Below are 49109 nucleotides of genomic sequence, written 5' to 3'. Positions count from 1 at the left end.
AAATACCTTCCGGTCAAGTTTGCTAATTCTGTTATTTGCCTTGCAGCGTATATCATTTCATCAGGTACTCCCCTATCGCAGGAGAGACGGTTTGAAAAGGGATTCAGAGCAAAAAAGACCATCTTCACAAAGAAGCAGGGAATTTTTGATCTTAGATTTTGTAAACAAGCGTATTATGAAGCAGAAATGTTTCAATAGACGTTCGTTTAAAAACACATGATTTTTGTATATAAATCAGAAGAGGGCAGAAAACAAAATCAGACAGATAATAAGCCGTTTTTTATTAATTCATAAACACCTATTGCTTAGTATATTAAGACAACGATCAAAAGAGCAAAATCATTTTTTTTATTAAACATTTTGTAGTTCTAAAAATACCCTCTATCTTTGCGTTCAATTAAACGAACGTCTATTGAAACACTTATCTTTTTATCCAATACGACATTGTATATCAAATAATTAAATTATAGAAGAGTATTCATTTCCCCTTTAATTTCACATTTACTTGTTCACTGACAGATTCCTTTCTACCTTTGCAACATATTAACTTCATTTAAATATTAACTAAATAAATCATCCAATGAAGAAAGAAAAGGTATTATCTCAAGTCATGAACAAAAGTGTAAAAAAACGCCAATAAGAAAACACAATCAACTATAACAGAAACAGTTATAGAAACAAGAGGAAGAAAAAAGGGAGTACCGATACAAGGGATTATCTCCAACAATGAAGGGATCATAAAAGCGTTGATAAGATCCTATATCATAGATGCAAAGCTACAAAACATCAATACATGTCAGGCTTCACTAACACGCTACATTTATGAAAAAGAACTCTTCGGAAAGCTCAGAGGTGGAGTATTCAAACCACTGGATTATAGCACAATCAAGACTTATATAAATAGCCTGTGGAAAGAGGTAGAAAAGGAAAATACGAAACCGAAGATCAACCGCCGAAATACGTACAATGAATTTTATTGAACCGGAGTACGTCCGGACCCACTTATCTTTGAGGCAACAATCTATTTATTAACCTTTTAAATCATAGGAATATGAAAAAGAGAAAAAGACACGCCTCACAAAGCGAATCACTGAGACTGAAATGGAAAAGACGCATCATCTTCGAAAAAGGATACACAGAGTCCTGTGCAGAATGGATGGCGGAACGATTGGAAGCGTTATTAGATCATATGCTATACGGGCATGCGACGGTGGCTTACCGAAAACAGGACGGAAGTTTCCGGATGGTAAAGGCAACACTGATCCACTACGAGACGGAGTTCCGCAAAAAGTACGATCCGATGGCTGTGGAAGGTGCCGTAGTCTACTGGAATGTGGACGAACAGCGATGGACAACATTCCAGGTGGAGAACTTTATGGAATGGAGACCGACAGTATAGATCGGACACCACAGATTACACGGATTTTCACAGATGAATTATTTCTATTTTGAGGAATCAAATGAAAACATCTTTGGGAATCCGGGGTAATTCGGTATAAAAGTATTACGGATAAAAAAACAACTAATCTAAAAAAACAATGGCAATAGCATACGACGGAATCAACTATTTCCCGGTAGGCGTAAACTTCATGGAAGAGAACGCAATGGAAGTGATAGAGGCAAAATACGGAATAAAGGGGGCGGCAATCGTACTGAAGCTGCTTTGTAAAATATACAAGGAGGGATACTTCATCCGTTGGGATGAAGAACAGTGCCTGATCTTTGCCAACAAGGCGGGAAGGGAAGTGCAGGTAGCTGAGGTACAGGGGATCATCGAAATTCTCTTCATCAAAGGAATATTGGACAGAAACAGTTATCTGGAAAACGGAATACTGACTTCGGCAAACATACAGAAGGTATGGATGGAGGCGACAAAGCGAAGAAAAAGGGATCTGAAAGCATTGCCCTATCTGCTGGTGAAAGACTTGACTCAGCAGGAAGATGAAGCGCCGGAAGGTGAAAATGTAACCGTTAATCCGGGAAATGTAGTACATGATGTAGCCGTTAACGCAAAAAATGCATGCAATTCCGGACAAAGTAAAGTAAAAGAAAATAAAGCAGAGGAAAATAAAGAATTTCCCCCCTCAGCTCCCCCCAAGGGGAAGGAGGAAGAAAGGAAGGAGGATTCTGCTTCTCTCCCGATACCGGGATACGCTTTCAATACGATGACGCACAATTATCCGGGACTGACGGACACACTAAAAAGATTGGGAATAAACGAAGTGAGCGAAGTAAACGCCATTCTCAGGCTGTCGGACTATGGAAGAAAGGGAACAACGGTGTGGCGGCTGATTGCCAACACTTGCTGGAGTGACATTGGGGCGAAAGGAAGGTATCTGATTGCGGCACTGAATAAGGCAAAAAGGAAATAAACGGATAGTGCAAGATCTCCGTTTATAGTTGATAAAAAAGCAAGTATATCGGTTATAGCCCGCAAAGACCTTCAGTAAGGCTAAGAAGTGAAGATCGAACTTAACAAACTGAAAAACAAGATATTCAAAGTACAAAATATCTGTCAGTAAAAGCTTTGTTTTAACACAGAGTTAAAGTTCGTTTTTCGTCTGCAAATAACAAATTCTTTAAATGCAAAAGACTTGTTATTTGCAGACAAGAACAAAACCATCGGAAAATGGCATTAACAATGTTAACGGGCAAAAGGCATAAGATATCCTCTATCACTGTACATAGTTATATTGTTATTTATCTTTTTCGACAGACACAATCCGCCAGATGATCATTAATAAATCCGGAGGCCTGCAAGTGGGCGTAACAAATCGTAGTTCCGAAGAATTTAAATCCCCGTTTTTTCATATCCTTACTCATAGCATCAGATTCGGGAGATGATACCGGAATCTCACTTAATGACTGAAAACTGTTGACTATTGGTTTTCTGTCGGGAAAGAATGACAGTGTATAGTTATAAAAACTACCGAACTCTTTTTGTATAGCGAGAAATAACCTTGCATTTGTGATTGTCGATTTGATCTTCAGACGATTTTTCACAATGCCATCAAAGTGCATCAACCGTTCAACATCTTCATCGGTCATTTGTGCCACCGACTCAGCATCGAAATTGCAAAAGGCTTTGCGATACCCCTCACGTTTCTTAAGGATGGTTATCCAACTCAAGCCAGCCTGAGCACTCTCCAATACAAGAAACTCAAACAGCGTCTTGTCATCGGTCACCAATTTTCCCCACTCTTGATCATGGTACTTCACATACAGTTCGTCACTCCCGCACCAACCGCAACGTCCGTTTATTATATCTTGCATAATCATAACACTTAATAGTACGATACAAACTTACAGAAATCTCTGGAATAAACGAACCATATTTGTGATATTTACAAATTGAAAAATGGCTGACAGCTCAAAAGAGGCATCACTTGTCAGACAAGCAGGTGCAAATGGCACGGGGATTCGGACTCAACCGAATAAACTTTTAACGGAGCATTTGAGATATAGAGGTAACGATTTAGCAGCCATGCAATTTTCAGCGATTTACGGTGCTATACTGTCAAATAACTCTTTGCATTTACAAAGGTATAACAATTATTCGGAAAATAATGCCTACTATCGAAAAAACGGCATCCTATCTTTGTAAATAGTCCATTAAAAAGGATGCAGTCTCACAAATTATAGCGACCTTTGTGATTGAAACTCAATGCATCAATTACAATGGCAAAAATTACCGTTCAAAATACAGATATTAGCGTTGTCAAGTACAATGAAGAAGACTACATCAGCCTTACAGACATGGCAAGAAGCCAACTGCAAGAGCATATTATCTTCCGTTGGCTTAGCCTTAAAAGCACTATCGAGTATCTTGGCGAATGGGAAATGTTGTATAATCCCGATTTTAATTGTACCGAATTCGGTACAATTAAAAATGCGGCAGGAAGCAATAATTTTGTACTTTCGGTGAAAACGTGGATAGAACGGACTAGTGCAATCGGGATTCACTCTAAGGCTGGTCGCTACGGCGGTACATATGCACATCGGGATATAGCATATCATTTTGGTATGTGGATTTCTCCTAAATTCCAATTACTTCTTGTTAAGGAGTATCAGCGGCTAAAGACAGAAGAACAAAGGCTGCTCGGTTGGTCAGCGAAACGTGAATTGTCGAAAATCAACTACCGCATACATACTGATGCCATAAAGCAAAACCTTATTCCAATGGAAGTCACACCGATACAAGCAAGCATTATTTATGCCAATGAAGCCGACGTGCTGAACGTGGCAATGTTTGGTATGACAGCAAAACAATGGAGAGAAGCGAATCCCGAGCTGAAAGGAAATATCCGTGATTATGCTACTATCAATGAACTTATCTGTTTGTCGAATATGGAGAATCTAAATGCTGTGTTTATCGAACAGAATATGACACAAAGGGAACGTCTTGTTAAGCTAAACCAAATAGCTATCCATCAAATGAGCATATTGGAAAATGGTAATAATCGGAATCGTAAGCTGTTGAAATAAAGAATTATGAAAGACAATCGGACAACTGCTCCAACGCATTGTTGCCCCAGCCGATTTGTATTTGGCTTTCGGACAATTCCTGCATCACTTCTCTTTTCCAAGGCGTATGAATGCCCGGACATCTCGCCCATATCGGTATAAAAGCCTCGAAGTCCCGGTAATATCTTTCTAAAATGTGCGCAAATAGTATTTTGTATCTCGGACAATGGCAATTATTTTTTTCAGTATATACCCCTCACTTCCGGTTTTTTTCGTACTTTTACAGCTTGTTGGAAAGTTATGCACTTCCGGCATCTGAGAACAGATAAAAAGAAAAAACAATATATAAAATGAATCACAAATGGAATTATCGACCCATTACACAAGAACAGGCAGAGACAAGCCGGGCACTGGCTCAGGAACTGGGTATTAGCCCGGTCCTGGGACAACTTTTGGTGCAAAGGGGAATTACAAAGGCACAGGATGCCAAGAAATTCTTCCGTCCACAATTGCCCGATTTGCATGATCCATTCCTGATGAAGGATATGGACATAGCAGTGGAACGCCTGAACATGGCAATGGGAAAGAAAGAGCGCATTCTGATTTATGGAGATTACGATGTGGACGGCACCACCGCTGTGGCACTGGTCTACAAGTTCATTCAACAGTTCTACTCGAACCTTGACTATTACATCCCCGACCGTTACAACGAAGGATACGGAATTTCCAAAAAAGGAGTTGACTATGCCGCAGAGACAGGAGTGGGACTTATCATTGTGCTGGACTGCGGAATTAAAGCAGTGGAGGAGATTACGTATGCCAAAGAGAAGGGAATTGACTTCATCATCTGCGACCATCATGTACCGGACGATGTATTGCCGCCGGCCGTTGCCATTCTGAATGCCAAACGACTGGATAATACATACCCATACACCCATCTTTCGGGATGTGGCGTGGGGTTCAAATTCATGCAGGCTTTTGCCATCAGTAACGGCATCGAGTTTCATCATCTGATTCCGTTGCTCGACCTGACCGCTGTAAGCATTGCATCGGATATTGTACCGATCATGGGCGAAAACCGTATCTTAGCCTATCATGGACTGAAACAGCTGAACAGCAATCCGAGCGTAGGGCTGAAAGCGATTATCGATGTATGCGGATTATCGGAGAAAGAAATTACGGTGAGCGACATTGTATTCAAAATAGGTCCGCGTATCAACGCTTCCGGACGTATACAGAACGGGAAAGAAGCGGTAGACCTGTTGATTGAGAAGGATTTCTCGGCAGCACTTGAGAAAGCCGGACAAATCAACCAATACAATGAAACCCGGAAGGATCTGGATAAAAGCATGACGGAAGAGGCCAATAAGATTGTAGCCGAGCTGGAAGGATTAGTGGATCGCCGTTCCATAGTGCTTTACAATGAAGACTGGCATAAAGGAGTGATCGGAATCGTAGCCTCACGGTTGACAGAAATTTACTATCGTCCGGCAGTGGTATTGACGCGGACAGATGACATGGCGACAGGTTCGGCACGTTCGGTATCCGGCTTCGATGTTTACAAAGCTATCGAGCATTGCCGCGACTTGCTCGAAAACTTCGGAGGGCATACCTATGCTGCCGGACTCTCGATGAAAGTGGAAAACGTACAGGCATTCACCGAACGATTCGAAAGTTTCGTGTCGGAACACATACTGCCTGAACAGACCAGTGCAGTGATCGACATCGATGCCGAAATAGACTTTAAAGACATCACTCCGAAGTTCTTCAATGAATTGAAACGATTCAACCCGTTCGGTCCCGATAATCAGAAACCGGTGTTCTGCACGCACCACGTGTACGATTATGGAACAAGCAAAGTGGTCGGACGCGATCAGGAACATATCAAGCTGGAACTGGTAGATAACAAATCGAACAACGTGATGAACGGAATCGCTTTCGGACAAAGTTCGCACGTAAGATACATCAAAACCAAACGCTCATTTGATATCTGCTACACCATTGAGGAGAACACCCACAAACGAGGGGAAGTACAGTTGCAGATTGAAGATATCATGCCGATAGAGTGACTTACCAAGAGATTTTAAAACAATACTGGGGTTATGATTCCTTCCGCGATTTGCAGGAGGACATCATAACCAGCATTGGCAATGGCAAAGACACACTGGGACTGATGCCCACCGGAGGCGGAAAGTCAATCACCTTTCAGGTTCCTGCCCTTGCCAAAGAGGGATTGTGCATTGTCATCACTCCACTGATCGCCTTAATGAAAGATCAGGTGCAGAACCTGAAAAAACGCGGAATCAAAGCGGTAGCCATCTATTCCGGAATGACACGGCAAGAGATTGTAGTGGCATTAGAGAACTGTATCTTTGGAGACTATAAGTTTCTCTATATCTCTCCCGAACGGCTGGATACGGAAATTTTCCGGGCCAAACTCCGGTCAATGAAAATCAGCATGATCACCGTGGACGAAAGCCATTGCATCTCGCAATGGGGATATGACTTTCGTCCGGCCTACCTGAAAATAGCAGATATCAGAGAACTGGTGCCGGATGCTCCGGTGCTAGCACTGACCGCTACCGCCACCCCCGAAGTGGTGAAAGACATACAGGAACGTCTCCACTTCCGCCGGGAAAATGTATTCCGTATGAGTTTCGAACGGAAAAACCTGGCATACATTGTCCGCTCCACCGATAATAAAAACGGAGAATTGCTTCACATCCTGAACCGGATACAGGGCAGTGCAATCGTATACGTACGCAGTCGGCGGAAAACCAAAGAAACGACCGAGCTGCTGGTAAATGAAGGAATCACTGCCGACTTTTATCATGCAGGGTTAGACAATGCAACCAAAGATCTCCGCCAGAAACGATGGCAAAACGGTGAGAGCCGGGTAATGGTAGCCACCAATGCGTTTGGTATGGGTATTGACAAACCGGATGTACGCATCGTGATCCATCTGGACCTCCCCGACTCCCCCGAAGCTTATTTCCAGGAAGCCGGACGGGCAGGGCGTGACGGTCAGAAAGCATACGCAGTCATACTCTACGCAAAATCGGATAAAACGACACTCAACAAACGTATTACGGATACCTTTCCGGATAAGGATTATATAAAAGATGTGTACGAACATCTGCAATACCACTATCAAATGGCGATGGGCGACGGACTGGGATGCATGTATGACTTCAGCCTGGAAGAATTCTGCCGTAAATTCAAATATTTCCCCGTACCTGCCGACAGTGCTCTGAAGATACTCACACAGGCCGGATACCTGGAATATACCGACGAACAGGACAATGCCTCACGAATCATCTTCACGATCCGCCGGGATGAATTGTATAAACTCCGTGAGATGGGGGAAGCCGCAGAGAAACTGATACAAATGATTCTGCGATCTTACACGGGTGTCTTTACAGACTATGCCTACATCAGCGAGCAGACTCTGGCGGTACGTACGGGACTGACCCGGCAGCAGATTTACGACTTGCTGGTGATGCTGAGCAAGCGCCGTATCGTCGACTACATTCCGCATAAAAAGACACCTTACATTATATATACGCGCGAACGGGTAGATTTGCATTATCTGCAGATTCCCCGGGCGGTATACGAAGAAAGGAAAGAGCGCTACGAGAAACGCATTCATGCCATGGTGGAGTATGTTACTTCAGAGAATGTCTGCCGCAGCCGGATGTTGCTCCGCTACTTCGGAGAGAAGAACGAACACAACTGCGGACAATGTGATGTCTGCCTCAGCCACCGCACACAACCGGACGTGCCACAAAGCAGCTTCGACGAATTAAAGGAACAAATAACGACCCTGCTGAAAGAACACCCGATGACTCCGGCAGAGATAGCTTCGCACATAAATACAGATAAAGAACAGTTGGGCGAAGTGGTACGGTTTATGCTGGACGAGGGCTTGCTAAGTTCAGAGAACGGGTTGCTCACCGAAAAAACTTCCTGAAAAGCAGTAAGGGTATGTGATGAAATTACTACATTTGCAACCAAACTAAAAAAACATCGATCATGCCAAACTTCTTTAAATCTTTTTTCTCAGGTAAAACAGAAAACCCTGAGGAGGAAAAACAGAAAAACGCCAAAAAGAACTTTGAGATATTTAAATATGACGGCCTGCGTGCTCAACGTATGGGACGCCCGGACTATGCCATTAAATGCTTCAACGAAGCACTGGCCATCGAAGAGGATTTCGAAACACTGAACTATCTGAGCCAGATTTACATGCAGACCGGAGAGTTCGTGAAAGCACATGAACTGCTGGAACGTATGATTGCATTGGAACCGGAACTGACGAGCACGTACCTGACGCTGGCCAACCTGTGCTTCATGCAAGAAAATTATCAGGAAATGGCCGATGCTGCCCAGAAGGCCATCGCATTGGAAGAGGGTAACGCAATGGCACACTACCTGTTAGGTAAAGCCAATCATGGATTGGATAACGGAATAATGACCATTGCCCATCTGACAAAGGCCATTGTGCTGAAAGATGATTTCACGGAAGCCCGGCTGCTTCGTGCCGAAGCACTGTACAAAATGCAGCAATTCGCAGAGGCTATGGAAGATATTGAAGCCATACTTGCGCAGAATCCGGACGAAGAAGCTGCCCTCCTGTTACGTGGCAAAATAAAAGAAGCCACCGGAAAGCAGGAAGAAGCCGAAAACGATTACCTCAGTGTGACGGAAATGAACCCTTTCAACGAACAGGCCTATCTATATCTGGGACAATTGTTCATTACACAGAAGAAACTGTCTGCGGCTATCGAACTGTTCGATGAAGCAATAGACCTGAATCCGAACTTTGCTGCGGCCTACCACGAAAGAGGACGTGCCAAACTGCTGAACGGTGACAAAGAAGGCTCAGTAGAAGATATGAAGAAATCGCTGGAACTGAACCCGAAAGAAGGGGAGAACCTGAACGGACAGTTCAATAATCAGCAGGCAGAGACTACTCCAAACGTATTGGGATTGTAAACTAACCGTTCTGATACAGTCATTTCCCGGACCGGAATCTTACTCCCTGTCCGGGAAACGATTATGTATCATTCCATATTATCCGTGTGTGGACGAAGAAAGCACAACTGCATACCCAAAGCCAGCAATACAATACCTCCCAGAATAGCAAATCCCAATCCCAGATTGCCACCGTCCGTCCATTTTCCAAACAAGCTTGTTACAGCTGCTCCGGCAAAAACTCCGGTCATATTCATTATACCATAGGCTGTTGCCCGATATTTGGCCGAAACAAACTGGCACAAAATAGGCATATTATTGGCATCGAACATACCGAAACCGACACCAAACAGAAATCCCGCACCTACTATACTGATGAAACCATTGCCTAAGCCCAATAAAAGAAGCGCAGGTATGGTCAACCCTAACCCGATTGCGCCTGTATAGATACGTCCGCGTATGTCTTTGCATACCCAACGGTCTGACAATAACCCTCCCAGAATAACTCCGATAAAAGAAGAGACAGCAATCGTTATAGTGGATATAGGACCTGCCTCAGCCATAGGGATATCAAGATTCTCAGCGTACAGGGTAGGCAACCAATTCTTCGTAGCCCATCCGGGAAGACTGGGAGCTGCAAAATAGAACAGAATAATCCAAAAAGCAATATTACCGAATAAAAGAGTCACTCCTTTAAACAACGGAATCTTTTTTGATTTATCTGTATGCATGGCCCGAATGACCCTGGCATGCTCTTCATTCTCACGAAGGAATATAATCAAGACCAATGCATAGACAATGCCTACAATACCGAACCAATGGAATGTAGTATGCCACGAATAGGCCGCAGCTACCGTAGCGCCAAACCCGCCAATGGCCTGACCGGCATACAATCCCGTCATATGGATACCGACTGCCAGCGAACGTGATTTCTCCTGATGCCAATCGGCTATCAAAGAGAGGCCCGCAGGAATGTATAATGCCTCACTGACTCCCATCAATGCGCGCAACCAGTAGATTTGATTAAATGTATCGGCATACCCCATGCCATAAGTGACTGCCGACCAGACAAAAAGACTCCCGACAATCAACCATTTACGACTGACGCGATCGGCAATAATTCCTGCCATCGGACTCATAAGACCGTAAATCCAAAGGAAAACTGCCATTAGCCGCCCAAAATTGGTAGCCGACTGCAATTCTATAATATCTATCTGCATCGCATCTTTCATGGTTGACAGCATCTGACGATCCATATAATTTAATAATGCCACAAACCATAAAAGTCCGACAACGATCCAAGGATATATTTTTCTATCTTTCATACCAACTATCTCTCTTTATATGATTTACCTTTATCAATGAGCTCTTTCAACTGTATTTGTTGGAAAACCATCTGTGCCTGGCTACTTTCATAAAAGACACCAATCGTAGAATCATTGACCGAGGTTATACAGGAATAGCCAAAACTTCCCAACTCATCCAACATGATTTTCCGGCCTGAATCCCAGGTACTTCCATCATCCAGGCTGCACTTTAACGTCATATGGTCTCTACTGTCATAAGACTCCGGATTGCAGAATAAAAGAAGAGTCTTTTGTCTGCCGTTTTCCTGATAAGTATGTCGATGAATGCTTGCCATACAAGTAGGCTCTATCAATGCTTTTCGGGAAGTGGGATGTTCCGTCCATGTGCTTCCCAGATCGGCGGTGACACAAATACGGCGCCCATTGACCTTTTTATTACCGTGATTACGGTTATCACGCATATTCAACATGACGCTGCCATCCTGTAATTCGACTGCCATACACTCCGTAGTGTTGTGATAAGCCGGCTTAGCGGCTATCCATGTTTTTCCCCCATCCTTGCTATACGTAATATTAGAGAATGGTATTCCATCTTTATCACGGCCTTGTGTGGGAAATATTAATGTACCGTCTTTCAAAGTAATGCCATGCCCCGGTGCCGGAGCATACAGCCACCATTCCGGTTTCTTGGTTTGTGCTGTTATATTTACAGGGTCACTCCAAGTCAGTCCGTCATCCACGCTTTTCGTAATCAAGAACTGACAGGTCTCTTTAACCCCGAGCCCGGGCTGAGAACCTTTCGCATGCCATTGGTGTATCCAACGGGTACTGTCCTGCGTCATTCCTTCCACCCATTTACCCGATCGGGGATCTAAGACTCCATACATCCAGAGTCCCGCCACATAAATAGTACCGTTCTTTTCATCGGTCAGGATACAAGCATCACTGATTCCATTATATTTCTCTGGCAATCCACCCCACTTTTTGCGGTCGAGCACTATCTGCATCGGCTGCCAGCTCATTCCACCATCCAGGCTTCGCATCATCGCAATATCGATATCACCTTGCAAGTCACGCGAACTATCGTAACGGGCATCAAATATGGCCATCAAAGTTCCTTTCAGGGAAGTAGTAATGCCGGGAATACGCGAAGTATGAACTCCGTCTTCCCCTCTTTGCCGTACAGCAACCCCGGTACGGAGTGCGACAATCGGACGAACGGAAGTTACAGAAGCCTTACCACAAGTCGTTGTCACATGATCACAACTGACCGTCACACGATGGGTTAAGTCAACTTTATCTTTCAATTTAACAGTTACCCACAGTATGGTAGTATCTGATTTCAATTCCAACGGAGTGTCTAAAACCGTTTTTAAAGCGGGAGCAACTGAGTCGACACACTTTTCCCAGTCAGAAAGCCCCCTCTTTCCGGCAACTCTATATAAACTCAAATGAGTTAAATCGGTCAACAAAGTAGTACCTTTCAGGGATAATCCGATCTCCTTTACAAAACATGGTCCCGGACAGCTCTTTATCAACTTTAATTGCAAAACCGGATTAATCTCCTTTTTTGTCAAGACCGGTACTATGGGCTGTCGAACAATAACTTTCACCCGCTCGGCACGTAACGGAGTACTGAGTAAAAAACAACTAAATAAAAACAATATCGAAATATAACGCATATTGGTAAAATTGGGGATAAAAGTTAATATAGCATTTTATCAGTTTCTTCAAGTTTGAAGCGTACGCCGACAATGGAGTGTTGTTCGGGGCCCGGCCGCATCTTAACATAAGTGATGGCGACAATAGTCCCATCCGGTAGGATTTCGAGACCAGGATATCCACAATCCGAACCGGCATAACTATGTAAAAGCTTTATTTTATATTGTCCGGAAGTTCCCTCAAGCAAATCTTTATAATTACCGACCCAGGCTACAAAATGCCCTTTCGTCGGACTGTTGGGAGCCATATCCCGAAAGACGGCAATCATACGACCGTCAGGAGTAAACTTTATTACATGCCTGTCTCCGGTCAGGCCCCAGGGAGTTTCTTGCAAAGGAGACCAGGTGGTTCCCTCATCATCAGAAAACATCATCAGAGAATTGCCTACCCGGTTATTTTCACGCGCTACACAGACAAGCCGTTTGCCATCGGGAGCACGGAAGACACAGGGTTCACAGGGTGAACGCCCCTCCATCTCGCCTACTTTCACCGACTCGCTCCAGGTCAATCCTCCGTCATGTGAGACAGATTGCCACAAAGTCAACGGAGGACGGTCCCGATCATTCAGTCCACGGTGATACAACCCGAGATAATCGCCATTCTTCAATTTTACAATGCTTGAAAACGCCATCACACAAGGTTTATTCAAACTACGGACCGGACTCCAGCTCTTCCCTCCGTCTTCACTATAAGTCATAGGCATGTCCGGCCAGGCACTAAACACAAAGACACGTTCTTTCCCCTGCTTATCCGTCAGTTTGTAAATACTGGGACAATTGCTCATCGTCTGCCAGTCAGCAGGGGTTTTACCATTTTTCCAAGTCAGCCCGGCATCCTTACTTTCGGCTATGAAAGACGCTTTACCTCCATGCCCGTAAGACCAGGTACAAAGAATAGTCTTATGATCATCCATCATTACAGTAGTAGGATGTCCGTTATATAAATCCGGTCTGCCCGGAGCTATTGTCACCTGCCGTTCACGCTGCCCCGATATGTCGATCCAAGGCAGATTGGGATGGACATTTTGTCCGATTGAAGGAACAGCACAAAACAATAGAAACAGTTTCAAGATTGTGTTCTTCATAAACTTATGCTTTAAATTATTATACTTCCATATCAAAAGAACTGTGTAAAAGTATATAACAGCTACTCCACACAGTTCCTTCTTTTTATATTCTATCTCTCTACATTACTTTCGTACCCATCTGTCTGCACCAGTTTGTCATTTAAGACCATATCATTATAATTGATTGGGAAATACAATGGATAACCGGGCTTGTCATTCAAATTGGGCACCTCCTTATAAATGTCAATGGTCCCGCCACAATGGAAACGCACCAAATCAAACCATCGTTTTTGCTCTATAAAAAGCTCTCTTAAACGTTCGTCACAGATTTCTTTCTCTACAGCAATCTTATCTTTCGGGCCATCATAGGGCTCCAGGCCCGCCCGGTCACGAACCTCATTCAAATCGACAAGAGACTCAGATATCTTATTGAGTGCAGCATTGGCCTCAGCACGCAACAGAAGAAGATCTCCCCAACGATAAGCTATCAAGTCATCGTCAAAATAACGATCGTCGGAATAGGCCTTCCCCCTGAATTTGTTTGTCTGGGTTAAAATCAGGTTACCATCTTTATCCACCAAATCAATCATGGCGACTTTATAGCGCCTATCGCCCGGATACTTAAGATACAACTCTCTGGCCTTGTCACTTGGGGCATAGACATGGCGGCTCTGATTAGGTGAAGTTGCCGCATCGGCCAAGTTGACAGCCATCGATAAATTATCGGTTCTCGATGTAGTGTTGGTTGCAATAGAAAGATTTCCAGTTTCATAACGTTCAAAATAAAAAGAGAAAATGATCTCATTATTCTTTTTATTATCATTGGCAAATACCTTTGCATAATCCGGTAGCAAAGACACTCCACTCCCGCCTACCTGATCGATTGCCTTGATCGCTTCTTCCATATCCGCATTTCCACCATTCAGGACCTTTGCCTTCCACATTAAAACATCGGCTTTCAAAGCATAGGCAGCCGGCTTTGAAGCTAAATTCTTATTGATATATCCATCCTCCGGAAATAACAGGACAGCCTGTTCTATATCTTCAAGGATCAACTTCATGACGTCTTCTTTGGGAGAGCGAGGTTTTAGTTCAACGTTGTCCGAAAGCACAGGATCAGTAATGATGGGAGCATCTCCCCAAATGCGTACTATAAGAAAATAAGTATATGCTCTTAAGAAATGGCACTCAGCTTTTATACGATTCTTCTCAGTCTCATTAGTAAACTTCAGACTTTCAATTTTATTGAAAAGAAGATTGGCGTGATGAATGATATTATAAGCCGAGCGATAAGAAGGAGCATTGCTCTCAAGCAATGTGTGAGCCCATGCCACACTTGTAGGGCCGATTTCACCGGCTTTAAAAGCATCTCCTCGATCTTCACCGTAATAAGAAGTATTATTCAGGTCACGCACCTTATTGTAAATGCCCGTAAGATAAGCTTTGGCATCTCCCGGAGTTTTCCAGAACGACTGTGAAGTGATGGTAGAAACCGGATCAACCTCCAACAAGCTACAACTGCAAATCCATGTGCAGCAGAGAATACAGATCAATATTTTTGTTGCTTTCATAGTGAAAATCATTTTAAAAAGTTAGTCTTACACCAAAGTTAAATTGAATCGGGAGGAAGTATTCACCGGTCTCTTGTCCATCGTACTGTTCAGGATTTAATCCGTCAAAGGCTGTAATGTATCCGATATTTGTCACACCGGCATTCAAAGAAACCCCTTTCACCTTCATTTTAGAACATACGGAACGCGGTAGTTCATAACCTAACGAAACCTCACGGAAGCACAAATAATCTCCCTTTGAATAATAAGCCGTATTGTCGGCATTTCCATTTGAATTCATCCCGGCATAAGCTATTGTACGCATGTGATTGCGATATCCGTTATCCCAGTCCGAAGCAACATCGTAACGCGGATACTTGGCTGTTGCAGCATCACCAGTCTGCCACCAGATGTTTCCATTCGTAACGTCAGTAGTCGTTATAATAGCATTGCGTGCATTGGCATTGGCACGGCATCTCCATATATTGGCAATGGAATGTCCTAAAGCAAAATCGACAACCAAACGAAGAGAAAAATTCTTGTAAGACAAATTATTAATCAAGGCTCCCTTCTTATCCGGATTGGCCCAGCCAATAAAAGTAATATCCTTATCATCGATAACTCCATTATTGTCAAGGTCGGCCCAGATAGCATCTCCGGCAACCTTTTTCTTATTCATCTTAGAACCGGAAACCTTGGTGTCGACCGGAGCTTTTGCAGCTTCTTCATCTGTATCGTATACCCCCAGATACTTATATCCCCAACGTCCACCTATCCTCTCGCCTTCGGCCAGGCCGCCGGTCTCAACATAAGTACCGGATTTAGCATCCCATACAAGTCCGCCCTGTACCCGATTTTTGTCTCTCCCATTATAAGGAAGCTTTTTCATATACGTCCTGTTCATACTGAAAGTACCCGTAACATCCCAACTCACGGGGGAAGTTGTTGAAAGAGGATGTGCTGTCAGCGATAACTCAAAACCTTTGTTCTGTACAGTCCCCAAATTGGCCTTTATAGAACTAAAACCTGTCTGTGCCGGAAGAGCTTTGTCATACAAACGATCGGAAGTCAATTTATTATATCCGGTTACCGACAGTTCAAGACGATTATCAAAGAAACCGGCATCAAAACCATAATCCACATTAGAGGTTGTTTCCCATACCAAACTGTTATTGGCAAGTACACTATTCAGTACCCCCGGATTTCCGGCATAAATATATGAAGCATATTCGCCTTGTGTATTAGAATACGACAACTTATTATTTCCGGTCTGTCCCCAGCTCGCCCGCAACTTCATCCGGCTGACAACGGTTTTGGGAAACCAGTCTTCATAATGCATATTCCATCCTCCGGATACGGCCGGAAACAATGCGAATTTATGATCTTCGGCAAATTGGGAGGCTCCGTCATAGCGTGCTGAAACCGTCAGCAAATAGCGGCGCTTATAGTCATAATTGACACGGGCAAAGAAACCTACCAGTACTTCTTTATCCAAAGAGGAAGTGGTACGCTGTAAATCGGGCTTGGTAGGCGCCAACGTAGGTACATAATCCGTAGGGGCTTCCGAGCCTGTTCCCTTCAATTTATAGGTATCGTCCTGGGTATAGTTCATACCTATCATTGCATTAAAAGTGTGCTTATCACTGAATACTTTATCATAGGTAAACACCGCGTCTGCCATGATTTGCTTATACTGATCGTGTTTCTCGAGTGTTTTACGACCTTTATTAAACTCGTTATACTTCTCAAAAAAACGATAGATATTTTCCTGCATATAATAGGAGGCTGACGGTTTAAAATGCAATCCCTTCAGAATCTCCCAATCCAATCCTAACTGAATCGTGTTTCGATAAGCTTTGTCCGAAATATCCTGATAATATAATTCGTGCAGTCTATTCCGAGGTGAGCCTCCGGCTTCACCAATACCGGAAGTTCCATCGTCATAATACAGACGGAAGGTCGTAGGATAGCGAGAAGAACGGTCCATTGTGCTTGTGCCCGAGTTCTCCGGATCAGTCGCTTTATTCGAGATTGTGGAGTGTTTCAATCCGACGGTTAATTTTAAATTACTGCGAAGATTGTAATTTCCATTGGCAGTAAGGCTGAAACGATCGTACCCCGTACCCAGAACAATACCTTCTGAATTAATATACCCCAGACTCACATAATAATTACCTTTGTCATTTCCACCGGAAGCACTCAGATCGTAGTTGTGTGTCAATGCAGTCTGAAACAATACATCTTTTTGATAGTGATTGTCTTTAAATATCAACTGTTTTCCCGAATAAGGATCGGTCATCGTTTCATATCCTTGTCTGTTCAGCAAATCGTCGACATAAGACTGCCCCATATTGGAAATCAAATCATCTAAATATTCGGTAGTGAAACGAGAATAGCCATATCCTTCCAAGGCTCCATTTTTATAATTGATATTACCTGTTGAATAAGGATATGCGCCGCCTTCCAGGCGTCCGCTGACATTCGCGTCATTGATTCCGCGGGAACCGGCTAAGCGGGAAGCATACAGATAGTCGCGTGCACCAGAAAACGGATAATGCTGCCGAATCTGCTCAACTCCCAAACGGTAGGAAGCGGAAATAGTGGCTTTACCATCTTTTGAAGAACCTTGCTTGGTAGTAATAAGAATGATACCATTGGCAGCCTTAGCACCATAAATTGCAGCGGAAGCGGCATCTTTCAATACTTCCATAGACTCAATATCTTCCTGATTGAGTCCATTCATATTGCTACGGACAACCCCATCAATGACAAAAAGAGGAGAGTCGTTAGCCGGATCGGTTGACCCGCCACGGATCAGCACTACCGGCTGTGCACCAGGCTGTCCGGTAGTCTGTCGAATATCCAGTCCAGCGACCTTTCCCTGTAGATTGTTCAAAGGAGATGCAGAGACAGAAGACATTAACTCCGCTTTCTTCACAGATACAACTCCTGAAGTAACAGTTGCCTTAGATTGAGTTCCATAACCGATGGCTACGACCTCGTCAAGTAGAACCGACTCATCTTCCAAAGTAATTTCATAAAATGTATTATTGGTTACTTTCAGATCCTTGGTTTTCATTCCAACAAAGGAGATTTGTAACAAAGATTTACGTGGGACCTTTAATTTAAATTTTCCATCGACATCGGTAGTTGTACCTATTTGTGTGTTCTTTACAATAACTGTAGCACCTATGACCGGTTCTCCGGATGTGTCCTTAACAACACCACTAATCTCAAAATTGCCACTTTGTTGAGCATGAACGGGTGCTAATGTCCCAATAAATGTCAATAAAACAACAATGAGACACTTAATTCGAGTAATTTTTCTCATCTTTGTATGCTTTTAATATAAAATTTAAGGCGTAGAGCGAAGGGGGTATATTCCGTCCAAAGTCTATTTCCCCTTCCCTACTTTTATTTTTTAATTCAAGAAACCTATTTTTTCAAGATCTCTTTTGAGCGAAGAATATTCATCATCGCCAAACGGTGTGATGGGCAGACGGCACCGGCCGCAATCAACACCTATTAAATTCATTATTGCTTTTCCTCCACGTACACCTCCTCCATATTTAATTATTATTTTTACTATTTCAATCGACTTCTGCTGCATCCGGCGAGCAGTACAGATATCACCTTTCTTGAACGCATCAAAAAGATTCTGATATACAACAGGTAAATAATTGTAGGTACTACCAACACCGGCAACGGCTCCTAAAGCCAATCCGGCAATCAGAATTTCATCGTATCCATGCAGCACTTCGAATTCTCCATTATTGAGTTCCAAGCATTCACCCATCTCCATCAGGTTATTGTGTGTGAATTTCGTTCCAACCAGATTAGGCATCGTTTTTTTTCCCTCTATAAGAAAAGAGCGAACCGAAAGAGATACTCCCGTCATAGACGGCATATTATAATAATAGAAAGGAAGATCGGGAGCACTTTGAGCAATTGGAGTAAAAAAGTCCACCAGATCCTTTACCGAAGAGGGTTTAAAAAAACAGGGAGCCATAGCGGCAAAAGCATCAGCTTCCACCTCTTGTGCATGCCGAGCCAGCTCCATAGCTTCCAATTGACAGTTACTACCCACATGCGCAATCACCTTAAAGCGTTTCCGGGCAGACTTTATCCACTGAGCAAGAATAACTTTACGCTCATCCGTAGTCAGTGAATGAGATTCTCCTGTGGTTCCACAAATAAATACACCTGCCATTCCTGATTCAGCCATCAGGTCGGCGTATTTGTCTATAACAGAAAGATTGATATCTCCCCGCGCATCCATAGGAGTAAAAGTGGCGGCAACCATTCCTTCCAAACGTTGATAATGTTTCATTTTATTATTTAATTAGATATTAATTAAGAATAAGGAATCTCTGATTGGAAACCCATTTCTCTGCGTCGATAACAAAGGTATAAAATGGCTGCGCAGCTATAATAAATTGTTATTTACCCGGTTACCCGCAATAAAAGAACGGCCATCCTCCAGATATTTCCCAAGGGAATGCTAAAATTCTGTTTGACTTTTTGCAATCCCCCGATTATTCGTTAACGATTCTACGTTTCATAAAAATCTTATATACGGCAAAATGTTTCTCAAGCGCCTTTCTGTAACCGGGCTCATCATGTTTCTCCAAAAAGTCGAGAAGGTCAGCGTGAGTTACCAATTCTCCCCGCTCTTTTATCTCTATATTAATAGGCTCGAGCAACTCTTTGAATTTATCTTTCACAAAAACCATTACGGGATGAATAATCTCCTGAAACTCACGGATAGTGGCATTGCCGGTTATTTCATAAAGTTTAGCATGAAAAGTAAATTCACTGATAGGGGCATATTCATTATTCTCAAAAACGATACCCAATCGGACAATCTCTTTCAGTTCAATAATATCTTCCGGAGTTATATTCTGAAAGAGATCACTGCAAATTCCCAACTCTAAAGCAATTCTAAAACCTAAAAGATCAAACAGAGAATGTTCACTTAGAATACGCGGATCGACAACTCGCTTCATACCTCCAAGAATAGAGGGCTCAGTCAGAATCATGCCTCGTCTGGTACGTGTTTCTATCATCCCTACCATTTTCAATCGGCTGAGAGCCTCCCTCAGCACACTACGCGCCACACCCAAAGCGGCGGCCAGTTCCATCTCATTGGGAATGGCATCTCCTGCCCGCAGATCTTTAGTTCTAAAATAAGTAAGTAGGTTATCTTCGACCTGATCGACCAAAGTTATCGCCTGACCATGTAGTTTTAATGTATCCATAGTATAACAATTCAGTTTAGTTAAAATAAGATTAATCTTATTTGTCTGACAAATAAAAGAAGTTTTTCGCAGAAAAACTAACATCTTAAGAACTGAAACGCTCCATTTAGTAAATATTAACACAACTAAGCCTCTATACCATATTATATAGAAAAAGAAAAAGATAAGAGATGAAGAAGTTACAAACAGATAACATTTACAGATATAAAAGCACAAATTGGGAATATAAATATATAAATCACAAAAAAAAGTCCGTTTTTTATTTGTGTTTAAGATAAAAGCATTAATTTTGCCTCAGATTTAAAACAAAAAGAAAAATAGATCTGATGAACGTATTCACTTTTACATATTACTTCTTTTTTTACTTTTACTTTAGCCAGAAAGTAGAGCGGGAGTTTGTATGTATCAAGTGACAGGGTGCTTAAGAACTGAGATTAAGAGAAACTAATAATATGAATCCCGCTCCGACATGGACGCGGGATTTTTTTATACCATATACTCAATTAGGAATGAAAAGAATAGCAATTCAAGGGACACTGGGCTCGTATCACGATATAGCCGCACACAAGTACTTCGAAGGGGAAGAAATAGAGTTAATCTGTTGCGCCAACTTTGAAGATGTGTTTGCTGCCATCCGGAAAGATAGTCAGACAATCGGGATGCTGGCCATTGAAAACACGATTGCAGGAAGCCTGCTGCACAACAACGAACTGTTGCGCCAAAGCGGCACGCAGATTATCGGCGAATACAAATTACGCATTTCGCACAGCTTCGTTTGCCTGCCCGAAGAGGACTGGAATGACATCACCGAAGTGAACTCACACCCGATCGCCCTGATGCAATGCCGGGAATTCCTGAACCAACACCCGCGTATCAAAGTGGTAGAAGCTGAAGATACGGCCTTGAGTGCTGAAATCATCAAACGGGAAAACCTGAAAGGACATGCCGCCATCTGCTCACATGCCGCCGCCGAACGGTACGGAATGAAAGTACTACAAGAAGGCATAGAAACAAACAAACATAATTTCACCCGTTTTCTGGTAGTGGCAGATCCATGGCAGGTGGACGAGATACGAAAACAAAACACCGTTCTCAACAAAGCAAACATCGTTTTCACTCTCCCCCACTCCGAAGGAAGCCTCTCACAGGTTCTGTCTATCTTATCTTTTTACAACATCAACTTAACAAAAATACAATCGCTCCCTATCATCGGACGGGAATGGGAATACCAGTTCTACGTAGATGTGGCTTTCAACGATTACCTGAGATATAAACAATCGATTACAGCAATCACTCCATTGACGAAAGAACTTAAAATATTAGGCGAATATGCAGAAGGAAAATCAAACGTATAAAGTAGCGCCGGCCGACAGACTGGGCGGTGTAAGCGAATACTACTTTTCGAAGAAACTGAAAGAAGTGGCACGGATGAACGCAGAAGGTAAAGACGTAATCAGCCTGGGAATCGGAAGCCCGGACATGCCCCCTTCGGAGCAAACCATCGAAACGCTGTGTAACAATGCTCACGACCCGAACGGACACGGTTATCAACCGTATGTGGGCATACCGGAACTTCGCAAGGGTTTTGCCGACTGGTATAAACGCTGGTATGGAGTGGAACTGAATCCGGCAACAGAAATTCAGCCGCTGATCGGATCGAAAGAGGGCATCTTGCACGTGACACTCGCTTTTGTCAATCCGGGCGAACAGGTACTGGTACCCAATCCGGGATATCCCACCTACACTTCGTTAAGCAAAATACTGGGTGCCGAGGTGGTGAACTACAATCTCAAAGAAGAGGACGGATGGATGCCGGACTTCGATGAACTGGAAAAGATGGATCTGAGCCGCGTGAAACTGATGTGGACCAACTATCCGAATATGCCGACCGGTGCCAATGCCACACCGGAACTTTACGAACGCCTGGTGGAGTTTGCCCGCCGCAAGAACATCGTGATTGTGAACGACAATCCGTACAGCTTTATCCTGAACGATAAGCCGATCAGTATCCTGAGTGTGCCGGGTGCCAAAGAATGCTGTATAGAATTCAACTCCATGAGTAAAAGTCACAATATGCCGGGATGGCGTATCGGTATGCTGGCTTCGAATGCAGAGTTTGTACAATGGATTCTGAAAGTGAAAAGCAACATCGACAGCGGAATGTTCCGTGCCATGCAACTGGCAGCTGCCAAAGCACTTGAAGCGGATTCGACCTGGTACGAAGGCAACAATGTAAACTATCGGAACCGTCGTCACCTGGCCGGAGAGATTATGAAAACGTTAGGATGTACGTACGACGAAAAGCAAGTGGGCATGTTTCTCTGGGGAAAAATCCCCGCAAGTTGCGCCGATGTAGAAGAACTGACAGAGAAAGTGCTGCAGGAAGCACGCGTCTTCATCACTCCGGGATTTATTTTCGGGAGCAACGGAGCGAGATACATCCGCATCTCTCTCTGCTGCAAAGACGCCAAGCTGGCAGAAGCGCTGGAACGAATCAAATCAATAATGAAATAACAACTAAACGAATTAGATCGATATGGAACTCGAATCAATCTTATTGCCGGGCGTGGAAGATAAACGCCCGATGGTGATAGCCGGCCCTTGCAGTGCCGAAACAGAAGAGCAAGTAATGTCAACCGCCACACAACTGGCAGCCAAAGGAGTAAAAATCTTCCGTGCGGGAATCTGGAAACCACGCACCAAACCGGGAGGTTTCGAAGGTATCGGCGTAGAAGGCCTCGCCTGGCTGAAAGAGGTGAAGAAAGAGACCGGCATGTACGTATCTACCGAAGTGGCTACAGCCAAGCACGTATACGAATGCTTGAAAGCGGGCATCGACGTGTTGTGGGTAGGTGCCCGTACCACCGCCAATCCGTTTGCCGTACAGGAAATAGCAGACGCACTGAAAGGTGTAGACATCCCTGTGCTGGTGAAGAACCCGGTAAATCCGGATCTGGAATTATGGATCGGTGCTCTGGAGCGTATCAACAACGCCGGACTGAAACGTCTGGGAGCCATCCATCGCGGCTTCAGCAGCTACGACAAGAAGCTATACCGCAACCTGCCGCAATGGCACATTCCTATCGAGTTGCGCCGCCGCATCCCCGAACTGCCTATCTTCTGCGACCCGAGCCACATCGGAGGAAAGCGCGAACTGGTAGCTCCTCTCTGTCAGCAGGCCATGGACCTGAACTTCGACGGACTGATAGTGGAAAGTCACTGTAACCCGGACTGTGCATGGAGCGACGCTTCACAACAGGTGACTCCGGACGTACTGGACTACATCCTCAACCTGCTCGTCATCCGTAAAGAGACACAGACAACGGAGAACCTGAACGTACTGCGTAAACAGATTGACGAATGCGATGATAACATCATTCAGGAACTGTCAAAACGCATGCGCGTAGCACGTGAGATCGGTACTTACAAAAAAGAACACGACATCACAGTGCTTCAGACCGGACGTTATAACGAGATTCTTGAGAAACGCGGTGCCCAGGGCGAACAGTGCGGCATGAGTGCAGAGTTTGTGAAAGTGATCTTCGAAGCCATCCACGAAGAATCGGTTCGTCAACAGATGGAGATTATCAATAAATAGCAAATCATTCATATTATGCGAATTCTAATTTTGGGAGCCGGCAAGATGGGCTCCTTCTTTACTGACATACTAAGTTTCCAGCACGAGACGGCCGTGTTCGACGTCAACCCGCATCAGCTTCGGTTCGTGTACAACACGTATCGCTTCACAACATTGGAGGAGATCAAGGAGTTCGAACCGGAACTGGTGATCAATGCTGCCACAGTGAAGTATACGCTGGACGCTTTCCGCAAAATTCTGCCTGTTTTACCCAAAGACTGTATCCTGAGTGATATCGCTTCGGTGAAAACCGGACTGAAGAAGTTCTACGAAGAAAGCGGATTCCGTTATGTCTCCACTCACCCGATGTTTGGCCCTACTTTTGCCAGTCTGAGCAATCTGAGCAGCGAAAGTGCCATCATCATCAGTGAGAGCGATCATTTGGGGAAAGTATTCTTTAAAGACTTATACAATAGCCTGAACCTGAATATTTTTGAATATACCTTCGACGAGCATGATGAAACAGTGGCTTACTCCTTGTCCATCCCGTTTGTTTCGACGTTTGTTTTCGCAGCTGTCATGAAACACCAAGAGGCACCGGGAACTACATTCAAGAAGCACATGGCTATTGCAAAAGGGCTTTTGAGCGAAGATGATTACTTATTGCAGGAAATCCTGTTCAATCCGCGCACGCCGTCACAGGTAGAGAACATCCGCACAGAGCTGAAACAGTTGCTTGAAATTATCACAAGCAAAGATGCGGAAGGAATGAAAAAGTATCTGACGAAGATACGGGAAAAGATTAAATAAGAATCTTTATCATAAGTATGAGGGGGTGTCATTCACCACAGACACCCCTCTCCTTTCTTTTATTATTTGCGGGATGAGCAAAATGTCAAAATGATAATAAGAAACGCTCAGTTTTCATTCTTTAGTCCCGAGGGAAAGGCAAGAAGGAAGAAACGGCTCTAATTCATTTTTCCTCCGATCCGATTGATCGCATTTATCGATATAAGAAGCATATTGAGCAGAAAAGAGCTCTCCCTGTATCATATTATCCACTCAGAAGCGACAAGAGTACCTTTCTGGCAGAAAAGGAAGTTCCGGGACGGGCAAGCAACCAGAGAGAAAAACAGGGAAAACCAGGATCTTAAACGGAACAATATATGTAATTATGAAAAACATATAGAGATATTTGAAAAAGAAGTAATCATTTTCGGAAAATGTAACCGTCTTTCGGTGGAAATACAACCGTCTTTTTCGGAAAACAAAGGCTCTTTTTACCCCGGACAAAGGCTCTGCCCACTCAAAAGCCCGGCTCTCCAACCGAAAAAGCCCGCCGATTTCCTTTTTCTTCCTCCCGTTGGATCAAAAACAATCGGGCATCCGCCAGACAAAAGCCTTATTGGCTGACTTTTTAATGCAAAACAATCCGTATTTGCGACATAAAGCAAATATCCGATAAATCGGCACGGCCTGCCGAATCCACTGAAAAGCCATTTGATTATCCAAGAAATATCACGTACATTTGCATCCGCAAGGAGATAAAACAATGATAGACCAGGCAACCATAGACCGTATACTCGATGCCGCACAAATCGTAGAAGTGGTTTCGGATTTCGTCACGCTGCGCAAACGCGGTGTGAACTACGTGGGACTTTGCCCTTTCCATAACGAGAAAACACCCTCGTTCAGCGTGTCTCCCTCAAAGGGACTTTGCAAATGCTTCAGTTGCGGTAAGGGCGGCAACGCGGTGCACTTTATCATGGAGCACGAACAGATGTCCTACCCCGAAGCACTCCGCTATCTGGCCAAGAAATATAATATAGAAATCAAGGAACGGGAGCTGACCAATGAAGAGAAAGAGGTGCAGAGCAACCGAGAAAGTATGTTCATTGTCAATAACTTCGCCCGCGACTATTTCCAGAACATCCTGAAAAACCACGTAGACGGACGCAGCATCGGACTGGCTTACTTCCGCCAGCGAGGCTTCCGCGATGATATTATCGACAAATTCCAACTGGGGTTCAGCACCGAAGGGCGTGACGCTCTGGCACAGGAGGCGATGCGCAAAGGCTTCAAAAAAGAGTTTCTCGTAAAGACGGGGCTTTGCTATGAGACGGACGACCATAAATTGCGTGACCGCTTCTGGGGACGTGTCATGTTCCCGGTCCACACGCTTTCGGGCAAAGTGGTTGCGTTCGGCGGGCGTGTGCTCAGTACGGAAAACAAGAAACTCGCCAAGTATGTCAACTCTCCGGAGTCGGAAATTTATCATAAAAGCAACGAACTTTACGGCATCTACTTTGCCAAACAGGCCATCGTAAAGCAGGACCGCTGCTTCCTTGTGGAAGGATATACGGACGTGATCTCGATGCACCAGTCGGGGGTGGAAAACGTAGTGGCCTCTTCCGGTACGTCCCTGACACCGGGACAGATCCGGCTGATTCACCGTTTCACCAACAATATCACCGTGCTCTATGACGGCGACATGGCGGGAATCAAAGCGTCAATCCGAGGCATAGACATGTTGCTCGAAGAGGGAATGAACATCAAAGTATGCCTCTTGCCCGATGGCGACGACCCGGACTCTTTTGCAAGGAAACACAACGCCACGGAGTTCCAGAACTTTATACAGGAACACGAAACGGACTTTATACGTTTCAAGGCACAACTCCTGATGGAGGATGCGGGCAAAGATCCGATGAAACGGGCGGAACTGATAAACGACATCGTACGCAGCATCGCGGTCATTCCGGAAGCCATCGTCAGGGATGTTTATATCAAAGAGTGCGGACAGTTATTGCGGATAGAAGACAAACTGTTGGTTTCGGAAGTGGCCAAGCGCCGTGAACTTCAGGCCGAGAAAGGGAATAAACCGACCGTCGCCAACCATGCTCCGGTACCGGAAGCAGGCGAGATACCTCCTCCATTTCCGCCGGAAGAGGCAGAAATCGATACCTACCAGTCGTTTATCCCCCAGGAGGGCAAAGAGGGACAGGAGTTCTACAAATACGAACGCCTTATCATCCAGATGATCATCCGCTACGGAGAAAGGGTGATGTGCAACATGACGGATGAAGAGGGGAACGAAGTACCGGTCACAGTGGTGGAGTATGTCATCAACGACCTGAAAGAAGACGAATTGGCGTTCCATAACCCGCTGCACCGCCGTATCCTCTCGGAAGCCGCCGAACATATCCGCGAACAGGAGTTCGCCGCCGAACGTTTCTTTGTGGCGCACCCCGATCCGGCTATCAGCACAATAGCCACCGAACTGGCAAGCGACCGGTATCAACTGAGTAAATATCACTCGAAAACACAAAAGCTGGTAACGGACGAAGAACGTTTGTACGAAATGGTTCCGATGCTGATGATCAACTTCAAGAATGCCATCGTGGCAGAAGAACTGAAGCACATCATGTATGCGCTGCAAGATCCTGCGATAGCCAATGACAACGCTCAATGTGACGCCGTCATGCAACGGTATAAGGAGATGAAGGAAATACAGAACCTGATGGCCAAACGCCTGGGCGACCGGGTGGTGTTGCGCTGACCACATCCGGTTATGCACCGTCATCTCTTTCTTAAAGAAGCGGATACACATACAGTTTGTAACAAAAAAGAGGGTGCGTCGAAAAAATGTGAGTCTCGACACACCCTCTTGATGTATCAGTAAACCTTCACTTGTCAGAAGTAGACAAAGGGCTTCAGTTCATTTCCTTGCTTATCTACCGGATAAAGAGCTCCTTCCTTTACCAACTGGTCAGACATTTTCCGGATCATCTCTTTACACTTATCGGGATACGCAGAAGAGAGTTCATTCCTTTCTTCAGGATCATCCTTCAGATTGTAAAGCAGAGCCTTCGGTTGTTGCGGGGTCTCGGGAAGATAATAATAAATCAGTTTCCAGTCCCCCATACGATATGTCGTAAAGTAATTGCCACGGTGAGCATGCGGAAAGTGCATCAAGAAAGACTCGGGACGCCTCCGGTTTACTTTACCGCTTAATTGCTTTTTGAGGTCGAATCCATCTATCGCATAGCCCTGAGGAGCTTTACATCCGGCCACGGCCAACACTGTCGGATAAATATCCATTATTGTCCCCAACTGTGTCTGCATACCTCCCGCTTCAATCGGTAAACGCTTCTGCACTTTACTCTCTTTCTCAGGCTTTGCCCAGCCCGCAATAAAAGGAACACGCATACCTCCTTCGAACTCCGTACCTTTTTTCCCTCTCAACGGAGCAGAAGAGCCATATCCGCGTTCATCTCCCAGAGGGGCGTCGCCACCATTATCTCCTAAAAAGAAGATCAAGGTATTTTCGGCAATTCCCAACTTCTCAAGTTGGTCCATAATATCCCCCAAGGATTTATCCATGCCTTCTATTAAAGTAGCAAACGCCCTTGCCTGTTCGCTCTTATCCGGATCGGTATACCGTGACAAAAAGCGTTTATCTGCCTGAAAAGGCGCATGGACCGCATAATGAGCCATATTCAGATAAAAAGGACGCTTTTCTTCTACCGCCTTGGTTATCTCCCGGTTCGCTTCTATCGTCAGAGCTTCACTTAGAAAGATGTCCGTCCCATGATACTTTTCCAGGTCGGGAACCGCCCTTGCCTTTTGCCCCTTGATATGCCCATATCCCCATTCGCCATAATAGCTGCCGGGATGTCCTATGCCGGAACCAGCGATATTTACATCAAAACCAAGATGCAGCGGATTCTCTCCTTCGCTACCCATACAACCAAAATGTGCCTTTCCGACATGGATAGTCTTATACCCGGCCTGCTGCAAAACTTTCGGCATAGTGGGCATATCTTCCCTGAGACCTTTCCAGTTCCATTCGGGCGGCCCGAAAGGAGTCCGGTTATTGCTTTCGGCATTAATCCAGTTGGTGACACCGTGCCTTGTCGCATTTTGTCCGGTCATAATTGAAGCTCTGGAGGGGGAACTTACACTTTGCGCATAAAAAGTAGAAAAACAAATACCTTGTTTAGCCAGTCTTTCCATATTCGGAGTATGATACCAGTCATTCAGGGGATGGCGCGTCGGCTGACCATTTTCATCTGTCAGAAAGGGGACGGAAGTATCCATCAGTCCCATATCATCAACCAGAAAAACAATAATATTCGGACGCTCCTGAGCCACTCCGCAAACGGAATATGCCAAGCCGCCTAACACACAAATTTCTTTAAAAGCTCGATTTGTTTTCATTACATACTTTTTTATTTATGGAATATATCCTCGATATCAGTCATCCGGCCTCACCACCCGGGATTCTGCTCTAATGCCGGATTCAATGATACCTCACGAAGCGGCAATGGGAAGAGATAGTGTTTCGAAACATCAAATGTACGGCTTTCTGCTTTCTGTACCAACAAAAAGCCGTTCTTATCCAAAGTTACGTCTTTTCCCGGTATAGTTGTCGGATAGAGCGCCGAGTCAAACTTCGCACCCAAGATAGCTACCGGTAATTCCGATTCGGCTGTTTTCCAGCGGATAATGTCATCGTAACGGAACGATTCGGCAGCCAGTTCCACCCTGCGTTCCCGGCGGATTTCTTCGCGCATGCTCAAACCGTGCTGTTCTACAAAAGCATTGGTCAAAGCAGGCAATTGGTCGGGATGACCTTCGAAACGGGCACGGAGCCGGTTGACGGAAAGGTTCAGGTCGGCATCCGAGATCTTATCTTCCAGTTCAAAACAAGCCTCAGCATAGATAAGCAACACTTCGGCATAACGAATCAGTATTTCATCAATCCGCGACTTCATATTCGAGTAAGATTCTTCGTCACCATACTTCTTGAACATGTATCCGGTACGTGTCTGGCTCGAAAGATTGGGTACAAACGGTTTTCCCAGGAACGGATCTCCCGGTTTCCAGAGAGTAAGTGCCATACGCGGGTCGCGGTTCTCAAACTCCTTACCGGCAGGCAGATATTCTACTTTATAAGCAGACTTCTCCACAGGAAGCCCGTCTTTACAGAGAAATGCATCGGCCAGCACTTTGGTAGGGGTGTGAGAGGGATCGGCTATCGTAGCGCGGATACGGGAATTGTATGTATCGGCCTCAGCAGAATAACGATATGAAAGAATATGCTCGTCCGAGTCTTCTCCGGGCAGCAGGAACAGATCTCGGTAATCTTTATACAAAGAATATTCTTTCGTGTCAATCAGCCGCTTACTGGCTTCTTTGGCTATCTGAAGATATTTCTTATACTCTCCGTCACCGTGGAACTTATTTCTCGTGCCGCAATAGAGCGCCACACGGGCAAGCATTGCCTGGGCGGCTCCCTTGGTCAGTCGTCCCACGTCGGTAGACAATTTGCTTTTCAGCGGAATGTGGGTCTCCGCAAATTCAAGGTCTTCGATGATACCTGCAATCACTTGTTCTTTAGGAGTGCGGGGGCCCATCAATTCTTCCGAGTCCATATCGAGCGTGCTCAGTACATAGGGAACATCACCAAAACGCTTCACTAAATTAAAATAGAAATAGGCTCTGAAGAACCGGGCTTCACCGGCATAACGGTTCTTGACGGCATCCGAGACTTCGGCATTCTGATAATTTTCCAGAAAATTATTGGCATTCCGGATTTGCTTATACGCCGCAGTCCAGATAGCATCTGTATTGCCCGGACTCTGAGTTCCCGAACTGACTTGATTGCTCACATTAGCAAAACCGTCCGCACTCTGGTTATCTAATGTATACGAACGATTCATATTCTGATAAAACACATTGGTGGCCAGTCTCAAATCGCTTTCCGACTTCCAGAAGCTGGCAGGTGAAAGATTGGTTTTAGGTTCCCGATCCAGGAAATCGCTACAGCCACACAATACGATTGCAGTCAGCAACCAAAGATATATAGTTTTCATCTTCATAATTCAAGAATTAAAATGTCACGTTTAGTCCAAATGAAAAGTTTCTCATGATAGGATATACATATCCGTCTACATTAGACAGCTCCGGATCGAAGTTATCGTTCAGTTTGCTATACTCACAAAGGTTATCGCCGCTAAAATAGACTCTCAAGCGCTGGATGCCCCATGATTTGGTCAGTTTCGGGTCTATCGTATATCCCAGTTGCAGATTTTTCAGACGTACGTAAGCCGCATTCTGCAACCAGTGGTCGGAAATCTGATAGTTATGATTAGCCCCGGCATAATAGCGCGGAAAGGCTGCATTCGGATTCTCCGGAGTCCAATAGTCATTGTGCATCTTATAGGAGAAGTTATTCCAGGTAGCATAATAGGGATTCATCACCTCACTCGACAAATAGAAATTTCTTTTGCCTACGCCCTGGAACAGTATTCCCAGGTCGAACCCTTTCCATGCCGCAGTCAGATTCAATCCAAAGGTGTACCGCGGAGTGGTGGTGCCCAGATATTCCAGATCGTTAGGAGCTGAAATCTTTCCATCTCCGTCTTTATCAACATACTTAATATCACCTACACCGGTAATAGATTTATTATAAGCAGCCGAATTCTTAACTTCCTCTTCAGACGTGAAATATCCGTCGGTGCGGTATCCGAAGATTGACCCCAGAGAATATCCCTGAACTTTCTGGTTGACACCGGCCACAAATCCGTTATACTCCACTCCGTAATCGACGAGCTTATCTTTCTGATCGGATAAGTTGAAACGGGCACTATAGGAAAAGTCTTTAATCCGGTCTTGCCAGCCTACGGTCACTTCCCAGCCCTTCACTTCAAGTTCTCCATAATTGCCGGTAGGCACATCGACTCCAATCACACTCGGAACCTCGACATTGACCAGCATGTCCTTGTTCCGTTTGATGAAATATTCTCCGGTCACTGTCAGACGGTTTCTGAGAAACGCCATGTCTACCGCAAAATTATTCATTTCTACCGTTTCCCAGGTTCTTGTTTCCGATGGCAGTTTGGAAATGACGGCCCACTGTCCGAGTTCCGACTTAAACGGATAGTACCCCTTAATATTATAACTGGCAATATGGTCATACATTCCTAACCCGTTCTGGTTTCCCAACTGTCCCCAGGAAACACGGAGCTTCAGGTTATCGAAGATGCGCTGATTCTTCATGAACTTCTCTTCCGTAATTCGCCAGCCGACCGAAGCGGAAGGAAATACGCCCCATCTGTGCTTTTTTGAAAAACGTGAAGAAGCGTCCGCACGGAAGTTGGCCTCAACCAGATATTTGGAAGCAAACGCATAATTCATACGCATGAATCCTGAAACCAATGCCCATTCATTTTCATCGGCACCATTCGACCATCCGTCCGTATCACCCAGATTAAGCGCAGGCAGTTCATTTCCTATGATATCGGTACGTTTTCCCTGAAGATCTTCATACAGATTCTCTTCTGCCGACCATCCTCCAAGAACATTAATATCGTGTTTTCCAAATACACCTTTGTATTCGGCAATCAGTTGCCCGGTCAGATATTGTCGATGGGAATTGTTCTGCGTTACAGAGTTCGGACTTTTCTGTCCAAAAGCAGTCGAGATTAAACCTTCCACACCATATTTTCCATAAGCTCTACGCCATTCCTTTTTTTGTCCGTCAAGAATATTCGCACCTCCGACGGCCCGTAGAGAAAGACCTTTCACCGGTTTATACTCTAAAGTAAATACTCCTTCAATCCGTTGATTACGGGTACGCCCTTCACCGCCTTCTTTCAAAGCCTGAATCGGATTCAACTGCATTCGGTGGCGGGAATAATTTCCATTCGGATCATAAATAGGCATATTGGGACCGGCCTGTATAAAAGTGATATAAGGAATTGACCACGAACCTTCGGCAGCATGATAGAGGTTTACTCCCCGTGAATAGCTGATACGGCTATCAAACGACAGCTTGTTCTTTATCAATTCAACACTGATATTTGAGCGGAGATTAATACGGTCATAATTGTCAGGACCATATTCAGAAAACATTCCATTCTGATCAAGCCAGCCGATGGAAAAGAGATACTTCAAACGATCAGATGCTTTCGAAATAGTTAAGTTATGGGTCTGCTGAAAACTATGATCCATCATCAGACCAATCCAGTCCACATCCGAAGTATATATCCACTCTTTACCGTTAGGAATAGCAATGGTATTGGGATCTTTAATAGCATCAATTGCTTTCTGTGAAAAAGGAGCAGCCAATCCGGCATTGGCAAATGCAACGTTGGATAATAATGCATGGTCCAATCCCGTATTGCTTTCAGGTAAACGCGTAGGAGAATTAAAAGAAAAATTACCGGTATACTCTACCTTCACCTTCTCCGAAGCCCCCTTCTTAGTAGTCACCAATACCACTCCCTCGGCAGCACGTGCACCATAAATAGCAGCAGAAGCGGCATCTTTCAATATTGAAATGGTTTCAATATCCTGTGGATTTACCACATTAATATCTCCCGGCATACCGTCGATAATCACTAAAGCACCGGCGCTATTGATGGAAGTGTTTCCACGTATCTTGAAAGAGGCAAACTCTCCGGGCTTTCCGGTACCCGAACTGACTGTCAGCCCCGATACTGTTCCCTGAAGTGCATCCGTGGCACTACGGATGGGACGGTTTTCAATGACATCCGACTCGATGGTCTCAACAGCACCTGTCAGGTTTACTTTCTTCTGCGTACCGTAACCCACGACAACAACTTCGTCCAGCAACTCGGCATCTTCTTTCATCTTTATCTTCAGAGTCTTACCGGGAATCACTTTGACTTCTTGTTTGGCATATCCGATATACGAGATGACAAGTATGGCTCCCGGAGATACATCCAACGAAAAGCCGCCGTTGAGATCTGTTATAATTCCGTTGGTAGTGCCCTTCTCAAGTATACTGGCACCTATGATGGGCTCACCCGCCATGTCGGTAATCTTCCCTTTCACCGGAATTTTGTCTTCCTGCTGTACGATTATCGTATTCCGGGGGCTGTGCTTGTCGGACAAAATGATGTGTGTTCCTTCCATCTCGTACAAGACTTGATTTCCAAGCAACTGATTCAGGACCTCCGATACGGGTTTCTCTGAAACATGGATTGATGCGTGTCTTTTCACATCGACAGCATTCGAGTACATAAACAGGTAATCTGTCTGACGTTCTATCTCATTCAGTATTTCCTCTAAAGGGACATTCGTTTTTTTAATGGACACTCTTGCATTCTGAGAATTGACAGTACCTGCCATGGCACCGAATACACAAAAGAAAAGTAAGAATGTAGTGACTCTCATAGTTTTAAATAATGGTTTGATTGACGAATTTTTAGGTACATAAAAATCCGTGCAACGAGTATTTTTCATATCTTTGCTTTATAAATTCATTTAATATTTTTCTTTTTCAGGTAAAAGAAGAATGTTTCTCCTTTAGGCTGGTAGGTATTGCAGTACTTACCGGCCTTTTGTTTCAATCAGATTTAAGCGGTATTCTTCATAGGCAGTATTCTTATTAAAGGTTCAACAATTTATTTAATGGTAAATGTATTCTTCTCATCATCCCGGACGTACTTAAAGTTCACGTCCCTCTGCAAAACACGTAATGCATATTCTATTCCGTCGGACAAGCGGAACTTGACAGTGAGTACCGGATTGTCTACTTTGGCGGCATCAAATCCTATCCCGACACCATAATACTTTTCAAACTCTCGCAGTATTTCAGTAAACCGTTTACTCTTAAAACAAATCAGTCCTTCACGCCAACGGTAAGTATCAAAATCAGTGATTTTTTCGACAGTCATTTTGCCCCCTTTAAGTACGGCTTTGTACGAAGGACGCAGCGTTAACTGGGAATTGCCTGCTTTCACACGGACACTTCCCTCTATCAAGGCTGCCTCAAACTCCTTGGTACCCGAATAGGCTTCTACATAAAACCGGGTGCCGAGTACTTCAATCTGTTCTTTTTCGGAAGTATGTACCACAAAGGGTTTCTTTGCATCATGCGTTACCTCAAAATAGGCTTCGCCGTCTATCTCTACGTCACGTCTTTTATCTGCAAAGTTTTGCGGATACTCAATTCGGGTATTGGAGTTAAGCCAGACACGGCTGCCGTCGGGAAGAGTGATGTTCGCCATCTGTCCCTTCAAAGTGCTGACCACACTTCTCGATTCTGTTTCGGAGGGTCGGTTAAGCCAAAAATACGTTGTCCCCAAGGCAATCAGCAGAACAGCCGCCACCTTCAGGCATTCAAAACCGATTCTACGGATCATCCGTCGTCGCCCGGCCTGCTTTTGGGCAGAAACGGCCCGCTCCTTCAGAATAATCGTATCGAAGAATTTCCTCTCCCGAAGATATTCCTTCCAGTTTTCTTCGGAAGCTTCAATATACTGGCGGATCTTCTTTTCTTCTTCAGGACCGGCATCCCCGTTAAAGTAGCGATAGAATATTTCTTTTTCTATTTTCATAGGTCTGTTTTTATCTGCATTCATCTTAATAACACGCAAACAGATTGCCTCCCTAGTAAAAAAGTTCTTTTTTTATGAGCAGTACCCTCTTCGGATACCCGTAATACATTTTTCTGAATGGTTTTTAAGTGAGGAAGTCATATAAGAAAGGGAACAAGACCAGATAGTCCTTCAGAGCTACACGAAGCTCTTTAGTGGCTTTGGAGATATGAAATTCAACGCCTTTTACAGTCATTCCCATTATCTCGGCTATTTCTTTGTGGGATTTATTTTCGTAACGGCTCAGAACAAAAATCCGGGCGGTATTGGCGGACAGACGGGAAATCACATGATCGATAATGTTCTGCACCTCTCCGGCAAATAAAGCACTGGGTTCACAGGCATCCAAAGTGGCGATACGATTGGACAACTCCCATTCTGAATGAGAACTGACGCGATCGGAAACTTCATTGACCAATTGTAAATGGCGGAGATGATTAAGGCACTTATTCTTTACGACCGTAAGGACATAGGCAGAAGGATTGATCTCAGAAGAGATCTTAAGACGGTTTTCCCAATAGGACATTAAAGCCTCCATAACGATATCTTCGGCTACGATCTCGTCACGCGTATAAGTCCATGCAAACCGGATAAACCGTTGCTGATTTTCGGAAAAGAACTTGTTGAACCGGATTAAGTCACTGGAATTGGAGGGCATACGCTGGAAATACAAATTAATTCATTCAGCGCAAAAATAAAAAACAAAAGCTATATAAACAAACTTAAATACTAATAAATTCAGCGCGATTGCCCCTATATACCAATAATATACTACACCAGGCTTATCTCTGACGAATCAGATTCATAAACTCTTCGCGGGTTTTAGCCTGGTTGAAAGCACCTGTAAAATCGGAAGTAGTAGTTACAGAATTTTGTTTCTCAACACCACGCATCTGCATACACATGTGTTTGGCTTCAACGACAACCATCACTCCCAATGGATTGAGGGTTTCCTGGATGCACTCTTTAATCTGGAGCGTCATGCGCTCCTGCACTTGCAACCGGTGAGAGAAAATATCTACCACCCGGGCTATCTTGCTAAGTCCGGTGATATAACCGTTAGGAATATAAGCCACATGCGCTTTGCCGTAGAAAGGCAGCATATGATGTTCGCAAAGAGAGAAGAAATCGATATCTTTCACAATCACCATCTGGCTGTATTCTTCCTGAAACTTAGCCGAACGAAGCACTTCATGCGGATCCATGTGATAACCTTTGGTCAGAGTCAACATAGCTTTAGCAACACGTTCGGGGGTCTTCAGTAAACCTTCCCGTTCGGCATCCTCACCTAAAAGAGTGATAATACTGCGATAATGCTTCTTTAAATCCTCCAAAGCCGGAGAATTGATTTCTTCTTTTTCTAACATAATTACAGGGGGATATTGATTTGATCTTTAACAATAGAGACTTCCTTAAACACACCGGTTGCTTTCAGCTTGCGCATCATGGCATCAGCTTCTTCGATACTACGAAAATCGCCTACCCTGCACAACCAGCGGGGAGGATTGAAAGAGGTATAAACGGAAAGTTCCGGAAAATACTCCTTAACCCGGGAGCCTACGTTATGCGCCTCGTTCTTGGCCTGGCGAGTATTATTGCCGGCATAAGTCTGTATCCGGTATCCGGAAGACTTGAGTATCTTCTGTTCACCGGTACTGGGAGGAACACTACCCAATAAAGCTGCAATGCGTGGATCTTGATGAATGGTCACTTTCCCTTGTCCCGGCACATTACGTTCCAGACTCTTCACAATATCGCTTTGAGCCTGTACACCTGCCGCAAGAACCAATAGTAAAAACAGTAAGCTCAATTTCTTCATAAGCTTGTCAATTGAGGAATGGGGAACTGAAAATTGAGAATGGATTGATTGGTATAACCAACATTCCCAACTTCCAGTTCTTAATCTTTTAATTAGTTGAATGCATCAATGATACCTTTGAAATCGGCAACCTTCAAAGCAGCACCACCGATCAAGCCACCGTCAACATCCGGGTTGGCAAACAGTTCTTTTGCATTAGAAGGTTTACAGCTACCACCGTAAAGGATAGAAGTGTTGTCGGCAATTTCTTTTCCATATTTTCCGGCTACAGCAGAACGGATAAATGCATGGATTTCCTGTGCCTGGTCAGGGGTAGCAGTTTTACCTGTACCGATAGCCCAAACCGGTTCGTAAGCCAAAACGATCTTAGCAAAGTCTTCTGCAGAAAGATCGAATACAGATTCTAACTGAGCAGCAACCACTTCGTTCTGTTTGTTAGCTTCGCGTTCTTCCAGAACTTCACCGATACAGAAAATAGGAGTCAAACCGTTAGCCAAAGCCAATTTCACTTTGTCTTTCAGGATTTCAACTGTTTCACCGTAGTAAGCACGACGTTCTGAGTGACCCAGGATGACATATTTAGCACCTGTAGAAGCAACCATAGCGGCTGAAACTTCACCTGTGTAAGCACCTGATTCTTTATCAGCGCAGTTTTCAGCACCAACACCAATCTTGGCAGCATCTACAAGAGGAGTTACAGAAGCAAGGTGGATAAACGGAGTACAGATGATAACATCACAGTTAGGCTTTTCGTTAGCCAATGCTTCATTCAGTTCTTTTGCAAGAGCAATACCCTCCTGGAGGGTTTTGTTCATTTTCCAGTTTCCTGCAACAATGTTTTTTCTCATTTTGTTTTTTATTAAAAGGGTTAATAAATTTACGATTCAATTATTCATTCTTCTGCGTTTCAGAAGAGACTTGTGAATTTCCGGCAGCTTTGTCTGCAGCCTTTTTACGTTTCTTTTCAAGACGCTTCACAACCAGAATATCAACTCCCAAAACCATCAATAAAGGGATAGCAAACCAAAGGAGTACATAACCGATCGTATGCACATCGCTCTCTTGTTTCTGTTTTCCCAGTTCAAGGTTTTCCAGTTTGTCAGTCAGGGCATATTCATCAGGCAATTCACTATCACTCCATTTATTTAAAATGGTACCTTCTTTAATCAGCATCAGTCCCGGATTGGAACGTATCATCGTTTTCAACGTAATATCATCCATCAGGCAGAACGGATATTCCGCTCCGGTTTTATCTTTCCATTGTTCTATCTGATAATCCAGCGAAGAGGTCAGGCAGTAAAAGCCATAACCATGCTCTACCGCATAATCATAAATCTCATTTATCAGATCGATGTTACTGTCATCTGCCTCTTCAATCCGATGGGCTACCAATAAGAATGTATAGTTTTTATCTGCCAGTACTTTATCTGTAATATCTTCACCTGTTTCAAGATTAGTCATTGAGAAATCATGGATAGAAGGCTCATAACCTTTCTCTTTCACAATGGTCCGCGCTTCAATAAATTTCCAGGTACTATCGGGATAATTTTCCAACGAGAACTCTTTCTTTTCACCATTCTTCTCCAACACGAAAACACTCTCGTAAACCGTCGGCTTTGCCCCTGCCGGGATACTCATGTTTTCCGGAATATTCTTCCCTATCTTATAAGGACGAAAATCCAGTATCGGCAAGTTGCCCAGACAATAGAACGAAAGCGCAAACACAAACAGGAAAGTATATAGAGATACGAGCCATTCCATCTTAGCACTGATAAAACGGATCATCTGATGCTTCCACCGGAAAACGGAAATTGCTGCAATCAGCAAAATAACATTCTTCCAAAATGTTTGCCAGTTTGTCAATACCCAAGCGTCACCGAAACAACCACAATCGGATACCGGATTAGCCAATGCCAAATACAGAGTAAGAGGGGTCATACAGATCATCAGCAACAAAGCCAACCAGGTAGCGGTTGTTTTCCGGATACCAAAAAACAGAAACACACCTACCGAAAACTCGACAGCTGACAAAACAATACCCGCCAACAAAGGGAAAAAGGCCGGAAACCACGTTCCCATCCCGAAAGCATCCAGATAATCTTGTATCTTATATTCCGATCCCAACGGATCGACTGCTTTCACGAATCCTGAAAAGATGAACACCCCTGCCAGCACGAAGCGGCACAGATTGGTCCATACTTTCTGAATAATATGTAGCTCCTTATCCTTCAAATTCTATCTTAATCAATCCGAAAACAGAATAGTTAATCATATCCATGTAATTAGCGTCAATGCCTTCTGATACCAATGTCTGACCGGCAAGGCTCTCTATCTGCTTGGTACGATAAATCTTCATCAGTATCAAATCAGTATACGAGCTAACGCGCATACTGCGCCATGCCTCATCATAATCATGATTCTTGGCAAGCATCAATTCCAATGCTTCCTTTGCATACTTATCGTACAAAGCCAATGCTTCATCTACTGTTATATCAGCCGACTCTGCATATCCGAGTTCCAATTGTATCAACCCGATAATACCATAGTTGACAATAGCAATAAACTCGGAACGGATTCCTTCGTCGACAAGAGTCACCCCTTTTACTTCAATACTACGAATACGGTTGGCTTTGATAAATATCTGATCTGTTACGGAAGCAGGACGCAGAATACGCCATGCAGGACCGTAATCATGCAGTTTCTTAGAGAATAGGTCACGGCATAATGCTATGACATGTTCAAATTGTTGCCTGGTATCTTTCATTTCCTTACAAATAGTGTGCAAAGGTAACAATAATTAAAGAAAAATGAAAAGAGGGCACTCTAAATAATATTAAAGTGCCCTCTTCCGTCTATGTAGTATAACTATTATGAACAGCGCAATACTTGACCCGGACGAAGTGTTGTCTTCGTGGTAATACGATTCAACTTGCAAAGTGTGCTGACTGAAACACCGCGCAGTTTAGCGATTCTGGACAAACTGTCGCCTTTCTTAACCTTGTAATATCTGATTTCGCCGTCCGATGCTATATTAGTATCATGTGAACCGGCTTTGTTACGTTCGTAACCTCTTGTTTTTCTGAATGTATATGTATCGGCAACGATATCCTGTTTCGGGAAGTCGAACATTAATGCAGGATTGATGGCAATACCCAGGAAACGGGTCTCAAAATGTAAGTGAGATCCCGTTGAACGTCCGGTATTTCCTCCCAAGGCAATAGGTTCACCGGCTTTTACCAATTGGTTCTCTTCTACAAGCTGTTTGGATAAGTGACCGTATACGGTTTCCAGTCCATTGTCGTGACGAATAACGACATATTTACCATAACCTCTACGTTCATACTTCACAATACGCACCTTTCCGTCGAAAGCAGCTACAATGGTATCTCCAATGTTCACTTTGATGTCAAGTCCATTATGCATTCTTCTCCAACGTGGTCCGAAGGGAGAAGTGATACGGGTACTGGGAGTAGGCATATGGAAACCCGTGAGATCGATTGTATAAGAATCGGGAATTATAGCATCCTTTCCGTAAGCATGTACGTACTGGTTGTTCCAATTAGGATACAGACTCAGTGCAGGATATTCAGACTGTTCTGCGCGAATCTGTTTCTGCAATGCTAATGAATCTACACTTTTTAATTTTCTGTCAATCGGTGCCTGACGGGCAATCAAATCCTGAGAAAAAGAGTTCAGGCTGATCATAGCCGCAGCGGCAATCATTACTGTTTTAATGCAATTGAAATTCATTCGTCTTGTTTAATTCAATTCAATCAATATTCGTCATTTGCATACAGGTAGTCAAAAGTAGCCTGTTTGTAATCGAATATTTCTTCCGGTTTAAAGAATCTGTTTAATTCGACAACTGCGGTTTCCGGCGAATCAGAGGTATGAACAATGTTCTCTTGAAAGCTCATACTATAATCTCCGCGAATGGTCCCCGGGGCTGCCAGACGTCCGTTAGTTGGTCCTGCCAATGCACGAACGGCTTGAATAGCATCCACACCTTCAAAACAACAAACGATAACGGGAGCCGTCATCATAGAATCTTTCACTCGCTGAAAGAATGGTTTCGAACTAAGGTGTGAATAATGCTCACTTAACACTTCATCTGTCAACTGCATCATTTTCATTCCCGCCAAACGCAATCCTTTACGCTCAAAACGACGAGTAATCTCGCCAACCAGTCCTCGCTGAAGAGTACAAGGTTTCAGAATGACCAATGTTTTTTCCATCATAACGTACAGTTTCAAAAGGTTAAAGTGCTCATTTATTTTAAAATTCCCCCAAAGATAGCATTTCTAAGCGAAACGGCAGGTATCCTCTTAACTATTTTTTATAAGGATAAATAGCAGAATTAAAGAAATATTTCTCTAAACCTCCATAAACAGAGGAAATAAAGAGAAATATGTTATGCAACATGTTTATGTAAAAAAGCTACATGTTTAACCGTTTTTCAGCTAATGGCAGCCCAGTTAACATTCGTCTTGCGCAATGCTTTCAGCTGCCGCCATAGAATTTCATTCTCCGGCAACACGCCGCCCGGATCGGCATCCGTTATTTCTTCTGCGATATTACGCACGTATTGCAAGAGTTGACCGTCACGGGCAATATCCGCAATCTTTAAGTCGAAAGCAATACCACTTTGCTGTGTACCTTCCAGGTCACCTGGTCCCCGGAGTTTAAGATCGGCTTCAGCTATTTCAAATCCGTCATTGGTGCGTACCATTATTTCCAGACGTTTCCGGGTCTCTTCAGTCAGCTTATAGGTAGTGACCAGAATGCAATATGATTGGTCGGCTCCACGCCCTACCCGGCCACGCAACTGATGTAACTGTGAAAGTCCGAAGCGTTCGGCATTTTCGATAATCATCACCGAAGCGTTAGGCACATTCACTCCTACTTCAATCACTGTAGTAGCTACCATAATCTGCGCTTCACCCGAAATAAAAAGTTGCATCTGCGCATCTTTCTCGGCAGGTTTCATTTTGCCATGCACTTTACAAACCTTACAGTCGGGAAACTCCTCACAAATATGCAAATACCCTTCTTCAAGATTTTTCAAATCAATCTTTTCACTCTCCTTAATCAAGGGATATACAATATAAATCTGGCGCCCTTCTTCAATTTGTTTACGTACCGAACGATATAAACTTTCTCTCCGGTTATCAAACTGGTGAATAGTAGAGATCGGCTTACGTCCGGGAGGCAATTCATCTATGACAGAGACATCCAAATCACCATAAAGTGTCATTGCCAGCGTACGTGGAATCGGAGTAGCAGTCATAACCAATACATGGGGCGGCTGAATACTCTTGCTCCACAGTCTGGCACGCTGTGCCACACCAAAGCGGTGTTGTTCGTCAATTACGGCCAATCCTAAAGAAGCAAAATTTACAGTATCTTCAATAACGGCGTGGGTACCGATCAATATATGTACATCTCCGGTCAGGAGTCCCGCAAGGATAGCTTCCCGTTTCTTTCCTTTCACCGAACCTGTCAAGAGTTCCACCCGCACATCCATTCCAAACAACAACTCTTTGATTGTATCGTAATGTTGGTTAGCCAAAATCTCAGTAGGCGCCATCATACAAGCCTGAAAACCATTATCAAGGGCAATCAGCATACTCATCAAGGCCACCAGTGTTTTCCCACTTCCCACATCCCCCTGCAACAGGCGATTCATTTGCTTTCCGCAACCGACGTCCTGCCGGATTTCTCTCAAAACCCGCTTTTGAGCCCCGGTCAGTTCGAAAGGAAGATTCTTAGAATAAAATGTATTGAAGATTTCACCGACTGTTTCGAAAACATAACCGCGGTATTTACGTTGCCGGTCTTTGGCATATCTCAGAATATTGAGCTGTACATAAAAGAGCTCTTCAAACTTAAGACGATATTGCGCCTTCCTCAACAGTTCCGGATTAGAAGGAAAATGAATATTCCGTAAAGCTTCCGTCAAAGGCATCAGATGATGGTCGGCAATTAGTTTAGGTGAAAGTGTCTCGGGCAAAGGCTCCTGAATCTGTCCGATAATGGTTGCCATCATCTTTTCAATGGCATGGGAGTTGAGAAAGCTACGTTTCATCTTCTCCGTTGTATTATAATAAGGTTGGAGTCCCATTGATGACAATTTCAAATCAGCGGGATTATCTATATCGGGATGGGCTACGTTAATTCTTCCGTTAAACACGGTCGGCTTACCAAAGATAATATATTCTTCGTGAAGTTTATATTTACCTGTGACATACTTTATACCCTGAAACCACACGAGGTCAACGACTCCTGTGCCATCCGAGAAATGTGCTAATAATCTTCTCTGGCGCCCTTCACCAAAAGTTTCAAAGCCAAGTATCTTTCCCTTCAACTGTATATACGGCATATTACCATCTATTTCATGAATGTAATAGATGCGACTCCGGTCTACATATTTATAAGGAAAATAATAGAGCAGATCATGCAATGAATAAATCTCCAACTCTTTATTCAGAACCGCAGCTTTTTGCGGACCAACACCGGATAAGTACTTTATGTCTCGTGTAGCTAAATCGAACATTACAACAAGGCTGAAGCTACTTTCAAATCAAATGGAGTAGTTATTTTTATATTTTCACGGTTTCCCTCCACCAGATGGACAGGAACTCCCATAGCCTCTACCACGGAGGCATCATCAGTAAAAAAGGGAGTAAACTCTTGTTCATAAGCTCTTCTCAGTAAATCGGCATCGAATACCTGGGGAGTTTGAACCAGTTTATAATCATTACGGTTTACAGTCTCACTGCCTGATCCTGTGAGATGGCGCACGGTTTCTACAACATCGATGACAGGAATTACGGCTTTTCGCACAGCAGCTTCCCGGAAACAACGGGCAATCACTTCCTGCGATACGAAAGGACGAACACCGTCATGCACCCCCACCATACCACCGATACCGTTTATCAAAGCCAATCCGTTTTTAACCGAGTGGAAACGGGTTTCACCTCCATCGGCAATTTCATGCCTGATGTTAAATCCATGCGTTTCACACAGTTCCCGCCAAAACCCCTGCTGTTCCCGGGGCAATACGAGAATAAGTTGCATTCTCTTATCGAATCGATGAAAAGCTTCCAACGTATGCATCAATACAGGCTTTCCGCCAATGGGAAGAAACTGTTTGGGAAGTTCACTTCCCATGCGGAGTCCCTTCCCCCCGGCTACAATCAAAGCAGTCCGATACATAGGCTTAACGTCTTACGCACATGGCCTCTACCAGCTCGTTTACTTTTTCCTTGCCTAACAATGTATCTACAATAGTCAATGCAAATTCCATCGCAGCACCCGGTCCCATACCGGTAATGATGTTACCATCTCTGACAACCGGCTCGTTAGTACACTCCGCACCTTCCAGGTACTGTTCGAAACTGGGATAACAGGTTACTCTGCGACCTCTCAGAAGTCCCAGTTTTCCAAGTACCATCGGGGCGGCACAAATAGCGGCAATAGGCTTGTTTTTCTCCGCAAAGCTAAGAATTAACTTACGCAACCCTTCATGTTTGTCCAGAGTGGCAGCACCCGGCATTCCTCCCGGCAAAAACAGCAACTCAGCATCAAAGAAATCACAATTCTCAAAATTCTTATCGCAAAGCACAGATACATCATGCGCACCGACTACAATCTCGTCTGGCGTAACAGATACAATTTCTACATCTAAACCAGCGCGTCTCAATGTATCAATTGTAGTAAGCGCTTCAATTTCTTCAAATCCGTCTGCGAAAAATGCATAAACTGTTCCCATAATCTATATCATTTAGATGTTATAAACTCAAAGCCCACCTTTCTAAAAACACGGTACTTTAAGCATTAATTATTTCAAATTAAAATAATAAGTAATCGTTCCTGTCTGGTTGTTCACTCCGTTTACGGCATTAAAACGTGCTTTTTTAGCCGCATCTTCAGCAGCTTTACGCAAAGTCGAATTTACCGTGTTAGTCAATCGGTTGATACTGGTAGCAATCACATGACCAGCTGGATTCACGGTAATAGAAACAACTACTCGCCCCTCTTCCTGAACGTTGTATACGGGACGGGGCAAACCTCCCTCTCCTATAGAACGTCCGCCAAGATTAAATGTTCCATATCCCCCGACTCCGGACTTTGCTCCGGTCGACGAATTGCCATCTTTACTTCCTTCTACTCCTTCACCCGAAGTAGCACTACCTTTGCTTCCCCCCATCTGCGAGCCTTTACCAAAGGCACCGGCTACTCGTTTACTGGCAGCTTCTGCAGCGGCCTTGCGCTCACGCTCTGCCCTTTCTTCAGCAAGTTTTTTAGCTTCGGCAGCCTTTTCTTCGGCTGTTTTTTCAGGCTTCTTCTCTACTTTCGGCTTCTCCTTCTTAGGCTCGACCTTGGGTTTTATAGCAACCGTTTCTTCTTCGGTCTGCGTAATCATTTCCTGTTCGGCTTCCACTTCGGGTACGGGTTGCGGAGCCGGCACTTCTTCAGGCATTACTTCCACGTCCACCATAGTGGAGGGATCATAATTTCCATAAGCCGCATCCACATCTCCCATCATCACCGGTACACCGCCGGCTTCTTCGTCCGGACGTGGAACAGCAAAACTTACCAGAATCAAAAGAGCAATAATAGCCACATGCACCAACAATGCACCCAACGCCCCTATATATTCACTCTTTCTTTTTATGTTCATTTCTTCCTTATTTCCGGCGGGCGGGTAGCCAGCACCATTTTAAAATGATTCTCATTCGCGATATTCAGCACCTTAACGATCTCACGGTAAGGTACAGTTTCATCCGCATAGAGAGCAACATACATCTCAGGTTCTTTATCCGCACAGCTTTGCAGGAATGGAGTCAATTCCTCCAAGCCTAAAGCATGCTCTTTTTCATTACCGAACGCTGCATAATAGTTCAGGTCCTTATCAATGATAACTCTTGTCAACGGTTTAGCCGAAGTTTGCTGTTTGCCTTGTGGCAATAACACTTTAATCGCATTGGGCGACACAACAGTTGAAGTTATCATAAAAAAGATAAGCAACAGGAATATGACGTCCGTCATAGATGCCATACTAAAGTTGGGTGATATTTTTGCTCGACGCTTTAATGCCATAAAATAATTCTTCAATATGCCAATATGTCAATGTGCCAATTGGCTACGCACTCTATTTTATCTCAGCACCTTATTTCTGTGCAGGTTCATTAAGCAGGTCCATAAATTCCATGGTTCTGGACTCCATCTTATTGACCACTCTGTCTACCAGCATCACCAGATAGTTGTAAGCAAACATAGCAATAATACCGACAATCAGACCACCTACGGTAGTAATCATAGCTTCATAAATACCTCCTGAAAGCAGTGTGATATCAATATTACCGCTTCCGGCATTTGCCATTTCATAAAAAGCCCGCACCATACCGGTTACTGTACCCAGGAAACCGAGCATCGGAGCACCACCTGAAATAGTAGCCATCACAGTCAGGCCTTTTTCCAACTTAGCCACCTCAATATTTCCCACATTCTCAATAGCAACCTGTACGTCATTTACCGGACGTCCCAGACGGCTAATCCCTTTTTCGATCATACGGGCGGAAGGGGTATTCATCGTTCGGCAATAATTAATAGCCGACTTAATCTCACCACTATGGATATAGTCTTTGATCTTCTCCATAAACATCGGATCTTCCTTACCGGCTTTTCGGATCACATAGTTACGTTCAAACAGGATGTAGAAACAAACTACAGACAGTACTCCCAAAACAATCATAATCCATCCACCCTTAATAGCCATATCAAGCATATTCATTTCAGCCGGAGCAGATACAGGAGTCAGTACAGGGTTGGCCGATGCAACGGAATCAGCCAGGTTGGTAGCCACTTGGGCTAATAGTAGCATTGCATTCATTAGCGAAGACAGTTTTTATATTCCTGAATGGTACGTTCCAATCCCAGATACAGCGCATCACTTATTAAAGCATGACCGATAGAGACCTCGTCCAGCCAGGGTATGTTTTTATAAAAGTAATTCAGATTCAATAAACTCAAGTCGTGACCGGCGTTCAGACCAATTCCCAACCGGCGGGCCACTTTAGCTGCTTCAACAAAAGGAGCAACAGCCACTGCCGGATCTTTCGGATAAGCAGTAGCATAAGGTTCGGTATATAGCTCTACACGGTCGGCACCTGCTTTTGCCGCATACTCAATCATTTCCGCATCGGCTGCCACAAATACAGATGTACGGATACCTGCCCCGTTAAACTCGTCCAAGACTTCCGTCAGAAAATCAAAATTAGCCTTTGTATCCCATCCTGAATTAGAAGTTATCTGAGAAGGATCGTCCGGCACTAAAGTCACCTGATGAGGTTTCACCTTCAACACCAAATCGATAAACTCCGGAGAAGGATATCCTTCAATATTAAATTCAGTCCGAAGCAACGGACGCAAATCATACACATCCGAACGACGGATATGACGTTCATCCGGACGTGGGTGAACCGTTATGCCGTCAGCACCGAAACTCTCACAATCCAACGCCACCTTAACCACGTTCGGAACATTTCCCCCACGGGCATTCCGAAGGGTAGCCACTTTGTTTATGTTCACACTTAATTTAGTCATAGTTCTATGTCTTAATATAATACGGACCTTTTACCCATATGTTTTGCGCAAAAGTACAAATATTAGCGATAAGATAACAGCAATACCGAAAAAAAATCCCAAATTTGCGACACACTAGAAACTTTTATCAACATGAAATTTGCCATTTTCGGAAATACATACCAAGCCAAGAAGTCTTCACATGCTGCTACTTTGTTCAATTTGCTCGAAAAACATGGAGCAGAAATCTGTGTATGCAGAGAATTTCATCGTTTCCTGAAATCCGACTTAAAACTGAACGTCAAGGCGGATAATTTGTTCGATGAAGACTATTTTGATGCAGACATGGTGATCAGTATCGGCGGAGATGGTACTTTTCTAAAAGCGGCACGACGGGTAGGTAACAAAGGAATCCCTATTTTGGGTATCAATACCGGACGATTAGGATTCTTAGCAGATGTATCCCCGGAAGAAATGGAAGAAACGATTGAAGAAATCTACCAGAACCATTATACAGTTGAAGAACGGAGTGTACTCCAATTGCTTTGTGACGACAAACATTTGCAAGATTCACCTTATGCGCTCAATGAAATAGCCGTATTAAAACGGGACAGTTCATCCATGATCAGTATCCGTACTGCTATTAACGGAGCACACCTCACGACTTACCAGGCTGACGGGCTCATTATCGCCACTCCAACAGGTTCCACTGCATATTCATTAAGCGTAGGTGGTCCTATCATTGTTCCCCATTCCAAAACCATCGCAATTACTCCGGTTGCTCCACACAGTTTAAACGTAAGGCCTATAGTGATCTGTGATGACTGGGAAATCACTTTAGATGTAGAAAGTCGTAGCCACAATTTCCTGGTTGCAATTGACGGCAGTAGCGAAACCTGTAAGGAAACAACCCGCCTCACAATCCGGAGAGCTGACTATAGCATTAAAGTAGTAAAACGCTTTAATCACATCTTTTTCGACACTCTTCGCACTAAAATGATGTGGGGAGCTGACAGCAGAGTATAATATTTCATTTATCACTAATAACAGGGAGGCTTTTCTCATAGCCTCCTTGACTTTCGCCATTAGGGTTCTGTCCCACACAGCTTCTTTTAACCAGAAACATTCCGAATAAAGCTGATAAAATGATTGACAGGGGATGTTGTTTATCCGGAAGAGTAAAGTTCTTTATTTATAAACGAGTGCATCAGTTCGGTTGTTATCCTCCCTCCTTCTTTTCCTACGTCTATAAACAAGTCATCCCCTCGTGTCTTCTGACCCGAGGGGATGAACTCTCTAAAAAAAACGGCGACTACCTACTCTCCCACTGTTACGCAGTACCATCGGCGTGATCAGGCTTAACTTCTCTGTTCGGAA

General features: G+C 44.1%; 42 protein-coding genes. 15 read left to right on the top strand and 27 right to left on the bottom strand.

The window, feature by feature from the left end:
- From ISX59_RS20680 to ISX59_RS20665, 4 genes are all read left to right on the top strand, one after another.
- Positions 1 to 198 (top strand): hypothetical protein (locus ISX59_RS20680; RefSeq protein WP_220576236.1); only part of this gene is annotated, 198 nt, incomplete at its 5' end.
- A gap of 548 nt (positions 199 to 746) precedes the next feature.
- The gene (locus ISX59_RS20675) at positions 747 to 980 is read left to right on the top strand and encodes a hypothetical protein (protein ID WP_032536762.1); all 234 of its coding nucleotides are present in this window, start codon (positions 747 to 749) and stop codon (positions 978 to 980) included.
- 71 nt (positions 981 to 1051) lie between these two features.
- Positions 1052 to 1399: an SH3 beta-barrel fold-containing protein gene (locus tag ISX59_RS20670; RefSeq protein WP_005781572.1), complete on the top strand. Its 348-nt coding sequence runs from the start codon at positions 1052 to 1054 to the stop codon at positions 1397 to 1399.
- Between the two features lie 139 nt (positions 1400 to 1538).
- A complete protein-coding gene (locus tag ISX59_RS20665) occupies positions 1539 to 2372 on the top strand; it encodes a DUF4373 domain-containing protein (protein WP_032536761.1) in 834 nt (277 codons plus the stop codon).
- 328 nt (positions 2373 to 2700) lie between these two features.
- Here ISX59_RS20665 and ISX59_RS20660 read toward each other — a convergent pair whose 3' ends face one another.
- Entirely contained in the window at positions 2701 to 3273 is a 573-nt protein-coding gene (locus ISX59_RS20660; protein ID WP_044299982.1) for a DNA-3-methyladenine glycosylase I, read from the bottom strand.
- 85 nt (positions 3274 to 3358) lie between these two features.
- Between ISX59_RS20660 and ISX59_RS20655 the strand changes: the two genes are divergently transcribed.
- From ISX59_RS20655 to ISX59_RS20635, 5 genes are all read left to right on the top strand, one after another.
- Entirely contained in the window at positions 3359 to 3604 is a 246-nt protein-coding gene (locus ISX59_RS20655; protein WP_122330685.1) for a hypothetical protein, read from the top strand.
- 74 nt (positions 3605 to 3678) lie between these two features.
- Complete coding sequence (locus ISX59_RS20650) at positions 3679 to 4485, top strand: KilA-N domain-containing protein (RefSeq protein WP_032531397.1); 807 nt, start codon at positions 3679 to 3681, stop codon at positions 4483 to 4485.
- A 329-nt stretch (positions 4486 to 4814) separates the two neighbouring features.
- On the top strand, positions 4815 to 6533 hold the full coding sequence (recJ, locus tag ISX59_RS20645; protein WP_005808615.1) for a single-stranded-DNA-specific exonuclease RecJ: 1719 nt from the start codon (positions 4815 to 4817) through the stop codon (positions 6531 to 6533).
- Positions 6530 to 8434 (top strand): ATP-dependent DNA helicase RecQ, encoded by a 1905-nt coding sequence (locus tag ISX59_RS20640; RefSeq protein ID WP_032536760.1) that lies wholly within the window; start codon positions 6530 to 6532, stop codon positions 8432 to 8434. Before recJ ends, ISX59_RS20640 begins: the two co-directional genes overlap by 4 nt.
- Positions 8435 to 8496: 62 nt before the next feature.
- Positions 8497 to 9459, top strand: coding sequence for a lipopolysaccharide assembly protein LapB (locus ISX59_RS20635; RefSeq protein ID WP_005781582.1), 963 nt, complete (start codon positions 8497 to 8499; stop codon positions 9457 to 9459).
- A gap of 68 nt (positions 9460 to 9527) precedes the next feature.
- Here ISX59_RS20635 and ISX59_RS20630 read toward each other — a convergent pair whose 3' ends face one another.
- The 7 genes from ISX59_RS20630 to ISX59_RS20600 form a co-directional block, all read right to left on the bottom strand.
- On the bottom strand, positions 9528 to 10763 hold the full coding sequence (locus tag ISX59_RS20630; RefSeq protein ID WP_005808620.1) for an MFS transporter: 1236 nt from the start codon (positions 10761 to 10763) through the stop codon (positions 9528 to 9530).
- Positions 10764 to 10768: 5 nt separating this feature from the next.
- Positions 10769 to 12427 (bottom strand): sialidase family protein, encoded by a 1659-nt coding sequence (locus ISX59_RS20625; protein WP_005808621.1) that lies wholly within the window; start codon positions 12425 to 12427, stop codon positions 10769 to 10771.
- A 23-nt stretch (positions 12428 to 12450) separates the two neighbouring features.
- Positions 12451 to 13551 carry a sialidase family protein gene (locus ISX59_RS20620; RefSeq protein ID WP_005791096.1) on the bottom strand — a complete coding sequence of 367 codons (1101 nt, stop codon included), beginning with the start codon at positions 13549 to 13551 and terminating at the stop codon, positions 12451 to 12453.
- Between the two features lie 92 nt (positions 13552 to 13643).
- Positions 13644 to 15104, bottom strand: coding sequence for a RagB/SusD family nutrient uptake outer membrane protein (locus ISX59_RS20615; RefSeq protein WP_005808623.1), 1461 nt, complete (start codon positions 15102 to 15104; stop codon positions 13644 to 13646).
- A 13-nt stretch (positions 15105 to 15117) separates the two neighbouring features.
- Complete coding sequence (locus tag ISX59_RS20610; protein WP_220576235.1) at positions 15118 to 18414, bottom strand: TonB-dependent receptor; 3297 nt, start codon at positions 18412 to 18414, stop codon at positions 15118 to 15120.
- A 90-nt stretch (positions 18415 to 18504) separates the two neighbouring features.
- Positions 18505 to 19413, bottom strand: coding sequence for a dihydrodipicolinate synthase family protein (locus ISX59_RS20605; RefSeq protein ID WP_032536759.1), 909 nt, complete (start codon positions 19411 to 19413; stop codon positions 18505 to 18507).
- 205 nt (positions 19414 to 19618) lie between these two features.
- The gene (locus ISX59_RS20600; protein WP_220576234.1) at positions 19619 to 20341 is read right to left on the bottom strand and encodes a FadR/GntR family transcriptional regulator; all 723 of its coding nucleotides are present in this window, start codon (positions 20339 to 20341) and stop codon (positions 19619 to 19621) included.
- Positions 20342 to 20850: 509 nt separating this feature from the next.
- Here ISX59_RS20600 and ISX59_RS20595 point away from each other — a divergent pair.
- From ISX59_RS20595 to dnaG, 5 genes are all read left to right on the top strand, one after another.
- Positions 20851 to 21696: a prephenate dehydratase gene (locus ISX59_RS20595; protein WP_005781586.1), complete on the top strand. Its 846-nt coding sequence runs from the start codon at positions 20851 to 20853 to the stop codon at positions 21694 to 21696.
- Positions 21671 to 22855: a pyridoxal phosphate-dependent aminotransferase gene (locus ISX59_RS20590; protein ID WP_032536758.1), complete on the top strand. Its 1185-nt coding sequence runs from the start codon at positions 21671 to 21673 to the stop codon at positions 22853 to 22855. Before ISX59_RS20595 ends, ISX59_RS20590 begins: the two co-directional genes overlap by 26 nt.
- A 22-nt stretch (positions 22856 to 22877) precedes the next feature.
- A complete protein-coding gene (locus ISX59_RS20585) occupies positions 22878 to 23939 on the top strand; it encodes a bifunctional 3-deoxy-7-phosphoheptulonate synthase/chorismate mutase type II (RefSeq protein WP_005808636.1) in 1062 nt (353 codons plus the stop codon).
- Between the two features lie 15 nt (positions 23940 to 23954).
- Positions 23955 to 24728 carry a prephenate dehydrogenase/arogenate dehydrogenase family protein gene (locus ISX59_RS20580; RefSeq protein ID WP_005781592.1) on the top strand — a complete coding sequence of 258 codons (774 nt, stop codon included), beginning with the start codon at positions 23955 to 23957 and terminating at the stop codon, positions 24726 to 24728.
- 742 nt (positions 24729 to 25470) lie between these two features.
- Positions 25471 to 27474 carry a DNA primase gene (gene dnaG, locus ISX59_RS20575; protein WP_220576233.1) on the top strand — a complete coding sequence of 668 codons (2004 nt, stop codon included), beginning with the start codon at positions 25471 to 25473 and terminating at the stop codon, positions 27472 to 27474.
- 134 nt (positions 27475 to 27608) lie between these two features.
- On the opposite strand, the gene ISX59_RS20570 is transcribed toward dnaG, so the two are convergent.
- The 19 genes from ISX59_RS20570 to ISX59_RS20480 form a co-directional block, all read right to left on the bottom strand.
- Positions 27609 to 29135 (bottom strand): sulfatase, encoded by a 1527-nt coding sequence (locus ISX59_RS20570; protein ID WP_032542718.1) that lies wholly within the window; start codon positions 29133 to 29135, stop codon positions 27609 to 27611.
- A 50-nt stretch (positions 29136 to 29185) separates the two neighbouring features.
- Positions 29186 to 30793, bottom strand: a complete 1608-nt coding sequence (locus ISX59_RS20565; RefSeq protein WP_032538101.1) for a RagB/SusD family nutrient uptake outer membrane protein — start codon at positions 30791 to 30793, stop codon at positions 29186 to 29188.
- Positions 30794 to 30809: 16 nt separating this feature from the next.
- Positions 30810 to 34190: a TonB-dependent receptor gene (locus ISX59_RS20560; protein ID WP_122330686.1), complete on the bottom strand. Its 3381-nt coding sequence runs from the start codon at positions 34188 to 34190 to the stop codon at positions 30810 to 30812.
- Positions 34191 to 34351: 161 nt separating this feature from the next.
- Positions 34352 to 35287, bottom strand: a complete 936-nt coding sequence (locus ISX59_RS20555; RefSeq protein WP_005781602.1) for a FecR family protein — start codon at positions 35285 to 35287, stop codon at positions 34352 to 34354.
- Positions 35288 to 35411: 124 nt separating this feature from the next.
- Positions 35412 to 35984, bottom strand: coding sequence for an RNA polymerase sigma-70 factor (locus ISX59_RS20550; protein WP_005781604.1), 573 nt, complete (start codon positions 35982 to 35984; stop codon positions 35412 to 35414).
- A gap of 124 nt (positions 35985 to 36108) precedes the next feature.
- Positions 36109 to 36693 (bottom strand): GTP cyclohydrolase I FolE, encoded by a 585-nt coding sequence (gene folE / locus ISX59_RS20545; protein WP_005821937.1) that lies wholly within the window; start codon positions 36691 to 36693, stop codon positions 36109 to 36111.
- Positions 36694 to 36695: 2 nt separating this feature from the next.
- Positions 36696 to 37145, bottom strand: a complete 450-nt coding sequence (locus ISX59_RS20540) for an SPOR domain-containing protein (RefSeq protein WP_005781608.1) — start codon at positions 37143 to 37145, stop codon at positions 36696 to 36698.
- 92 nt (positions 37146 to 37237) lie between these two features.
- Positions 37238 to 37993 (bottom strand): triose-phosphate isomerase, encoded by a 756-nt coding sequence (gene tpiA / locus ISX59_RS20535; protein WP_005781610.1) that lies wholly within the window; start codon positions 37991 to 37993, stop codon positions 37238 to 37240.
- Between the two features lie 40 nt (positions 37994 to 38033).
- Positions 38034 to 39377 carry a BT_3928 family protein gene (locus ISX59_RS20530; protein ID WP_022011063.1) on the bottom strand — a complete coding sequence of 448 codons (1344 nt, stop codon included), beginning with the start codon at positions 39375 to 39377 and terminating at the stop codon, positions 38034 to 38036.
- A complete protein-coding gene (locus tag ISX59_RS20525; RefSeq protein WP_032536753.1) occupies positions 39367 to 39909 on the bottom strand; it encodes a DUF1599 domain-containing protein in 543 nt (180 codons plus the stop codon). Before ISX59_RS20525 ends, ISX59_RS20530 begins: the two co-directional genes overlap by 11 nt.
- A 104-nt stretch (positions 39910 to 40013) precedes the next feature.
- Positions 40014 to 40895, bottom strand: coding sequence for a M23 family metallopeptidase (locus ISX59_RS20520; protein WP_005781615.1), 882 nt, complete (start codon positions 40893 to 40895; stop codon positions 40014 to 40016).
- Between the two features lie 23 nt (positions 40896 to 40918).
- A complete protein-coding gene (ndk, locus tag ISX59_RS20515; protein ID WP_005781616.1) occupies positions 40919 to 41383 on the bottom strand; it encodes a nucleoside-diphosphate kinase in 465 nt (154 codons plus the stop codon).
- 218 nt (positions 41384 to 41601) lie between these two features.
- Positions 41602 to 43698 carry an ATP-dependent DNA helicase RecG gene (gene recG, locus ISX59_RS20510; protein WP_005781618.1) on the bottom strand — a complete coding sequence of 699 codons (2097 nt, stop codon included), beginning with the start codon at positions 43696 to 43698 and terminating at the stop codon, positions 41602 to 41604.
- Entirely contained in the window at positions 43698 to 44360 is a 663-nt protein-coding gene (locus tag ISX59_RS20505) for a 2-C-methyl-D-erythritol 4-phosphate cytidylyltransferase (protein ID WP_005808662.1), read from the bottom strand. The genes recG and ISX59_RS20505 overlap by 1 nt, the downstream gene beginning before the upstream one ends.
- 4 nt (positions 44361 to 44364) lie before the next feature.
- Complete coding sequence (locus ISX59_RS20500; RefSeq protein ID WP_005808664.1) at positions 44365 to 44916, bottom strand: DJ-1 family glyoxalase III; 552 nt, start codon at positions 44914 to 44916, stop codon at positions 44365 to 44367.
- 69 nt (positions 44917 to 44985) lie between these two features.
- Positions 44986 to 45828 (bottom strand): cell envelope integrity protein TolA, encoded by an 843-nt coding sequence (locus ISX59_RS20495; RefSeq protein WP_005808666.1) that lies wholly within the window; start codon positions 45826 to 45828, stop codon positions 44986 to 44988.
- Positions 45825 to 46247 carry a biopolymer transporter ExbD gene (locus ISX59_RS20490; protein ID WP_186993760.1) on the bottom strand — a complete coding sequence of 141 codons (423 nt, stop codon included), beginning with the start codon at positions 46245 to 46247 and terminating at the stop codon, positions 45825 to 45827. The genes ISX59_RS20495 and ISX59_RS20490 overlap by 4 nt, the downstream gene beginning before the upstream one ends.
- A gap of 70 nt (positions 46248 to 46317) precedes the next feature.
- Positions 46318 to 47040, bottom strand: a complete 723-nt coding sequence (locus ISX59_RS20485; protein WP_005781627.1) for a MotA/TolQ/ExbB proton channel family protein — start codon at positions 47038 to 47040, stop codon at positions 46318 to 46320.
- Positions 47040 to 47753 carry a pyridoxine 5'-phosphate synthase gene (locus ISX59_RS20480; RefSeq protein WP_005821940.1) on the bottom strand — a complete coding sequence of 238 codons (714 nt, stop codon included), beginning with the start codon at positions 47751 to 47753 and terminating at the stop codon, positions 47040 to 47042. Before ISX59_RS20480 ends, ISX59_RS20485 begins: the two co-directional genes overlap by 1 nt.
- Positions 47754 to 47885: 132 nt before the next feature.
- Between ISX59_RS20480 and ISX59_RS20475 the strand changes: the two genes are divergently transcribed.
- Positions 47886 to 48758 (top strand): NAD kinase, encoded by an 873-nt coding sequence (locus ISX59_RS20475; protein ID WP_005781629.1) that lies wholly within the window; start codon positions 47886 to 47888, stop codon positions 48756 to 48758.
- Positions 48759 to 49109 lie beyond the last annotated feature (351 nt).

The sequence above is a fragment of the Bacteroides sp. FSHCM14E1 genome, assembly GCF_019633785.1.
Classification (GTDB): Bacteria; Bacteroidota; Bacteroidia; order Bacteroidales; family Bacteroidaceae; genus Bacteroides; species Bacteroides hominis.
This window is presented reverse-complemented; position numbering and strand designations above follow the sequence as displayed.

What these genes read in the sequence shown, in the direction of transcription:
- ISX59_RS20505 (WP_005808662.1), bottom strand. Translation starts at nt 44,360, where the DNA reads ATGTATCGGACTGCTTTGATTGTAGCCGGGGGGAAGGGACTCCGCATG.
- recJ (WP_005808615.1), top strand. Translation starts at nt 4,815, where the DNA reads ATGAATCACAAATGGAATTATCGACCCATTACACAAGAACAGGCAGAG.
- ISX59_RS20570 (WP_032542718.1), bottom strand. Translation starts at nt 29,135, where the DNA reads ATGAAAACAAATCGAGCTTTTAAAGAAATTTGTGTGTTAGGCGGCTTG.
- ISX59_RS20625 (WP_005808621.1), bottom strand. Translation starts at nt 12,427, where the DNA reads ATGCGTTATATTTCGATATTGTTTTTATTTAGTTGTTTTTTACTCAGT.
- ISX59_RS20660 (WP_044299982.1), bottom strand. Translation starts at nt 3,273, where the DNA reads ATGCAAGATATAATAAACGGACGTTGCGGTTGGTGCGGGAGTGACGAA.
- ISX59_RS20560 (WP_122330686.1), bottom strand. Translation starts at nt 34,190, where the DNA reads ATGAAAAATACTCGTTGCACGGATTTTTATGTACCTAAAAATTCGTCA.
- ISX59_RS20610 (WP_220576235.1), bottom strand. Translation starts at nt 18,414, where the DNA reads ATGAGAAAAATTACTCGAATTAAGTGTCTCATTGTTGTTTTATTGACA.
- ISX59_RS20540 (WP_005781608.1), bottom strand. Translation starts at nt 37,145, where the DNA reads ATGAAGAAATTGAGCTTACTGTTTTTACTATTGGTTCTTGCGGCAGGT.
- ISX59_RS20565 (WP_032538101.1), bottom strand. Translation starts at nt 30,793, where the DNA reads ATGAAAACTATATATCTTTGGTTGCTGACTGCAATCGTATTGTGTGGC.
- ISX59_RS20580 (WP_005781592.1), top strand. Translation starts at nt 23,955, where the DNA reads ATGCGAATTCTAATTTTGGGAGCCGGCAAGATGGGCTCCTTCTTTACT.
- ISX59_RS20525 (WP_032536753.1), bottom strand. Translation starts at nt 39,909, where the DNA reads ATGAAAGATACCAGGCAACAATTTGAACATGTCATAGCATTATGCCGT.
- ndk (WP_005781616.1), bottom strand. Translation starts at nt 41,383, where the DNA reads ATGATGGAAAAAACATTGGTCATTCTGAAACCTTGTACTCTTCAGCGA.
- ISX59_RS20485 (WP_005781627.1), bottom strand. Translation starts at nt 47,040, where the DNA reads ATGAATGCAATGCTACTATTAGCCCAAGTGGCTACCAACCTGGCTGAT.
- ISX59_RS20605 (WP_032536759.1), bottom strand. Translation starts at nt 19,413, where the DNA reads ATGAAACATTATCAACGTTTGGAAGGAATGGTTGCCGCCACTTTTACT.
- ISX59_RS20590 (WP_032536758.1), top strand. Translation starts at nt 21,671, where the DNA reads ATGCAGAAGGAAAATCAAACGTATAAAGTAGCGCCGGCCGACAGACTG.
- tpiA (WP_005781610.1), bottom strand. Translation starts at nt 37,993, where the DNA reads ATGAGAAAAAACATTGTTGCAGGAAACTGGAAAATGAACAAAACCCTC.
- ISX59_RS20650 (WP_032531397.1), top strand. Translation starts at nt 3,679, where the DNA reads ATGGCAAAAATTACCGTTCAAAATACAGATATTAGCGTTGTCAAGTAC.
- ISX59_RS20665 (WP_032536761.1), top strand. Translation starts at nt 1,539, where the DNA reads ATGGCAATAGCATACGACGGAATCAACTATTTCCCGGTAGGCGTAAAC.
- ISX59_RS20550 (WP_005781604.1), bottom strand. Translation starts at nt 35,984, where the DNA reads ATGCCCTCCAATTCCAGTGACTTAATCCGGTTCAACAAGTTCTTTTCC.
- ISX59_RS20495 (WP_005808666.1), bottom strand. Translation starts at nt 45,828, where the DNA reads ATGAACATAAAAAGAAAGAGTGAATATATAGGGGCGTTGGGTGCATTG.
- ISX59_RS20615 (WP_005808623.1), bottom strand. Translation starts at nt 15,104, where the DNA reads ATGAAAGCAACAAAAATATTGATCTGTATTCTCTGCTGCACATGGATT.
- ISX59_RS20475 (WP_005781629.1), top strand. Translation starts at nt 47,886, where the DNA reads ATGAAATTTGCCATTTTCGGAAATACATACCAAGCCAAGAAGTCTTCA.
- ISX59_RS20655 (WP_122330685.1), top strand. Translation starts at nt 3,359, where the DNA reads ATGGCTGACAGCTCAAAAGAGGCATCACTTGTCAGACAAGCAGGTGCA.
- ISX59_RS20585 (WP_005808636.1), top strand. Translation starts at nt 22,878, where the DNA reads ATGGAACTCGAATCAATCTTATTGCCGGGCGTGGAAGATAAACGCCCG.
- ISX59_RS20595 (WP_005781586.1), top strand. Translation starts at nt 20,851, where the DNA reads ATGAAAAGAATAGCAATTCAAGGGACACTGGGCTCGTATCACGATATA.
- ISX59_RS20630 (WP_005808620.1), bottom strand. Translation starts at nt 10,763, where the DNA reads ATGAAAGATAGAAAAATATATCCTTGGATCGTTGTCGGACTTTTATGG.
- dnaG (WP_220576233.1), top strand. Translation starts at nt 25,471, where the DNA reads ATGATAGACCAGGCAACCATAGACCGTATACTCGATGCCGCACAAATC.
- ISX59_RS20520 (WP_005781615.1), bottom strand. Translation starts at nt 40,895, where the DNA reads ATGAATTTCAATTGCATTAAAACAGTAATGATTGCCGCTGCGGCTATG.
- ISX59_RS20500 (WP_005808664.1), bottom strand. Translation starts at nt 44,916, where the DNA reads ATGGGAACAGTTTATGCATTTTTCGCAGACGGATTTGAAGAAATTGAA.
- ISX59_RS20555 (WP_005781602.1), bottom strand. Translation starts at nt 35,287, where the DNA reads ATGAAAATAGAAAAAGAAATATTCTATCGCTACTTTAACGGGGATGCC.
- folE (WP_005821937.1), bottom strand. Translation starts at nt 36,693, where the DNA reads ATGTTAGAAAAAGAAGAAATCAATTCTCCGGCTTTGGAGGATTTAAAG.
- ISX59_RS20670 (WP_005781572.1), top strand. Translation starts at nt 1,052, where the DNA reads ATGAAAAAGAGAAAAAGACACGCCTCACAAAGCGAATCACTGAGACTG.
- ISX59_RS20620 (WP_005791096.1), bottom strand. Translation starts at nt 13,551, where the DNA reads ATGAAGAACACAATCTTGAAACTGTTTCTATTGTTTTGTGCTGTTCCT.
- recG (WP_005781618.1), bottom strand. Translation starts at nt 43,698, where the DNA reads ATGTTCGATTTAGCTACACGAGACATAAAGTACTTATCCGGTGTTGGT.
- ISX59_RS20490 (WP_186993760.1), bottom strand. Translation starts at nt 46,247, where the DNA reads ATGGCATTAAAGCGTCGAGCAAAAATATCACCCAACTTTAGTATGGCA.
- ISX59_RS20480 (WP_005821940.1), bottom strand. Translation starts at nt 47,753, where the DNA reads ATGACTAAATTAAGTGTGAACATAAACAAAGTGGCTACCCTTCGGAAT.
- ISX59_RS20635 (WP_005781582.1), top strand. Translation starts at nt 8,497, where the DNA reads ATGCCAAACTTCTTTAAATCTTTTTTCTCAGGTAAAACAGAAAACCCT.
- ISX59_RS20600 (WP_220576234.1), bottom strand. Translation starts at nt 20,341, where the DNA reads ATGGATACATTAAAACTACATGGTCAGGCGATAACTTTGGTCGATCAG.